The organism is Sphingopyxis sp. LC81 (assembly GCF_000756375.1).
GTDB lineage: Bacteria > Pseudomonadota > Alphaproteobacteria > Sphingomonadales > Sphingomonadaceae > Sphingopyxis.
On the sequence record NZ_JNFD01000014.1, the window covers coordinates 1 to 54,415 of the forward strand.

Here is a 54,415-nt window from a genome sequence, read left to right on the forward strand (position 1 = left end):
GGGCTTCTTGGGGGGAGGGGGGGCAGCATCTTCGGCGCGCAGCAGCCGTTCGAGCGTATCGAGCCGGTCGGTCCAGAAGCGGCGGTACATGCCGATCCACTGGTCGGCGCTCATCAGCGGCACCGGGTCGAGGGTGCAGACATGGGTGCGCCCGCGCACGTCGCGGCGGACCATCCCGGCGCTTTCCAGCACCTTGATATGCTTCGATGCCGCGGCGAGCGACATCGCGAAAGGCTCCGCCAGCTCGCCGACCGTCCGTTCGCCGGCGGCCAGTTCGCCGAGCATCGCCCGGCGCGTTGCATCGCCGAGCGCGTGGAAAATCGTATCGAGCGTTTGCGAATCATCTTCAACCATGTGGTTGAATATGAGGCGTCCGATCCAATTGTCAACCGATTGGTTGAATTACTTCACGTCGACCCCGGCGATCCGGTTTCCTGCATCCTCGCGATAGAGCGACCAGTTGGCGGGGCATTTGTTCACGGCCTTCGGCAATCCCTGCATGCCTTCGGTGATCCAGCAATCGTTGAAGATCGAACAATAGCAGGCACGGACCTTGAGCTTCCACCGCTCCTTGTTGAACGTCTGCCAGACCTGTTCGGACGCAGGCGTGCGCGGAAAGCTGACGAATTCGATCGTCTCGCCGGGCCGCACGGCGATCCCGGTCGAAGGCGAGGTGGAAAAGGTCAGGGCCTGCGTCTCGGTTTGCGTACAGCATGTCCTGAGCAAGTCGATCGGGGTGTTTACCGGCTTGCCTTCATAGCGGATTTCAATGGGGCCGAGGATCGCGGGGCCGACGCCGTTGTTCGTCAGTGTCAGCGCGATATCCTGATTGCCTTCCTTGTCGCCATTGCTTGTCCCGAAGGTGACGAACGGCATCACCCCGCCACTCTGCATCTTCTGCGTCGCGTCGGCCTGAACGAAGGCGAAATAGGCGAGCGCGAGCGAGGCGATCAGCGCGGGCAGGCCGATGAGGAAATGCGCGATCGTAATGAATGGCAAATAACGCAGAAAGCGCGAACCGATCGTCGCAACGTCGGATGCGGATACGGCAGGTCCGGGCGTGGTGTCGCGGTCCGGCGTTTCGCTCATTGCTATCCTCTTTCGCTGCTGGGGGCGCATGCCTAGACCGACTTACGGACTTTTCCAATCGGCACTGTTCCCGGCAACCATTCTGAAACCGCTCGCATCGATCGGCGCATTGCGTTTATGATCGGCGCCATGCTGACCATGCTTCTTTCCGCGCTCGCGCTCGCCGCCCAATCGGCTCCCGTCCCGCCGCAGGCGACGCAATTGCCGCCCGCTACGCTGCCGCCGATTCCCGCGCCCGTCACCCCGGTGGTCGAGGCCGACACGCGGCCCTATGTCGCGCTCGCCACCGATCTCGGGACGATCACATTGCGGATCGAAAACAAGCGTGCGCCGATCACCGCCACCAATTTCCTCCGCTATGTCGATGCGAAGCGGATGGACGGATTTAAATTCTATCGCTCGACCAAAAGCTGGGGACCGGCGAACCAGCTGGTGCAGGCGGGCAACCGCGGCGATGCGCGCAAGAATTTTCCGCCGATCGCGCACGAGCCGACGACGAAGACGGGGCTGACCAACTGCAAGGGCGCGCTGTCGATGGCGCGGCTCAACCCCGGCGATGCAACGAGCGATTTCTTCCTGCTCTTGTCCGACATCAAGGGCTTCAACGCCGACGCGCCCGGCGGCGACGGCGCGGGTTTCGCGGTGTTCGGCGAGATCGTCGGCGGCGCCGACATCGCCGAGGCGATCTTCAACGCCCCGATCTCGCCGACCGCTGGCGAGGGTGTGATGGTCGGCCAGATGCTCGAACCCCAGGTCACGATCAAGACCGCGCGCCGCGTCCCCGCGCCCGTTGGCGCTCCGCAAGGGTGTGTCGTCAAGGCGCCGTAAAGCTGCGCCGGACCCCCATCATTTATTTTGCGTTCATCCGCGCTGTGGCTATACCGCGCGCATGACTCAACATGCCCCTTCGCGCGCGACCCTGCGCCTGCTCGCCGCCGCACTTGCGATTACCCCCATGCTGGCGGCCTGTGCCGGGGGCGGCAATGTGAAGAAGGACACGCGTTACGTCGCGCGCGACGTCAACACGCTGTACCGCGCGGCGCAGGACCGCCTCGAGCGCCGGCAGTACGGCCTCGCCGCGGCACTGTTCGACGAGGTCGAGCGCCAGCATCCCTATTCGCCGTGGGCGCGCCGCGCGCAGCTGATGAGCTCGTTCAGCTATTATATGGACCGCGAATATACCCCGGCGATCGAGGCGGCGCAGCGCTTCCTCGCGATCCATCCGGGCAACAAGGACGCGGCCTACGCCTATTATCTGATCGCGCTCAGCTATTATGAGCAGATCAGCGATGTCACCCGCGACCAGAAGATCACGCAGCAGGCGTCGGCCGCGCTCGGCGAAGTGATCCGCCGCTACCCCGACAGCCGCTATGCGTCGGATGCGCGGCTCAAGGTCGACCTGGTGCAGGATCATCTGGCGGGCAAGGAAATGGAAATCGGCCGTTTCTATCAGCGCAGCTCGAACTGGCTCGCAGCGTCGATCCGCTTCCGCGAGGTCGTCGACAAATATCAGACGACGAGCCACGCGCCCGAGGCGCTCTACCGCCTGACCGAATCCTATCTCGCGCTCGGCATCCCCGCGGAAGCGAAGAAGTCGGCCGCGGTGCTCGGCGCCAACTATCCCGGCAACGAATGGTATGCGCGCGCTTACAAGCTGATGCAGAAGAACGCACCGAGCGCCTGATCGCGCCGGGAATAGATTCTGCCTTTGTTCTGCGGTAAGGACGGCCTGTGCTAACCGCTCTATCTATCGCCAATATCGTCCTGATCGAACGGCTCGACCTCGATTTCGAGGCCGGGCTGGGCGCGCTGACCGGCGAAACGGGGGCGGGCAAGTCGATCCTGCTCGACGCATTGGGCCTCGCGCTCGGCGCGCGCGCCGACAGCGCGCTGGTGCGGCAGGGCACCGACAAGGCGCAGGTGACGGCGAGTTTTGTCGCGCCCGCACCCGGTACGAAGCTTGCCGCGCTGCTCGCCGAAAACGAGATTGCGCTGGAAACCGGCGAACCCTTGCTGATCCGCCGTACGCTCAAGGCCGACGGCGGCAGCCGCGCCTTCATCAATGACCAGCCCTGTTCGGCGGCGCTGCTGCGCGAAGTCGGAACCTATCTGGTCGAAATCCACGGCCAGCACGACGACCGCGGCCTGCTCGCCCCCGCGGGGCACCGCGCGCTGCTCGACGCTTATGCGCGCGCCGATACCCGCGGCGTTACGGCCGCCCACGCCGCATGGCGCGCGGCCGAGGACAGGCTCGCCGCTGCGCGCGCCGCTATTTCGGAAGCCGAACGCGACCGCGAATGGCTCGAGCATTGCGTCGCCGAACTGCAGACGCTGGCTCCCCAACCCGGCGAGGACGCCGAACTCTCCGAAGCGCGCGCCACGATGCAAAAGGGCGAAAAGGTCGCGGGTGACCTCGGCGCGATCATGGAAGCGTTCGAGGGCAGCGACAGCGGTCCCGCGCAACTGCGCGGTGCGGCGCGGCGGCTCGACCGGCTCGCGGGCGATCATCCGTTGCTCGCCGAAGCGCTCGCGGGGCTCGACCGCGCGATCATCGAGGCCGACGAGGCCGAGAGCAAATTGCACGAAGCCGCGCGCGCGATGGAATATGATCCCGAGCGGCTCGAGGCGACCGAGACGCGCCTGTTCGAACTGCGTGCGATGGCGCGCAAGCACAATGTCCAGCCCGACGAACTCGCCGAACTCACCGGCACGCTCGCGGCAAGGCTCGACGCGATCGAAGGCGGCAGCGCGGGGCTGGCCAAGCTCGAAACCGCGGTCGCCGAAACCGCCGCGGCTTATACCCACGCCGCGACGGCACTATCCGACCAGCGCAGCAAGGCCGCGACCCGCCTCGATGCCGCGGTCGCGGGCGAACTCGTGCCGCTGAAACTCGACGCCGCGCGCTTCCAGACGCTTGTCGAGCGCCTCCCCGCCGAGCGCTGGGGGTCGGAGGGCATGGACCGCGTCGAATATCTCATCTCGACCAACCCCGGCGCGCCCTTCGCGCCGCTCGCCAAGATCGCCTCGGGCGGCGAACTCTCGCGCTTCATCCTCGCGCTCAAAGTCGCGCTCGCCGAAGAGGGCGGCGCCGACACGATCATCTTCGACGAAATCGACCGCGGCGTCGGCGGCGCGGTCGCCTCGGCGATCGGTGAGCGGCTCGCGCGCCTTGCGGGCGCCGGAAAACAATTGCTCGCGGTGACGCACAGCCCGCAGGTCGCCGCCAAGGGCGCGGCGCATTTCATCATCGCCAAATCGAGCCAGGGAACGGTGACGCGCACCAGCGTCCACGCGCTCGACGAAGCCGGCCGCCGCGAGGAAATCGCGCGCATGCTCTCGGGCGCCGAAGTCACGGCCGAGGCGCGCGCGCAGGCCGAGAGGCTGCTGGAGGTCGCGGTGTGACCACGGCGCATCCGCTCGACCGGCCGGTCTGGAGCATGCTCACCGGGCGGCAGGCGCATCTCGCCGAGGGCGATGGCCGCGCGGTGCGGATCGATCGCGGCTATGGCGTCTTTGGTGCCGCACCCGACACGGGGGCCGAAGCGCTCGCCGCGCTCGCCGCACTCGTCCCCGATGAAGGCGAAATCTGGATCGTCGAGGGCGAGCCATGGCCCGTTCCGCCCGGCACGCGCGAAGTGAAGCGCGCGGTGCTCGCGCAGATGGTCGCCGAGGGCGCGCCGCCGCCGCCGCGCGAAGGCGAGCCCGTCATCATCGCGCTCGGCGACGATGACGCGCCCGAAATGGCGTCGCTCGCCGAGCATGCGAAGCCCGGGCCATGGGGTCCGAAGACGCATCGTTACGGCCCCTTCTTCGGAATCCGCGAAAACGGCCGGCTGCTCGCGATGGCGGGGCAACGCATATTGGTTCCCGGCATGGCGGAGGTCAGCGGCGTCGCGACATGGGAGGATTGCCGCGGCCGCGGGCTCGCACGCGCGCTGATCGGCCATGTCATGCGCGAAATGGCCCTGCGCGGCGAGCAGCCGTTCCTGCACAGCTATGCCGACAATGCCGGCGCGATCGCACTCTATGAATCGCTCGGTTTCCGCATCCGGCGCGAGGTGTATGTGCTGGCGATCGCGAAATGATGAGCCGCCGCGACCATCTTGCCGCGATGCTGGCGATGGCCGCGGCGCTGCTCCCTGCCACGAAACTGCGCGCCCTGGAGGCCAAGATGGAAGAAGCCGATCCCCAATATGGCCTGCTTGGCCAGATGATGGCGCAACCCGGCCAGCGCGCCGCGCTCGTCGCGATCCTGTCCGAAGGGACGGATGCGATGCCCGGTAACATCGCCTATCTGATCGGCGAGGACAGCGCGAACCCCGACGCGATCTGGATCGTCGAACTGTGGGACAGCAAGGAGGCGCACGCCGCCTCGCTCAAGCTTCCCGTCGTGCAGGACGCGATCAAAAAGGGTCGCCCGCTGATCGCGGGATTTGGTACTCGCGCCGAGTTCAAGCCGGTGGCAAAGACCGGTGCATGACCGAAATCGAATCCCTGTCGCAGGCCGACGCCGCCAATGAATTGATGCGGCTGGCGAAGCAGATCGCCCATCACAGCAAACGCTATCACGCCGAGGACGCGCCCGAGATTTCGGACGCCGACTATGACGCGCTCGTCCGCCGCAACAATGAACTCGAAGCCGCCTTCCCGGCGCTGATCCGCGCCGACAGCCCGAACAACCAGGTTGGCGCCGCGGTCGAGGCGTCGCCGCTCGCCAAGGTCACCCACGCGCAGCGCATGATGAGCCTCGACAATGCGTTCGCCGCCGAGGATGTCGAGGAATTCGCCGCACGCGTCCGCCGCTTCCTCAACCTCGCCGCCGACGCCGTCATTGCGATGACCGCCGAGGACAAGATCGACGGCCTCTCCTGCTCGCTGCGCTACGAAAAGGGCAAGCTCGTCCAGGCCGCGACGCGCGGCGACGGCAGCGTCGGCGAGGATGTCACCGCGAACGTCCGCCATATCGCCGACATTCCGCAGGAACTGAAGGGAGCAGCGCCCGACGTCTTCGAGATCCGCGGCGAAGTCTATATGGCGAAGGCCGATTTCACGGCGCTCAACGCGCGATTGATGGAAGAGGGCAGGGCGCTCGCCGTCCAGCGCGAACAGGAGTTCGACTCCGCCACGGTCCGCCAGTTCGCCAATCCGCGCAACGCCGCCGCGGGGTCGCTACGCCAGAAGGATGCGGGCGTCACCGCATCGCGCCCCTTGCGCTTCCTCGCGCACGGCTGGGGTGAGGTCAGCGCGCTTCCCGCAGAAAGCCAGTTCGACGTGATGAAGCAAATCGAACGCTGGGGTGCCCCGGTGTCGCCGCTGCTCAAGCGTTATGAATCGGTTGCCGATATCCTCGCTCATTATGCCGAAATCGAGCGTCAGCGCGCCGAGCTGCCCTATGACATCGATGGCGTCGTCTACAAGGTCGACCGCCTCGACTGGCAGGCGCGTCTCGGCTTCGTCGCCAAGGCGCCGCGCTGGGCCATCGCGCATAAATTCCCCGCCGAACGCGCGCAAACGACGCTCGAAGCGATCGACATCCAGGTCGGCCGCACCGGCAAGCTGACCCCCGTCGGCCGGCTCGTCCCCGTCACCGTGGGCGGCGTCGTCGTGTCGAACGTCACGCTCCACAACCGCGACGAGATCGGCCGCCTCGGCGTGCGCCCGGGCGACCGCGTCGTGATCCAGCGCGCGGGCGACGTGATCCCGCAAGTGGTCGAAAACCTGACCCGCGACGAGGATCGCGCACCTTACATCTTCCCCGACCATTGCCCCGTCTGCAACAGCGAGGCGGTCGCCGAGGAGGGCGAGGTCGACGTGCGCTGCACCGGCGGCCTTATCTGCAACGCGCAGAAGTTCGAGCGCCTGCGCCATTTCGTCAGCCGCGGCGCGCTCGATATCGAGGGGCTGGGCGAAAAGAGCATTCAGGAGTTCCTCGATCTCGGCTGGCTCGACAAGGGCCCCGCCGACATCTTCCGCCTGAAAAGCCACCGCGCCGACCTGCTCGGGCGCGAGGGCTGGAAGGACAAGTCGGTCGATAATCTCTTCGCCGCGATCGAGGCCAAGCGTCAACCCGACGCCGCGCGGCTGCTCTTCGGGCTCGGCATTCGTCACGTCGGCGCGGTGACCGCGCGCGACCTTTTGAAGGGGCTTGGCAATATCACGCTGTTGCCTGAAAAAGCGGCCGGAATACAGGCGTATCTTGACGCGAACCCACAGGCCGAAGGCGAGTCCGACGGCAAATTCCTGACGCGCAAGATGGAAGCGATCAAGGCAATCCTCGAAGTGCGTGCCGACGGGATCGGGCCGGCGGTAGCCGAGGCGCTCGGCGACTTTTTCCACGAGCCCCACAATCGGGAATTATGGGACGATCTTCTAAGTGAGGTGTCGCCGCCGCCCTATATCGTCGAAACGCGCGAGAGCGAAGTGTCCGGAATGACCGTCGTCTTCACCGGCAAGCTCGAGACGATGAGCCGCGACGAGGCGAAGGCGCAGGCCGAAGCGCTCGGCGCCAAAGCCGCGGGCAGCGTCAGCGCGAAGACCGACCTCGTCGTCGCAGGTCCCGGCGCGGGATCGAAGCTCAAGCAGGCAAGCGCGCTCGGTATAAGGGTAATCGACGAAGCCGAATGGGCAGAGATCGTCGCCGCGGCGAGTTGAGCAAAACACCCTTTCTCGTCACCCCGGACTTGATCCGGGGTCCATGACGCCGAAGCAGAAATGGATGCCGGATCAAGTCCGGCATGCGAAGAGGAGAGCCGCGCAGCTATTGGGGCCAGTTCCCGTGCCCCTGGACGCGCACCGGCAAAAAGACCGACGAAACGCCCGCTGAATAGGGCAATCTGTCCGCTTGCCAGCATAGCGGGCGCGCCATAAGGCGCGGGGCGTGAGCCTGCTCGCCGCCTTTCGCCGTCCCGGCATCTTGCTGCTCCTGCCGTTGCTGCTCGCGCTCGCTGCGCGGGTGCTCGTCGCGCCGGGCTGGATGATCGAAAGCGATGCGGGCGGGTCAATCACGGTGCGCATCTGTTCGGACCCTGCCAACCCCGGCGGCACGATGACGATTCCGCTTGAGAAAGCGGGGAGCCACGATGGGAGCGAAGCGCAGCAGCATTGCCCGTGGGGCGCGCTCGCCAATGCGCCGATCGTCCCCGGCGTGCCGGTACTCGCCGCCGCGCCAGTCACGGTCGAACCCGTCCCAGTTGCGGTTCGATCACTCGGCTTCGCACCGGGCATCGCCTCACCGCTGCCGCCGAGTACCGGACCACCCGCCTTCGCCTGATCCAGAGCAATCGGCTGCCCGCGCTTTCGCGCGGCGCGGCCCGTGACTGTATTCAGCGAAGGAAAATCTATGAAAACCCGTATCCATGGGGCGGCGCCGTTGCTGGCGCTTGCGACCTGTCTTGTCGCCGCTCCCGTCCGTGCCGAAGAGGCCGACTCGACGATCATTGTTACCGCACCCACCGCCATCGACGCCGCCGAGGTGCGCGCCGCACGCACGCCGGGCGGCACCGACGTCGTGTCTTACGAAGATTATGCCGACAAATCGGTCGTGAGCCTGCGCGACACGCTCGCTTTCTCGCCCGGCGTCTATCTCCAGCCGCGTTATGGGCAGGAGGTGCGCCTTTCGATCCGTGGTTCGGGCCTGTCGCGCGGTTTCCACATGCGCGGGCTGACGCTCCTGCAGGACGGGGTGCCGATCAACCTTGCCGACGACAATGGCGACTTCCAGGAACTCGAACCGATCTTCTTCGACCATCTTGGAGTCTATCGCGGCGCCAATGCGCTGCGTTTCGGGTCGGGTACGCTCGGCGGTGCGATCAACGGGGTGACGCCGACCGGACGCACCGCTCAGGGCATTTACTTGCGCGCCGACGCCGGCAGTTTCGACAGCGTACGCGGCCTCGTCTCGGCGGGCGTCGTGGACGACCGCGTCGATGCATGGGGCGCGATCAGCGCAGACACGTCGGACGGCGACCGCGACCACGCAAAGCGCCGCAGCCTCCGCTTTCAGGGCAATGTCGGAATGCGTTTCAGCGACGTGGTGAGCACGCGTTTCTACGCCAGCGTCAATCATATCCGGCAGGATATCCCCGGCGCGCTGACGATGGCAGAGGCGCTGTCGACCCCGCGCAAGGCCAATGCGGGGGCGGCCCAGGGTGATCAGGCGCGCGACATCGACTCGCTGCGCGTTCAGAACCGCACGCGTTTCAATTGGGGCGCGCTGACGCTCGACGTCGGCGGCTTCGTCAATGCCAAGTCGCTGCATCATCCGATCTTCCAGCTCATCGACCAGAAGTCGGTCGATGTGGGCGGCTTCTTTCGCGCCGACTATGCAGGCGGGCCGGTCGAGGTGACGCTCGGCGGCGAGATCCGCCGCGGCAGCACCGACGCGCGCCAGTTCGTCAACAATGGCGGGCGCCGCGGGGCGCTGACCTTCGACGCCGACCAGAAGGCGCAGACCGCGACGCTCTATGGCGAAGTGCGCGTGCGGCCGGTCGAGGCGCTGACGCTGATCGCGGGCGGTGTCTATGCCGACGGCTGGCGTAAGCGGACCGTCAACTTCTCGGTCACGCCGGCGACCGACGGCCGGATCGACCTCGACGCCTTCTCGCCCAAAATCGGCCTGCTGTTCGAACCTGCCGCCGACATCCAGCTCTTCGCGAACTACAGCCGCTCGGCTGAATTCCCTGGCTTTGGCGAAGTCTTTCAGACGATCGGCACCCCGCCGACCAGCACGGTCGTCTCGGACATCCGCCCGCAACGCGCCTGGACCGCCGAGATCGGCACGCGCGGCAAGCTTGGCTTCGCGCGCTGGGATATCGCCGTCTACCGCTCGACGCTGAAGGGCGAACTGCTTCAGTTCACGACCAACGCCAGCATTCCCGCGGCAACCTTCAACGCCGACCGCACGCTCCATCAGGGCGTCGAGGCCGGATTGGATCTCGCACCGACCGACTGGCTACGGCTGCGGCAGGTCTATACCTACAGCGACTTCCGCTTCCGGGGCGACGCGCAGTTCGGCGACAACCGCCTGCCGGTCGTGCCTCGCCATGCCTATCGCGCCGAACTCCGCCTCGGCAGCGACACGCTCCATATCGCGCCGAACCTCGAATGGGTTCCCGATGGCCCCTTCGCCGATTACCGCAATTTGGTGCGCGCGCCCGGCTATGCGCTGATCGGTATCACCGGCGGCGCGACGATCGCGAAGGGCATCGACGCTTTCGTCGACGTCCGCAACATCACGGGCAAGAAGGCGATCGGCGATATCAGCGCGGCGATCGCCGTCACCCCCGCCTCGGCGATCTATTACCCGGTCGAACGCCGCGCGGTCTCCGCCGGTCTCCGCGCGCGCTTCTGAGGGAAGGGCAGGGGATGACCGACAACAACCGGGTTCCGCTCTATCGCACGATCTGGCGCTGGCATTTCTACGCCGGGCTGTTCGTCATCCCCTTTGTCCTGATTCTCTCGGCGACGGGGGCGGCCTATCTGTTCAAGCCTGAGCTTGACCATTGGGAGGAGCGCGCTTGGCGCGGCCTGCCAACGGCGGGCAAGGTCGATGCCGATGCGCAAGTCGCCGCGGCGCTCGCGGCGAATCCCGGTGCGAGCTTTCATTACTACCGCATCCCCGAGGCACCGGGGGACGCGGCGGTCGTCCATATCGGCCTGCCGGGCGGCGGAATGCGCGACATTGCCGTCTCACCCCAAGGCAAGGTTATCGGCGCAGCAGACCCCGAGCAGCGCATCTCGGCGTGGCTGTCGCGCATTCATGGCACGTTGCTGATCGGCCGCACCGGCCGTCTGCTCGTCGAACTCGCCGCGAGCTGGGCGATCGTGATGATTCTGACCGGCCTTTATCTGTGGTGGCCGCGCGGACGCGGCGCCGCGGGCGTGCTCTGGCCGCGGCTGTCGCTCGGCGGGCGGATGGCGCTGCGCGATCTCCACGCCGTCACCGGCTTCTGGGTCTCGGGCCTCGCGCTCATCCTGCTCTTCACCGCGCTGCCATGGACCGAGGTCTGGGCGAGCGGCTTTCGCACGGTGCGCGCCGAAATGGGCTGGGTGTCGGGGGTGCAGGACTGGAAGGGCGGCGCCAACCCGCACACGGCGCACGATCATCATGCGATGGCGGCGGCCGAACCCGCCGGACCACCGCCGCGTGCGCGTCTCGAATATATCCTGCTCCGTGCCCGCGCCGAACATATGCCCGCCCCCGCGATCATCCAGCCGCCGGGCGCTCCCAATGCCTTCGGTCCGCCGAACGGCGATGTCTGGACGCTGACGACGCTCACCCAGAACCGCCCGCTGGTCCGCAAGGTCAGCTACGACCCCGAAACGAGCCTCGAGGTGTCGCGCAGCGGCTTTGCTGACAAGCACGCTATCGACCGCGCCGTCGGCTATGGCATCGCGTGGCACGAGGGCCAGCTCTTCGGCCTCGCCAACCAGCTGATCGGCGTCGCGACCGCGCTCGCGCTCTTCACCCTCGCCATCTCGGGTTTCCTGATGTGGCGCCGCCGGAGGCCCGATGATGCGCTCGGCGCGCCGCCCGCCGCGCGCGATCCCGCGAAGCTCAAGGGCGTCGCCGCGCTGATTCTGCTCCTCTCCGCGCTCCTTCCTTTGCTCGCCGCCTCGCTGATCCTGCTCTGGATTGTTGAGAGATTGATCCTCCCACGCCTTCCGCGCGCCGCACGCTGGCTCGGCGTTGCGGCAAAGGCTCCGGCGCGGCTATAGGTTGCCAATGACCCGCGCCCTCCCCCTGCTGATCGCGTTCATCGCGCTCCTCCTCGCACCAACCGCCTTCGCGCAGGAACGCGGCCCGGTGGTGCTCGCGGCGGCAAGCCTGCAGGAATCGCTGACCGAGGCGGCGAACGCCTGGGCAGCGAAAGGGCACGCCAAACCCGTTCTCTCCTTTGCCGCCTCGTCGGCGCTCGCGCGGCAGGTCATGGCGGGTGCCCCCGCCGACCTTTTCCTCTCGGCCGATGAGGAGTGGATGGACGCGGTCGCAAAGGCCGGCCTGCTTCGCGCGGGCACGCGCACGACCCTGCTCGGCAACCGCCTCGTGCTGATCGCCCCCGCATCGAGCCAGGTCCGGCTGACCCCGGCGCGCGGTTTCGCACTCGCAAAAGCACTCGGCACCGGCCGCCTCGCGCTCGCCGATCCCGACGCGGTGCCCGCGGGTAAATATGCCAAGGCCGCGCTCACGCATCTCGGCGTCTGGTCCAGCGTCGCGGCCAAGGTCGCCCCCGCCGAGAATGTCCGCGCGGCGATGGCGCTCGTCGAACGCGGCGCCGCGCCGCTCGGCATCGTCTACGCGACCGACGCGCGCGCGTCGAAAGCCGTGCGCGTCGTCGGCACTTTCCCCGCATCGAGCCATCCGCCGATCCGCTACCCCGTCGCGCTGCTGAAAGCGTCGCGGATCAAGGACGCCGCGGGTTTCCGCGCCTTCCTCCTTTCGAAACAGGGCCGCGCGATCTTCGCGCGCCACGGCTTCTCGGCCCCTTGATGCTGTCACCCGAGGAATGGGAGATCGTCGCGCTGTCGCTGAAGGTCGGCGGCGTCGCCGTGCTCGCCACGCTTCCCATCGCCTTTGCCATCGCGTGGGTTCTCGCGCGCTACCGTTTCCCGGGCCGCGTCGTCCTCGATGCGCTCGTCCATTTGCCGCTCGTCCTGCCCCCCGTCGTCACCGGCTGGCTGCTGCTCATCGCCTTCGGCCCGTTCGGCCCCATTGGCCGCTGGCTCGAAAGCTGGTTCGGGGTGAGTTTGATGTTCCGCTGGACCGGCGCCGCGCTCGCTGCGGCGATCATGGCGCTGCCGCTGATGGTGCGCGCGATGCGGTTGTCGATCGAGGGGGTCGACAGGCGGCTCGAGGGCGCGGCGCGCACGCTCGGCGCGAGCCCCTGGCACAGTTTCTGGACGATCAGCCTGCCGCTCGCGCTCCCCGGCATCCTCGCGGCGCTCGTGCTCGGCTTCGCGCGTTCGATCGGCGAGTTTGGCGCGACGATCACCTTCGTCTCGAACATCCCGGGCGAAACGCGCACCTTGCCGCTCGCCATCTATTCGGCGCTGCAGGTGCCGGGCGGCGAAGCGATGGTGACGCGCCTCGCGCTCCTCTCGGTCGCGCTCTCGCTCGGCGCGCTGATACTGTCCGAATGGCTCGTGCGCCGCACCCATGGCGAAAGGCAGCGCCATGGCGATTGATATCGACGTCGCCCGGCGCCTCGGCGACCGCAGCATCGCCGCGCGCTTCACCGCCGGTCCCGGCCTGACCGCCTTGTTCGGCCCGTCGGGCGCGGGCAAGACGAGCGTGCTCAACATGGTTGCGGGGCTGCTGAGGCCCGACCGGGGGCATATCCGTATCGGCGACCGCACGCTGTTCGATGGCGCCATCGACCTGCCACCCGAGGCGCGCCGCGTCGGCTATGTCTTCCAGGACGGGCGGCTCTTCCCGCACCGCCGCGTCCGCGCGAACCTGACCTACGGCCATGACATTGTGCCAGCCGCGAACCGCTGGATGACCCTCGACGAGGCGGTGCAATTCCTCGGCATCGGGCACCTGCTCGATCGCTGGCCGCACAGCCTGTCGGGGGGCGAGGCGCAGCGCGTCGCGATCGGACGCGCTTTGCTCGCAGGGCCCGAAATCCTGCTGATGGACGAACCCCTGTCGTCGCTCGACACCGCGCGGCGCAGCGATATCATGGTGGTGATCGAGCGGATTCGCGACGAGCTCAAACTGCCGATCCTCTACGTCAGCCACGACCGCGCCGAGATCGACCGGCTCGCGACCTCGGTGGTGGAGATTGGCGAATAAAGTTTCACATGAAACCACTTTGATGATAGAAGCCTGTCCATGGAAAGCCAATTTACCCATGTCCACGACACGCCGCCGCCGGGTGCCGCGGCCGACTGGACGATTCCGCAGAATTGGGACGCCTTCACCGCCGACGAGCATGCGATGTGGGACCGCCTCTTCGCGCGCCAGTCGGACATGCTGCCCGGCCGCGCCGCCGACGCCTTTCTGCGCGGGATCGACGTGCTGCGCCTCGAAAAGCCGGGCATCCCCGATTATCGCGAGCTCAACGCGCGGCTGATGGCCGCGACGGGGTGGCAGGTGATCGCGGTGCCGGGGCTCGTCCCCGACGAGGTCTTCTTCGACCATCTCGCGAATCGCCGCTTTCCCGCGGGCAATTTCATCCGCACCCCCGAACAGCTCGATTATCTCCAGGAACCCGACGTCTTCCACGACGTCTTCGGCCATGTCCCGATGCTCGCCGACCCGGTGTTCGCCGATTATATGGTCGCATACGGCGAAGGCGGGCTGCGCAGCCTCAAGTTCGACGCGCTCAAACAGCTCGCGCGGCTTTACTGGTACACCGTCGAATTCGGCCTGATCCGCGAAGCGGGCGGCCTGCGCATCTATGGCGCGGGCATCGTCTCCTCCTTTGCCGAAAGCGTCTTCGCGCTCGATTCGGACAGCCCGAACCGCATCGGCTTCGACCTCGCGCGCGTGATGCGCACCGATTACCGGATCGACGATTTCCAGCAGAATTATTTCGTCATCGACAGCCTCGATCAGCTGCTCGACACGACTGTGAACACCGATTTCGCGCCGCTCTATGCCAAAAATGCCGCGCTGCCGCCGATTCCGATCGCCGACTTCCTGCCGGAGGATGAGGTTATCACGCGCGGTACACAGGAATATGCGCTCGCCAAGAGCCGCTGACCGTCACTCGTCGCTTTTGCGGATCGTCGTCACCAGCTGGCGCCGCTGCTGATAGGCTTCGCGGTCGGGCGGCACGGTGTAGATTCCGCGCAGCAGCGCCGCATCGTGGCTCGATAGCTCGCGGCGCTCCGCCTCGCCGTCGAACAGCGCCAGGATCGAATCCTTTGGCGGCGGAGGATTGCTCCGGAACTCGGCGAGCGCGACCATCGCGGCATAAGAAGCGACGGCATCGAGCGGCGTGCCGTCGGCCTGTTCGACGTCGATCACGACCGTCGCGGTCTGGAGCGCGCGCACGACCTGCGTGCTGACGATGCTGCTGTTGTAAAGCTTCACGAAAAAGTCGCTGATCGGCATCCCGTCGCGGCTTTCGTCGCGCGTCGTGTACCACCAGCGGATCGCGCCCATGCCGTCGAGCACACGATCGCGCGCCACCGGCGCCAGCTCGGCGAATTGGTCGGGCGCCTTGCGGCGCACCGCGCGCGCGAGGCTCCGGCCGTCCGAGCTGAAGGCGACGACGATATTGGCCTGGCACTCCGCGGGGGCGATCGGGGCGCCCGCCGCCGTGGCGACCGTTCGGACACGCGCGTTCACGATGGCCGCGACCGCATCATCGACCCCGACCGTGCGCGGGCACACGGGATCGACCCACCGCGCGAGCGGCTTGAGCTGTGCGATCCCGGCGCGCCGCACATATTCGGCCGCGCGTTTCTTGGCTTCTTCGCGGGTGACGGGCGTCCCCGTGACGATGATCGCATCGGGATCGTCACCGGCAACGGGCGCGGCGGCGAGCAGGGCGATCGTGGCAAGCAGGCTCATGGCCGGGTCAATCTCCGCTCTTGGATTTGGCGATCGCGGTAACCAGCTGGCGGCGGTGCTGATGGGCCTCGCGGTCGGGCGGCAGGCTATAGATGGCGCGCAGCAGCGTCTGATCCTCGCTCGACAAAGCGCGCCGATCGTCCTCGCCGTCGAACAGCGCGAGGATCGAATTTCCGGGGGGCGGCGGATCGCTGTCCATTTCGGCCATCGCGACCATCGCGGCGAAGGAGGCGATGGCATCGAGCGGCGTGCCGTCGGCCTTTTCGACATCGATCACGACGGTCGCGGCGGTCAGCGCGCGCACCGCCTGGGTGCTGACGAGGCTCGATCCATAATGCGATAACATCGGACCCGCGCCGTTGATGACCGGACCGCCGCCTTCGCTATGTCCGAACGTCCAGGGCAGCGGCGCGGTCGAGGCCGACACGGCATCGCGGCTTTGCACGCGCGTGCTGTACCACCAGCGGATCGCATCGCCGCCCTGCGCCGTCCGCTCGCGCGCCGCCGGCGACAATTCGCCGAGTTGCATGGGCGATTTGCGCAGCATCGCGCGCGTCAATGCGCCGCCGTTCGACGTGAAGACGATCGCGATATTGGTGTCGCAGCCCGATGGGGCGACCCGCGCGCCGGCCGCGACGGCAACCTCGCCGACCCGCTTTTCGACGATGGCCGCCACTGCGTCGTCGACCCCGATGACGTGCGGGCAGACCGGTGCGATCCAGCGCGCGATCGGGCGCAATTCGGCGACACCCGTCCGGCGGACGAATTCGAGCGCGCGCTTGCGGGCTTCGTCGCCGGTGACGGGGGTGCCGGTCACGACGATAGGGTTGGGGGCGTCGTTGGCGACGGGCATGGCAGCGAGCAAAGCGACGGCGGCAAAAAGGCTCATGGCCGATTTCTCCCGATGACTGGCGTCAGACTAGCAAATCACCCGGATATTTCCAGCGTTTAGCTTACCAGCTTCCGAAGCTCGCATCCGACGGGCTCGCGCGGTGGAACGCGCGTTCCTTGCGGCGCCAGCCATAGCGGCGGCGTTTGACCAGCAACAGGCACGGCCACTCGGCGCTGCCGCCGCGCGCGGCGAGGCGAAAGCCCTGCGCGCGGTAGGCGGCGAGCACCGGCTCCATCTGCCGCGCGATGAGGCCGGCGAGGATCGCATGGCCGCCCGGCGCCGTCGCGGCGGCGATGTCCGGGGCCAGCGTGATCAGCGGTCCGGCAAGGATGTTCGCGATGACCAGGTCATAGGGCGCGCGGTGCTTGATCGACGGGTGATTCGTCCCCGGCGCCACCGCGAGCGCGAGCCGCCCGCCGCCGCGTCCCAGCGGCACATTGTTGATGCCCGCATTGTCGCGCGTCACGAAAATGCTCGCGGGGTCGATGTCCGACGCGATCGTTTTGGCGCGCGGCCACAGCGCCATCGCGGCGAAGGCGAGCAATCCCGTGCCGGTGCCGATGTCGGCGATATTGCGCGGGCTTGCCCCTTGCTGTGCGAGCTGGTCGAGCATCGACAGGCAGCCCGCGGTAGTGTCGTGCCCGCCGGTGCCGAACGCCTGGCTCGCGTCGATCAGGAAGGGGGTGCTGCCCGCGGGCACGCGGTCGGCATAGCTGCTGGTGTGGACGAAAAAGCGCCCCGCCTGCACGGGCTCCAGCCCCTGCTGGCTCAGCGTCACCCAATCCTCTTCGGGCAATTGCGCGACGACGGGTTTCTTGCCCTTCGCGCTCGGCACGAACGACTGCAGCAGCGTCAGCAGCGCCGCTCCGGGCTTGGCGTCCATATAGGCGTCGAGTTGCCACAGCCCCGCATCCTCGTCGATCTCGCGCGTCACGACGACCGGCGCCTCGGGCGCGGCATCGACTTCGGGAATTTCGCCCGACAACGCTTCGGCTTCGTCGCGGGTGCAGGGGAGGGAGACGATCCAGCTCATTTAGCGCACATAGCTCGCGCCGTTCACGTCGAGCACCGCACCGGTCATCGACGCGGGGGCATCGAGCGCGCACCAGCGCGCCATTTCGCCGACTTCGTCGGGCATTGCGACACGGCCCAAGGGGATGTCGGCGAGCAATTTGTCGCCGCCGCGGCTCGCGAGATAATCGTCGGCCATCCCGGTCATCGTGAAGCCGGGGCAGATCGCAAAGGCGAGGATGCCGTCCTTCGCATAGGCGCGTGCGATCGTCTTGGTCATCGCGACCATGCCCGATTTCGACGCCGCATAATGCCAGTGCGCGGGGCTGTCGCCGCGATAGGCGGCGCGGCTCGCGATATTGACGATGCGGCCGGGAACGCCGCGTTCGTGCCAGTGCAGCACCGCGTGGCGGCAGAGTTGCGCGCTCGCGGTCAGATTGACCTGCATCGTGCGGTTCCAGCTGGCGAGCCAGTCGGCGTTGGGGTCGCCCAGCGGGTTTGCCTCGAACACGCCGGCATTGTTGACGAGCACGTCGATGCGGCCGCCCAGCCGGTCGAGGCTTGCCTGCCACAGCCGGTCGGGGGTCGCGGGATCGGCGAGGTCGCCGTCGGCGCTCGACAGCGCGACAACCTTGGTCGCGCTGGTGGTGAGGGCCTCGGCGATCGCGGCGCCGATACCGCGGCTCGCGCCGGTGATCAGGATATGCGTGCTCATGCCCCCGCCTTAGGCAGCGGGGCGGGGCTTGCCAAGCGGGGGAAGCGGGTGAGTTATGCCACCCGGCGGCTGAATTCGCTCGCGGCCTGTTCCAGCTGCTGCAACCGGCCGCCCATCTTGCCGAATTCCTGGCTCAGCACGCTGATCTCGTTCGCGACCATGCCCGAATCGTTGCGGATGCTCGCGATCGTCGACGACATGCTGTCGGCGGCGAGCGCGGTCTCGTCGACCGCCGCGGTGATCGAGGTGACCGTCTGCGCCTGCGCGTCCATCGCGTCGCGAATGCGCTGCGCCGAGGTCTGCACCTCGACGATCGTCGCCTGGATCGACTCGTTCGCGCTCACCGACCCGCGCGTCGCCTGTTGGATCGCGGTGATCTTGCCCGCGATATCGTCGGTCGCGCGCGCGGTTTCGTTGGCGAGGCTCTTCACCTCCTGCGCGACGACGGCAAAGCCGCGGCCCGATTCGCCCGCTCGCGCCGCTTCGATCGTGGCGTTGAGGGCGAGGAGGTTGGTCTGGCCCGCGATTTCGCGGATCAGACCCAGGATCGATTCGATCGATTCGGCATGGTGCGACAGCGTCGCCGACATCGCGACGGCTTCGCCCGCCTGCTCCGACGCGCGCGTCGCGACGCTGGCCGAGGCTTCGACTTCGCTGCGCGCATCCTCGATCGCGCGGATCAGTCCCGCGGCGGTCGAAGCGGCTTCGCGCATCGCCATCGCCGATTGTTCGGAGGCGGCGGCGACTTCGCTCGTCTTCGCGATCATGCCCTTCGCCGCCTGATCGGCCGAGGCCGCCTGCTTGGCGAGCTGTTCGCGCACGCCGTCGGTGTCCTGCACCAGCGACGCGATCGAGCGGTCGAAATCGCCCGCCAGCGCCTGCCGCTCGCTCGAAAAGACGGCGCGGTCGAGCTTGTTCGCATAGCGCTGCATGATATCGAATTCGAGCAGCGCGAGGCGGTTCACCGCGCTCGTCAGCCGTGCCAGCCGTTCGGCATCGCCGAAACAGGCTTCGACGACATATTCGATCGTCAGCCGCTGGCTTTCGGCGATGCACGACATCACCGATGCGAGCGGCAGCTTCACGCGCCGCGCCATATGGGCGTTCTGGCAGGCGATCGTCGCGACCTCCTGACCCGCGGCATCGGCATATTTCGCCACGGTGTGGCGCGCGCTGCCGCGGACATAGGATTCGAAAAGCTCACCCTCGACGCGGCGGTCGACGCTGGGCAGCGTGTTGAACGCGTCCCAATAGGCTTTGGCGATCGCTTCCTCGCGCCCGGCGATGATGGCGTGAATTTCGGTCGCATTGGCGACAAGGCGCCCGTCGAGGTCGTAAAAGGAAAAGCGATCGGCCATCGGCACCGGATCGATCTGCTGCTTATGAATCGGATTTTCCTTCACCATGATCCTGCTTCCCCGATCGACCCGAAAGGCGCGCGGGTCTGCCGCCCGCATGCGTCCCATGAAACTGGTGAACGGGATATGCGGTAGAAATGGTAAAGACGGTGTTAACTCGCTGCTGGCACCGGATAGCCCACAAACGCCTTGATCGTGCGCAGCGCAAAGGCGCTGTGCATCGCCGCAACCCCGGGCAGGCGCGACAGGCAGTGGCGGTGCAGCCGGTCGAAATCGGCGACGTTGCGCGCCGCGACGCGCAGCCGGTAATCCGACGCCCCCGACAGCAATTGGCATTCGAGGATCTCGTCGAAACTCTTCACCGCGCTCTCGAACGCGGTCAGCGCCTCCTCGCTTTGCGACGTCAGGCTGATGTCGACGAACACGTCGAGCCCGAGCCCGATGCTATCGGGGTTCAGCCGCGCGCTATAGCCCGTGATGATCCCCGCCGCCTCCAGCGCGCGGATGCGCCGGTGGCATGCCGATGCCGACAGGCCGACCACCTCGCCAAGTTCGGCCGCCGGTCGCGGGCCCTGTCGTTGCAGCAAGTCGAGCAGCTTGACGTCGATCCTGTCAATCATTGTGCGCCATCGATCCATTTTACGCCAAAATCGTGCAAGTATGTCGCGAATCCGCAACGGATATGCAAGCACCTCGCGAGCCATTTCTGCTAAAAGCGCCGACAAGTTTTCGGCGGCGATAGTCGATCGCCGATGACACCCATATTCGGAGAGTGATCATGATCATCGGCACCCCCAAGGAAATCAAGAATCACGAATATCGCGTCGGCCTGACCCCCGAGAGCGCACGCGAACTCGTCGTCCACGGCCACCGCGTGCTGGTGCAGACCGGCGCGGGCGAGGGGATCGGCGCGCACGACCGCTATTATGTCGAAGCGGGCGCCGAAATCGTCCAGACCGCCGAAGAGATTTTCGCGCAGTGCGAGATGGTCGTGAAGGTCAAGGAACCCCAGCCCGTCGAGCGCGCGATGCTGCGCCCGGGGCAGATCCTCTACACCTACCTCCACCTCGCGCCCGATCCCGACCAGACGCGCGACCTGATGGCGTCGGGCGCGGTGTGCATCGCCTATGAAACCGTCACCAGCCCGCACGGCGGCCTGCCGCTGCTGAAGCCGATGAGCCAGGTCGCGGGGCGTATGTCGATCCAGGCCGGCGCGACCGCGCTCGAAAAGGCGCACGGCGGCCGCGGCGTGCTGCTCGGCGGCGTGCCGGGTGTGGCGCCGGGCAAGATCTGCGTGATCGGCGGCGGCGTCGTCGGCTTCAACGCGGCGCAGATGGCGGCTGGCCTCGGCGCCGACGTCACGATCCTCGACCGCGATCCCGAAGTGCTCGAACGCGTCGGCACCTTCTTCGAGGCGCGCGCCAAGACGCGCTTCTCGAACCGCGCGAACCTCGCCGAATGCGTCGCCGAGGCCGATCTGGTGATCGGCGCGGTGCTGATCCCCGGCGCCGAGGCGCCGAAGCTCGTGACGCGCGAGATGCTCGGCACGATGCGCCCCGGCTCGGTGCTCGTCGACGTCGCGATCGACCAAGGCGGCTGCTTCGAGACGAGCCATGCGACGACGCACGCTGACCCGACCTATGTCGTCGACGGCATCGTCCATTATGCGGTCGCGAACATGCCCGGCGCGGTCGCGCGCACCAGCACCTATGCGCTCAACAATGTCACGCTGCCGCACGCGCTGCGCATCGCCGATCTGGGGTGGAAAGAGGCGTTGAAACGCGACGTGCATCTTGCGCAGGGTTTGAACGTTTGGAATGGTAAGGTGACGTTCGAGGCCGTAGCCGAAGCGATCGGAACCGATTATGTGCCTGTCGAACAGGCGCTCGCCTGACGAAAAGGACATAAGAGAAGATGACCGACCAAGTGCCACCTCCCCCGCCGCACGACGACGAGCAGGAAGAAAATGAAGTGCTGCGCGCCGCGCGCGAGCGCCAGCAGCAGCGCGAAGCCGCCGAAGCGGCGCAGGCCGCCGATGCGGAAGCGGCGAAGGGCAAGCGCGGCTGGAAGACCGCGGCGGCGGCTGGCCTCGGCATCGGTTCGGCCGCGGTGATCGCGGCCTTGCTCTACGCGAACCGCGGCAAGATCAAGTGACGCATGCCCCCGTGCTCACTGCCGGGCCGGGGGCTCCTTGATGCGGATGATCACCGCCCTTTGCGCTGCCGCGGCCGGGCTCGCCGCGTTCCAGCCGGCGGTTGCGGTGCCCGCGCCTGCTTTTCCATGGACCGCTCCGGCGACGACAGAGGTCGTCACCGAGGAGCGCCGTTTCAGGAGCGGCGACACCGAACTGTCGGGAACGCTCATCCTGCCGGCGAGCACCAAGCCGGTGGCGGCGGTCGTCGTGACGCACAGCGCGTCGTCGCCGCTCCGGGGGGCGTCGCTTTACGATCATCTCAAGACCGCCCTGCCGGCGCTCGGCATCGCGGTCTTCGTCTATGACCGGCGCGGATCGGGCCAGTCGGGCACGAAGACGGCCGGCGGCGACTTCACGCTGCTCGCCGACGATGCCATCGCCGCGGCGCAGAGCCTGAAGGGCGATCCACGCATCGACCCGAAGCGCATAGGGACCTGGGGGCTGAGCCAGGGCGGGTGGATATCGCCGCTGGCCGCGTCGCGAAGCCCCGATATCGCCTTTGTGATCGCGGTGTCGGCGCCGGTCGTCACCGCCGATGTGCAGATGCTCTTCTCCTCGACCAATCACCTGAGGGCGAACGGCCATTCGCAGGCCGAGATCGACCAGATGACCGCGACGCGAAAAGCGGTCGACGACTATATGCGCGGAACGGGAAGCCGTGAGGCCGCGCAGAAAATGATCGATGCGGCCAAGACCCAGCCGTGGTTCAAATATACCTATATGGGCGAAACGATCCGCGACCGCGCCGTTTCGGGCTGGCGCCGCGAAATCGAGAATGATCCGCTGAAGAATCTGTCGGCGGTCACCGTGCCGACGCTCGTCCTGTACGGTGCCGACGATGCGGTGGTGCCGGTCGCCGTCTCGGTCGAGCGCCTGAAGGCCGTCGCGGCGCGGATGCCGAAACTGACGGTGCACAGCATCGCGGGCGCCGATCACGCGATGGCGATGTCGACCGATCAGAAAATCTCGCTCGATCCCAAGCATGACGGCACCGAACGACCGGATTCGGCCGAATATATGGCCATTCTTGCAAGCTGGCTCGCGCTCAACGGGTATGTGACGCGCTGAATATCGCGAAAGACGGCGATTTTTTTGCCTATGCTCCTAAGCAATTGCATATCGCGGCGGGAAGGCTTAACCGGCACCGCATCGACCGTTTAGAGTCAAGACAGGGCTGATATGGCTGGCAACGAACCGAGTGCGCGTCCGCGCTCCCCGCATTTGCAGGTATATAAATGGACCCCCGCGATGGCGGTCTCGATCCTTCATCGCGCGAGCGGTGACGGTCTCGCGATTGTTGGTGCGTGCATGTTCCTCTGGTGGCTTGGCGCGCTCGCGGCCGGTCCCGACGCTTATGCCGCATTCCTCGCCTGCGTCTGGCACGATCCCAGCCCCGAGGTCGGCATCGTTCACCAGATCACCAATATCGTCGGCAAGGTCGTGCTTGTCGGCCTGACCTGGGCCTTTTTCCAGCATCTCTTCTCGGGGCTGCGCCACTTCGTGCTCGATACGGGTGCCGGTTACGAACTGAAGACCAACAAGCTGTGGTCGATCGCCGTGATCACCGCGGGCGTCCTCGCGACCGCCGCGACCTGGCTCTATATCATGGCGGGGGCACTCTGATGGGCAATGGCACGCATCTGGGCAAGGTTCGCGGGCTCGGCTCGTCGGGGCATGGCTCGCACCACTGGCTGCAACAGCGGTTGACCGCGCTCGCCAACATCCTGCTCGTCGGCTTCCTGTTCGTTTCGCTGGTCCGCCTGCCGCTCGGCGATCATGCCGCGGTGCTGCGCTGGGCCTCGAATCCGACCGTCGCGCTCGCGCTGATCCTGATGGTGGTCAGCGTCTTCTGGCACCTGCGGCTTGGCCTGACGGTGCTGATCGAGGACTATGTCCACGGCGAGGCGACGCGTCTGCTGTCGCTCGTCCTTCTCAACTTCTATGCGATCGGCGGCGCCGCCTACGGCATTTTCGCCATTGTCCGTATCGTGCTTGCGCCCGCCGCCGGGCTCGCTCCGGGGGGCATGTAAGATGACCGACGCCTACAAGATCATCGATCATATCTATGACACCGTCGTTGTCGGTGCCGGCGGTTCGGGCCTGCGCGCCACGATGGGCAGCGCCGAAGCGGGGCTGAAGACCGCGTGCATCACCAAGGTGTTCCCGACGCGCAGCCACACCGTCGCGGCGCAGGGCGGCATCGCCGCGTCGCTCGGCAACAATTCGCCCGACCATTGGCAATGGCATATGTACGACACCGTCAAGGGCTCCGACTGGCTCGGCGACCAGGACGCGATCGAATATATGGTGCGCGAAGCGCCGAACGCGGTCTACGAACTCGAGCATGCCGGCGTCCCGTTTTCGCGTAACGCCGACGGCACCATCTATCAGCGCCCCTTTGGTGGCCATATGCAGAATATGGGCGAAGGCCCGCCGGTGCAGCGCACCGCCGCCGCGGCCGACCGTACCGGCCATGCAATGCTGCATGCGCTCTATCAGCAGTCGCTGAAATATGACGCCGACTTCTTCGTCGAATATTTCGCGCTCGACCTGATCATGGAAAATGGCGCCTGCCGCGGCGTCATCGCGATGTGCCTCGAAGATGGCAGCATCCACCGCTTCCGTTCGCAGGCCGTCGTGCTCGCGACGGGCGGTTACGGCCGCTGCTATTTCACCGCCACCTCGGCGCACACCTGCACCGGCGACGGCGGCGGCATGGTGCTGCGCGCCGGCCTGCCTTTGCAGGACATGGAATTCGTCCAGTTCCACCCGACCGGCATCTACGGCGCCGGCGTCCTCATCACCGAAGGCGCGCGCGGCGAGGGCGGCTACCTCACCAACTCCGAGGGCGAGCGTTTCATGGAACGCTATGCCCCCTCGGCAAAGGATCTGGCGTCGCGCGACGTCGTCTCGCGCTCGATGGCGCTCGAAATCCGCGAAGGCCGCGGCGTCGGCGCGGACAACGACCATATCTATCTGCACCTCGACCATATCGATCCCGCGGTGCTCGCCGAGCGCCTGCCGGGGATCACCGAGAGCGGCAAGATTTTCGCCGGTGTCGATCTGACGCGCCAGCCGCTCCCCGTCGTCCCGACGGTCCATTACAATATGGGCGGCATCCCCTGTAACTATCACGGCGAAGTCGTGACGCTCGGCAAGGATGGCCCCGACACCGTCGTCCCCGGACTGTTCGCGGTCGGCGAAGCCGCGTGCGTGTCGGTCCACGGCGCGAACCGCCTCGGCTCGAACAGCCTGATCGACCTCGTCGTCTTCGGCCGCGCGACCGGCCATCGCCTCAAGGAAATCCTGAAGCCTGGCGCCGCACAGGCCGCGCTGCCCAAGGACAGCGCCGACCTCGCACTCAGCCGCCTCGATCATTTCCGCAACGCCAATGGCGGCTCGCCGACGGCGGAAATCCGCACCGAGATGCAGCGCGCGATGTCGGCCCATGCCGCGGTGTTCCGCACCGACGAACTGATGGCGGAGGGCAAGGAAAAGCTCACCAAAACCTATCAGCGGATGAACGACGTCCATGTCACCGACCGCAGCCTGATCTGGAACACCGACCTCATCGAAACGCTCGAGCTCGACAATCTGATCGCGCAGGCGACGGTGACGATGCATTCGGCGTTCAACCGCAAGGAAAGCCGCGGCGCCCACGCGCACGAGGATTTCCCGAACCGCGACGACGCGACCTGGATGAAGCACACGATCAGCTGGTTCGACGGCTGGGGCGGCAAGGGCGGCGGCGTCCGCCTCGATTACCGCCCGGTCCATGAATATACGCTGTCCGACGACGTCGAATATATCAAGCCGAAGGCGCGCGTTTATTGATCGGTTTTAGCGGATAAGCGGGGTCGCGGGCGATCGCGGCCCCGTTCGTTCGATTATCGGCCTGTCATTCGCCGAACAGGCTGCGCACCGGGTTGATGTCGGAAAAGGGCACATCGACGTCGTTGCCCATGATCCACAATTTCTGGCACGCGATGGCAAAGAACATCACCGCGATCGTCCAGACGATAAAGGTCTTGCGGGCGATCCAGCGGCGCTCGGCCTCTGCGGCCCTGGCGCGGGCCTTGTGGTCGATGCCCAGCTCACCTTCGAATTCGGCGACAAGCTGTGCGCGGCGGGTACGCGAAATATTCGCGATACTCGCGTCGCCTTCCACGCGTTTCGATCGGCGTTTTGCCATGATCCACCTTGGCCCAGCTAGTCCTCCTGACGGCTATAGCACCCAGCCCCTGCCAATTGGTTAACCCGGCGCTATCGGCTCGTCGCAATCCCGATCAATTTGATGCGCGCGCTCGCCCCGCGAAGCAGCGTCAAATCGCGCGGCGGGCGGCAGAGCGCCGCGGCGAGCAGGCGCAGCACCGCGTCGTTCGCGGCGCCGTCGGCGGGCGGCGAGGTGACGCGGATATGCACGGTTTCGCCCTCGACCCGAATCTCGTCGTGCCGCGCGCCGGGCGTGACCCGCACTGCAATCCGTCCCGACGCTGCAAGGTCGCTGAGCGCCTCGGTCAGCGCCGGGTCGGGCCGGATTTTCAGACGGTGACGACCAGCTTGCCGACCGCGGTCCGGTCGCCGAGCTTGGCGATCGCCTTGCCGCCGTCGGCGAGGGCAAAGCTCTCGGTCACCCGCGGCTGAATCTTGCCCTGCTCCCACAGCTGGAACAGCCGCGCGATATTGGCGCGGTTACGCGCGGGTTCGCGGGCCACAAAAGCACCCCAGAACACGCCCGCGACATCGCAGCTCTTGAGCAAGGTGAGGTTGAGCGGCAGGCGCGGAATGCCCGCAGGGAAACCGACGACGAGATAGCGACCCTCCCACGCGATCGAACGCAGCGCGGGCTCGGCATAATCGCCGCCGACCGCGTCATAGATGACGTTCGCGCCATTCGGGCCAACGGCTTCCTTGAACTTGTTCGCAAGCTCCTTCGACTGGTCCTTGTCGAACGGCTGGCGGCCATAGACGACGACCTCGTCGGCGCCCGCCTGGCGTGCGATGTCGGCCTTTTCCTCGCTCGACACGCCGGCAACGACGCGCGCGCCGAAGGCCTTGCCCAGCTCGACCGCGGCGATGCCGACGCCGCCCGATGCGCCGAGCACGAGCAAGGTGTCGCCTTCCTCGATATGTCCGCGATCGACAAGCGCGTGGATGCTGGTGCCATAGGTCATCAGCAGCGAGGCGCCCGCGGCGAAATCATGCGCTTCGGGCAAATGATAGACATTGTGCACCGACACCGCGACGGCTTCGGACATGCCGCCATTGCCGCAGCCCGCGATGACGCGGTCGCCGACCTTGAACTCGGTCACACCCTCGCCGACTTCGGCGACCAATCCCGCGACTTCGCCGCCGGGGGCGAAGGGGCGTTCGGGGCGGAACTGATATTTATCCTCGATGATCAGCACGTCGGGGAAGTTGACCGCGCAGGCCTTCACGTCGATCACGATCTGGCCCTTGCCCGCGGTCGGGCGCGGCAGTTCGCCCAAGGTGAGCGTTTCGGGGCCGCCGGTTGCGGTCGACAAGAGAGCCTTCATCATCTTCTCCTCTTATGGTGTTCGTTTGATCCTATGCGGCGGGACGCATCCACGGCCGATCGGCGTCGAGTTTTGCCTCATAGGCGCCGATCGCCGCGTCGCTCTTTTCGGTCAGCGAAATCTCGTCGAGCCCTTCGAGCAGGCACATCTTGCGGAACGGGTCGATCTCGAAGCTGAAACGGTCCTGATACTGCGTCGTCACCGTCTGATGCTCGAGGTCGACGAAGACCGGATCGGTCGTGGCGACCTCCATCAGCCGGTCGATGGCCGATTGAGGAAGGACGACGGGCAATATGCCGTTCTTCACTGCATTGCCCGAGAAAATGTCCGAATAGCTGGGCGCGATCACGACGCGGATGCCGAGGTCGCCGAGCGCCCATGCGGCATGTTCGCGGCTCGATCCGCAGCCGAAATTGTCGCCCGCGATCAGGATCGGCGCGCCCTTGAAATCGGCGCTGTCGAACAGATTGTCGGGATCGGCGCGCAGGCTTTCGAACGCGCCGCGCCCCATGCCCTCGCGCGTCGTCGTCTTCAGCCAGTGCGCGGGGATGATGACGTCGGTATCGACATTCTTGAGCCCGAACGGGATCGCGCGGCCTTCGACCTTGTCGAGCGGGGTCATGCCATCAGCTCCCGCACATCGGTGAGTTTGCCCGTCACCGCCGCTGCCGCCGCCATCGCGGGGCTGACGAGGTGCGTGCGCGCGCCCGGGCCCTGACGCCCGACGAAATTGCGGTTGCTCGTCGAGGCGCAGCGTTCGCCCGCGGGCACCTTGTCGGGGTTCATCGCGAGGCACGCCGAACAGCCGGGCTCGCGCCATTCGAGGCCCGCGTCGGTGAAGATGCGGTCGAGCCCCTCGGCTTCGGCCTGCGCTTTCACCAGCCCCGATCCGGGGACGACGATCGCCCATTTGACATTGTCGGCCTTGTGGCGGCCCTTGATCACCGCGGCGGCGGCGCGCAGATCCTCGATGCGGCTGTTGGTGCAACTGCCGATAAAGATATTCTCGACCGGCACATCCTGCATCCGCGTGCCGGGTTCGAGGCCCATGTACGCGAGCGATTTGGCGGCGGCGGCTTGCTTCGATGGATCGGCGAAGCTTTCGGGGGCGGGGACGACGCCGGTGATCGGCACGACGTCCTCGGGGCTGGTGCCCCATGTGACGCTTGGCGCGATGTCGGCGGCGTCGATGACGACACTCTTGTCATAGGTCGCGCCCGGATCGGTCGCGAGGCTTTTCCAGTAAGCGACCGCGGCGTCCCAGTCTGCGCCCTTCGGCGCATAGGGGCGGCCCTTGAGGTATGCGAAGGTCGTCTCGTCGGGCGCGATCAGCCCGGCGCGCGCGCCGCCTTCGATCGCCATGTTGCTGACCGTCAGCCGCCCTTCGACGCTCAGCGCGCGGATCGCGCTGCCCGTATATTCGATGACATGGCCGGTGCCGCCCGCGGCGCCGATGACGCCGGTGATGTGGAGGATGATATCCTTCGCGCTGACGCCGGGGCCGACTTCGCCCTCGACGCGCACTTCCATCGTCTTCGACGGCTGGAGCAGCAAGGTTTGCGTCGCGAGCACATGCTCGACCTCGCTCGTCCCGATGCCGAAGGCGAGCGCGCCGATGCCGCCGTGGCACGCGGTGTGGCTGTCGCCGCAGACGATCGTTGTGCCGGGCAGCGAAAAGCCCTGCTCGGGCCCGACGACATGGACGATGCCCTGTTCGGGCGCCGTCGCATCGATGTAGCGAATGCCAAATTCGGGGGCGTTCTTTTCGAGCGCCGCCAATTGCGCCGCGCTTTCGGGGTCGGCGATCGGCAGCTTGTTGCCCGCCGCATCGAGCCGCGGCGTGGTCGGCACATTATGGTCGGGCACCGCAATCGTAAGATCGGGGCGGCGCACCGTGCGCCCGCTCGCGCGAAGCCCGGCAAAGGCCTGCGGGCTGGTGACTTCATGGACAAGGTGACGGTCGATGAAGATCAGGCAAGTGGCATCGGGGCGCTGTTCGACGACATGCGCGTCCCAGATTTTCTCATAAAGGGTGCGGGGCCGAGTCATGCGGTTCACTTAAGCTTGCGCGACAACAATGCAAGCGAGTGGCGATCAAAAACGCAATTTTCGGTCGCACTCGATGGAGTATAATGGGGCCATGTCGACGCTCGCCATCATCGCGCTCATTCTCGCCACCTTCGCGGCGATGGAGGGCGTTGCCTGGGCGAGCCACAAATATATCATGCATGGTTTCGGCTGGGCCTGGCATCGCGACCATCACGAACCGCACGACAAGATGCTTGAAAAGAACGATTTGTTCGGCCTCGTCGGCGCCGCGCTGAGCATTTCGATGTTCGTTGTCGGCAGCCCGATGATCATGGGCGCCGCTGCGTGGGAGCCCGGAACGTGGATCGGACTCGGCGTCCTCTTCTACGGCATCATCTATACGCTGGTGCACGACGGGCTCGTCCACCAGCGCTATTTCCGCTGGGTGCCGCGGCGCGGCTATGCGAAGCGGCTGGTGCAGGCGCACAAGCTCCACCATGCCACGCTCGGCAAGGAAGGCGGGGTCAGCTTCGGCTTCGTCCTCGCGCGCGACCCCGCCAAACTGAAGGCCGAACTGAGGGCACAGCGCGCGGCCGGAATCGCGGTCGTGCGCGAGGCGCTCGCCGACTAGGCCGTCCGGTAATCGGCGGTGATCACGCCCGCTGCCATCAATTCCGCCTCGTGACCCTCCTCGCGCCAGCTTTCGGCGAGCGCCTGCCGTTCCCATTCGACCATCGCCGGCTGCGCGAGCATATGGTCGACCCACGCCTGTCCGGCGCCGGCGTCGAGGCCATAGGTGCGGATACGGAAGGCGACCGGGGCGAAGAAGGCGTCGACCGCGGTAAAGCGGTCGCCCGCGAGGAAGGGGCCGCCGAAGCGCGACAGGCCCTCGGCGAACAATTCGCGGATGCGCGCGACGTCGAGGCGGAGCGCACCCGACGGCGGCTTTGGCGTCACGCGAACCCCGACATTCATCGTGCAATCGTTGCGCAGCGCCGAAAAGCCGCTGTGCATTTCCGTCGTCGCGCATTGCGCCCAGGCGCGCGCGTCGGGGTCGGCCGGCCATACACCCTCGTGCCGGTCGGCGAGATAGAGCGTGATGCCGAGCGAGTCGTAGACGGTCCGTCCTTCGTCGAGCAGCGCGGGAACCTGTCCGGTCGGCGAAAAACTGCGGAACTCGTCATAGTTGATCGGGTTGGTGAAGGGTTCGATCTGGTCCTCGAACGCGATGCCGAGCGCGCGCATCAGCACCCAGGGGCGCAGCGACCAGCTCGAATAATTGCGGTTGGCGGTGATCAGCACATACATGCCTGGCGCTCCTGTGCGATGATGGGGGACGTATAGTCGGGGTCGTGCGCGAAGGGCAGCGGCGTGCCATCGCGGAGCGCGGCGAGCACGCTGCCGAAATCGGTCGCGGCGCGCCACCCGAAGCGGCGCTCGGCGCGCGACGGGTCGTAAACGCGGTCGATGATCTCGGGGAGTACCCAGCCTTTGGCGGCATAGAGCTCGGCAGCGTCGGGATGATGGCGCGCGATCACCGCGCGCGCCTCACGCGCCAGTTCTTCGGCTTCCTCGCGCGCGAACGGCGGCGGCGCCGAGAGGATGAAGGTATCGCAGCCGATCGACGGCGCGGTTTCGAGCGCGGCGAGATGCGCCGCGGCGGCGTCCTCGACCGTCAGGCGGCGGTTGAGCAATTCATTGGCCTTGAGATTCTCGCCGCCGGGGGCTTCGTGCGTGTCGTCATCCTCGGGGAAGAAGCGCCCGGTGCGCAGGATCGCCACCGCGATGCCATGCTCGCGGTGCACCAGCCTGCACGCCTGCTCGGCGGCGAGCTTGGTGATTCCGTAAATGTTGCGCGGTTCGATCGGACCGAAATCCTCGTCCATCCACCATGCGCCCGCCTCGCCCGCGCCTTCGCGCACATCGGCGCGTATCATCAGCGAGGTCGTCGAGGTGAAGAGGAAGCGGTCGTTGCCCGCCGCGACCGCGGCCTCGATCAGATTGAGCGTCCCGCTGACATTGACGTCGACGAAGGCTTGGCGCGGATAACGCACGATGTCGGGCTTATGCAGCGCGCCGCCGTGGATCACCGCCTCGATCCCATGCTCGCCCATCGTCCGGTCGATCAGCGCGCGGTCGGCGACGGTGCCGATGACTTGCGTATGCGTCCCGGGCACAACGTCGAGCCCGGTGACGTCATGGCCGTTTTGGGCGAGGAGCGGAGCCAGATAGCGCCCCAGCCAACCCGATGATCCGGTCAGCAGTACGCGCATCGATGAATCTCCTCTCGGCCTTGTCCGCGCGCCTCATACACAGGCAGCGGACGGGGGGGAAGGCCGTTACCCTTTCGGCTCCGCGGCAACCGGAGCCGCCTTCGCAGCGCTCCCCGCGGGCGCGGGCAATTCGCTAAGGTCGAGCCAGCCCGCATTGTCGCGCTTGTGATAGCTGTCGATTACCGTGAACGGGATGCGGAACGGAAATCCCCAATCGCTGTTCCACAGTGCGACGACGCCCGTCCGCGTCGCCGGTTCGAAAATCATCGTCGCGCGATAGCCCTCGACCGCGCCCGAATGGCCTTCGAGCCGGCTGCCGCCATAGGTGAAGCTCCGCCAGCCGAGGCCATAGGCCGCATCGCCCGTGGCCGCGCGCAAGGCGCCGCCATAGAGCCGCCCGGTGCCGACGCGCGGGCGATGGGCGAGCTGCAACACCGGGGCAGGCAGCACGTCGGGGCGCTTCCCCATCATCGCCTGCATCCATGTGGCGAAATCGACGATATCGCTTTCGACCCCCGCAGCGGCGGGAACGCGCCAATAGGCTTCCTTGATCGGGCGGACCTGCGCGCCGCGATGCGGTTTCGCCCAATCCTTCGCGCCCGTCAGCCGCTCCATGCCGTACCCTGCGCTGACCATGCCGAGCGGGCGGAAAAACCGGTCCTCGACCGCTTTGCCGAACGGCTCGTTCGCCGCCCGCGCCAATATCTCGCTCGCCGCGTCGAAGGCGATATTCTGATAGGTGTGGCAGGTGCCGGGTTCGCATTGCAGCGGCGCGGCGGCGAGGCTCGCGCGCAGCGCCGCGGGGTTCTGCCCTTCCTCCAATTTCTCGTCATAGGCATTTTTGGTAAGGCCCGTGCGCTGGGCCAGCAGCTGGTCCAGCGTGACATGCGCCTCGGCGCCGCCGGGCAAACGCAGCGACGTGCCGAGGCCGGCGACCGGACGGCCCAGATCGAGAGCACCGTCGGTAGCCAGCGCGGCCGCCAGCACGCCCGTGGCGGTTTTGGAAACCGAGGCCCAGCGGAACAGCGTTTGCGGCGTTACCTGCGCCCCGGTCGACTTGTCGGAAAAGCCATAGGTGCGGACGAAACGCAGTTCGCCGTCTTCGACCACCGCCACTGCCAGCCCCGCCATCTCGGGCCGCTGCGACAGGTCGGAGAGTTGCCGGTCGAGCGCTTGATAGTCGATTCGGCCGCGCCATTCGGCGGGGGTGTCGGGCAGGTTCTCGGGCGCCTTGATCGGGATTGCGACGCTCGCCAGCGGGTGCTTCCCGCCGAGCGCGTGAATGCCAAACCAGCCTGCCAACCCCAAAGCGACGATCGCGATGAGATAGGTGAAAACCGGCCTTCTGGACTTGTTTTTAAACTGCGACCTCATAATTGGCCGCCGTCTTAGCGGCGACTTCCGCGGCCGTCACCCCTCAGGGCGCAAGATGGCGCCAGGCCTTGAATGTCCCCACGGCGTAAACCGCGCCATAGACAAAGACGATCAGCGAAGACCAGACCGCGAAACTGTCGGTGTGTTGCGGACGCCACAAATGGAGCGGCACAAAAATAAGGCCGCGGAGCAGATAGATGGACGCGATGACGATCAGCCCCGTCCGCAGCAGCGGCAGGCGCGGGAACGAACCGGCGCCCGAAAAGGCATAGGCGGCCCAGATCAGCAAGACGGCGCCGATCGCAAGCGTGATCAGCGTCGGGTGCAGGTCGCCGCGCGCCGCGGCACGCGCCATGCCTTCGCCCGCGCCGAAAAAGCGATACCAGTCGGGACCGCCGAAAATGCACGCGATATGGAGCAGCGCGGCCAGGACCGATAACCACCCGCCGACGATCAGCCAGGCGGAACCGGGATTGGCGGCGACATTATGCAATATAATGCGCCGTCGTTTTCGCGGCGACGTCCTCCGCCGTCACGCCCGGCGCCAGCTCGATCAGCTTGAACGGGCTGTCATGGTCGTCGCGCTTGAACACCGCGAGGTCGGTGATGATCATGTCGACGACATTCTTGCCGGTCAGCGGCAGCGTGCATTCGGGGATGAACTTGGGACTGCCGTCCTTGGCGTTATGCTCCATCACGACGATGATCTTCTTGACCCCGGCGACGAGGTCCATCGCGCCGCCCATGCCCTTGATCATCTTGCCGGGGATCATCCAGTTCGCGATGTCGCCATTTTCGGCAATCTCCATCGCGCCGAGGACGGTGAGGTCGATATGCCCGCCGCGGATCATCGCGAAACTGTCCGACGAGCTGAAGTAAGCCGACTGCGGCAGCTCGCTGATCGTCTGCTTGCCCGCGTTGATCAGGTCGGGGTCCTCGTCGCCCTCAAAGGGGAAGGGGCCGATGCCGAGCATGCCGTTTTCGGACTGGAGCGTCACCGTCATCCCGGCAGGAATATGGTTCGCGACCAGGGTCGGGATGCCGATGCCAAGGTTGACGTAATAGCCGTCCTGCAGTTCCTTCGCGGCGCGCGCCGCCATGTCATCACGCGTCCAGGCCATTATTTCGGCTCCCATTGCTTGTCGGAGGGGAAGGCATCGTCCCAGCCCAGTTTTTCCCACGGGCCGTAGACGGGGTTGGGGAAAAGGAACCAGCCCTTGTCCCAAAGTGCGGTTGCGCCCGCGCTGGTGGCGAGCGCCATGCGCTGCGCGGCGGGCAAATCCTTGACGTTGAACTGCTGGCTAAAATCGCCGAGCTGGTCGCCGCCCAAAATGATCACGCAATATTTCGACGCGATCGCCGCGCGGCGTCCGTCCTTGCTCGATCCGTCGGCATAGTCGCCCATCAGGAACAAAGTCTCGCCATGCTTGAATTCGCCGAGCCCGGCGGCGCGCAGCGTGTCCTCGCTGCCCCTGGCGTTGGCGGCGCTGCGGTTGGTGTTGGCGATGACGGTGATCCCCGCGGCGCGGAGTTTGTTCACCATCTCGACCGAGCCGGGCATCGCGGCTGCCTTGCCCGCACCGGTCTTTTCCCACTGGTCCCAAACCTTCGGATCGTAGGCGGAGTGCGCGAAATGGCGCATCGGACCGAGGTTCCAGATCAGCGTCTCGTCGGCGTCGAACACCGCGGCGAAAGGCTTGCCGCCGCACGGCTCGAACGCCGGCGCATCCATCGTCGCACCCGCCGCCAGCACGACGCTGTCCTTCGGCCGCTGCTTGATCCGCCACACGCCATAGTCGGCGATCCGCGCATTGGTCGCGCGCACCGCCACCGCAGCCTCGGGCGAGCCATAGAGATATTGCAGCGCGACCGGCGGTTTGGCAGCTTCGGTTGGCGCAGGCGGCGCGGTCGACACGTCCGCGGGCGCGCTGGCGCACCCGGCAAGGAGCAGCGCGGCGCCAATGGCGAAGTCCCGCATCAGGCCGTCTCGCGCGGGCGCGTCGTGCGGAATTCGATCTTCTTGTCGTAGGGCGCGCCGAGGACGAGGCGCTTCACATAGATGCCCGGGAGATGGATCGCATCGGGATCGAGGCTGCCGACGGGAACGATTTCCTCGACCTCGGCGACGCAGATCTTCGCGGCGGTCGCCATCGGCTGGTTGAAGTTGCGCGCGGTCTTGCGGAAGATGAGGTTGCCGCTCTCGTCGGCCTTCCACCCCTTGATGATCGCAAGGTCGGCGAAGATGCCGCGTTCGAGGATATAATCCTGCCCGTCGAAATTCTTCACTTCCTTGCCCTCGGCGACGAGCGTGCCGACGCCGGTCTTGGTGTAGAAGCCGGGGATGCCCGCACCGCCGGCGCGGCAACGCTCGGCGAGTGTGCCCTGCGGGCAGAATTCGACCTCGAGCTCGCCCGCCAGATATTGCCGCTCGAACTCCTTATTCTCGCCGACATACGACGAGATCATCTTCTTGACCTGCTTGGTACGGAGCAGCTTGCCGAGCCCTTCGCCGTCGATCCCGGCGTTGTTGCTGGCGATGGTGAGGTTCTTCGTCCCCGCATCGCGGATCGCGTCGATCAGCCGCTCGGGGATGCCACAAAGGCCGAAACCGCCTGCGCAAATCTGCATGCCGTCGAACAGCAATCCTTCGAGGGCGGTGGCGGCGTCGGGATATTGCTTCTTCCCCATGGGACGGCTCTCCTGAATGATTTCGTGCGCGACCTTGGCGTATTTGATCCATCAATTCTAATTGTTCGATTTTTGGATTATACATAGACGATGTCTATCAATCGCGTCTCGCTCTATCATCTCGAAACCCTGCTGTGGATCGACCGGCTCGGCACCTTTTCGGCCGCCGCCGAGCGGCTCAACACGACCCAGCCGACGGTGTCGGCGCGGATGCGCGAGCTCGAACAGCGCCTCGGCACCGCGCTGTTCCGCCGCGAGGGGCGCGCGATGTCGCTCACCGCGGCGGGGCGCAAGCTGGTGCGCGACTGTGACCCGCTGCTCCGCGACATGCAGGTCGCGCTGCTCGGCAGCGGCGGCTATGGCGAGGCGAGCGGAGTGGTGCGGATCGGCGCGGGCGAGATCGCGGCGGCGAGTTGCCTTCCGGCCTTCGTCGCGGGATTGAAGGCCGATATGCCGAATGTCGGGCTCGAGATCGAAATCGACCTCACCGCGAACCTGATCCAGCAGCTGCTCACCGGGCGCACCGACATCGCCTTTGCCGCGGGGCCGATCGCGCATCCGGCGCTGAAAACGAGCCCGATCGGCGCGGTCGAACTCGTCTGGCTCGCGAGCCGCGCGGTGGCATCGGCCTTTACCGGTGGCGAAGCCGCGCTTCCGGTCTGGTCGCTCGCCAGCCATTCGCCGATCCATGGCCGGATGCGCGAGGCGATCGCGGCGTCGCGCATCGCGCAGAAGTCACTCAACTTATGCAACAATGCCAGAACGATGATCGACATCGCGAAGGCGGGCGGCGGCATCGGCATCTTCCCGCAACCGATGGTGCGCGGCGAAATCGCGAGTGGCGCGCTCACCCAAATCGACGGCATGCCGACGCTGGCGCCCGTCGAGTTTCACGTCGCGATGCGCGTTGCGGATACCGAGCCTGTCCTCACGCAGATCTTCGAGCGCGCGGCAAAGCTGAACCTCGCCGAAGCGTCAGGGTAGGGGCATTCCCAGCACCCCCGACAGGTCGGCGAGCGCCTGTTCGCCGCTCGTCACCTTGATCGCGTGCATGCCGAGCTGGCTCGCGGGTTTGCAGTTGATCCCGAGGTCGTCGAGATAGATGCATTCGCCGGGCTCGACGCCGAGCTTTTCGCACATCATCAGATAAATCCGCGGGTCGGGTTTGCGCACCCCCGCCTTGCTCGACTCGATGACATGCGCAAAGCGCGCCATGATATCGGCGACCTCGATCGCGGCCTCCTCGCTCCGCGTCATTCCCGCGCCGAGAACGCCCATCTTGCCGCCCGGCACATTGTTCGTGATGCACGCGATGGTGAAGCCGCGATCCTTCAACGTATCGAGCGCCGCGACCATCGCCGGACGCACCGCCCCCGCGATGACGGCAAGCACGGCTTCGCCTTCCAGCTCATGCCCCAGCGCGCGCGCCTCCTCGGCGAACAGCGCGTCGAACGCGGCAGCATCGATTTCGGCGCGCTCGAACTTCGCCCAGGCATTGCCGTCGGGGTTGGCCGCGTTGACGCGGCGGACGAAATCGCGTGGCAGCCCGCGCTCGTCCTCCAACCGGTTGAACGCCTCGAAGGGCGAGGCGGTGATGACGCCGCCAAAATCGAAAATCACGGTCGTGAAGCGACCCATGGATGGTTCCTGTCGTTGGGAGAGTTGGAAGGATCAGCGCAGCATGATGCTGGCGCGCGGATTGTCGGCGCCGAAGCTCTGTTCGGCGACCTTCACGCCCGCCGCTTCGAGCGCGGCGCGGCGCCCATCGGCGCGCGTCGCGAGGATCGCGGGTTCGAAGGAGAGGGTGCGCGCATAGCAGGGGAGCGCCGCGATGCGGTCGAGCCAGGCTGCCGTCCTGGGCCAGCGCGCCGGGTCGGGCGTCCAGCCGGCAATCGCGGCGTTGCGCAGCGGACAGGCGACGGCGAGGTCGGCAATGCTGACCGCGTCGCCGAACAGGAAGCCGCCCGCCGGCGCGCGTTCCTCGATCCAGTCGATCGCTTCGGGCAGGTCGGTGTCGGTGACCTTCGCGATCGCCGCCTCGTCGGGCGGACGCTTGAAGACATGCGGCGCAACAATCTTCGGAAAGAAGAGGCTCCAGATGCAGAGGTCGCCGAGCCGGCTGTCGGCATATTCCTCGATCCAGCGTGCCTGTGCCCGTTCGCGCGGGCCCTTGGGCAGCACCGGGACATCGGGGTAGGCTTCGTCGAGATATTCGGCGATCACGGTCGAATCATTGATGACAAGGTCGCCGTCGACCAGCACCGGGATGCGGCGCAGCGGGCTCAGCTTCGAAAATTCGTCGTTACCGTAAAAGGGCGTGATCGGATCGAGTTCGTAATCGAGCCCCTTCAGGTGCAGGATGGCGAGGATCTTGCGCACATAGGGCGACACAGGACTTCCGACGATCAGCATCGCTTTTCCTTATTTCTTCACGGGCGGCGTCGCGACGCGCTGGCCCGACCAGCTCGCATCGTCGATAGTGAGGTCGAGCCGGTCGGGCGAGCGTACGGTATCGAGCAGAAAGACATAAGGCCCGCTCGCCGCGAGGACCGCATCCATCGCCTTTTCCAGCGGGATGGTGACGGTCGGGATGCGCGCATAGCTCGATTTGATCTCGACCTTGTTCGCCCCGATGCGCGTCACGGTGATCGTGACGCCATTTTTCGAGGAGCCGCGTGCATCGGAAATGACGTCGCCCTTATAGGTGCCCGCTACGCGGTCGGCGAGATCGGGTTTGTGCGCGGGTGCGGCCTTGGGCGTTTCGGCAAGCGCGGCGCCCGCCGGAAGCAGGAGCGCGAGCGAGGTGGCGAAAACAAGCGTGCGAAGCATGGCCGATCCTTTCTTGCGGTGAGAAAAGCGGCTGGTCGCCCCAGCCCTCATGGAACGACGACAATCCCTTTTTTGGGGTCGGCCTGTCCCGAGAGCATCTCCCGATAGGCGGCGAGCGCCGCATCGCCGCCGCTGCGTTTATCGACCGAAGTCAGCCGCGGTGCAACGTCCATGAAGGCAAGCCAGGCTTCGGCGATCTTCTGCCCGAACGCCGCGCCGCCCCAGTCGGCGATGCGTTTTTGACTGCGGCCGGGCGCGAAAAAGCCCTGCCGTTCGGGGCCGGGGAGCCCCTCGCCATCGACCTGCGCATCCCAGTGCGACTTGCCGACGATGATCGAGGCTTTGAGGTTGTTCCCGTAATGGCTGTGCACCACGCGTGTCACCGCGCCATTGCCCGCCATGTCGACGAGCGCTGCGGGGGTCGATGCATTCAGCGTCATGATCTGGTCATAGCTGATGACGCGGTCGTAGATGCCTTGCGCCGCGAGCGCCTCGACATTGGCGGCGCTCGTCAGGCCGATCGTTTCGGGGCGGTCGGTACGCAGCTTGAGTGCGAAGCCGAGGCCGATCGCGGTTTTGCTCGACGCGCTCGCGATCAGGATCTGCTGGACGCCATAATCGCCCTCATCCTCGAACTGGTCGGCGATCAGCCAGCCGGTGAGGAACAACGGGCGGAACACCGGCCAATAATCATGGTCGGCGGCGCGATAATCGGGCAGCGCCTCGATCCGCTGATAATTGTTATAGATGGGGGGCAGGGTGGTGCGCCGCGGCGTCACATCGGTGAAGCCGCCCGCTCCCGCCTTGCCGACGGTCAGCACGGCATCGCTTGCCATCGGGTAATAGCCATAGAAACGGTCGCCGACCGCGACGCCCTCGGCGGCGCTTTCGGTCACCGTCGCAAAGCCCCAGACGGGCAGGCGGCCCGGCGTATCGCGCTCGGCGAAGAAATCCCAATAGCCCTGATCATTGCCGAACAGCCCCGCGGGCTTGCCGAACACGGCATAAGTGATGTTGTTCGCGGTCATCGCATAGCTGTCCAGATGCACGCGCACCTGCCCCGGCGCGAGCGGCGCGCCCGCGTCCTCGACCAAATGGGCTTGCGTGATATCGTCGCGATCGATGTCGATCGCCCAGCTCTTTGCGCTCATGTCCGGACCCCTCCGATTGTCTTGCCCGCGAATGCGGGATGACCGATAGTCATACAGATGGCACCGCCCCTGACAATCGCGGTCAAACGCATTCACGAACCGGCCGGTCCCGGCGACGGGACGCGCTTCCTCGTCGACCGGCTGTGGCCGCGCGGCGTGTCGAAGGAGAAAGCGGCGCTGGCGGCATGGCTCAAGCCGCTGTCGCCGAGCGACGGCCTGCGCAAACGCTTCCACGGCGAAACCGCCGGTTCGGACGAGGCATGGGATGCGTTCCGCCTCGATTATTTCGCCGAACTCGATGCCGGCGGCGAGGAGGTGAAGGCGGCGCTCTTCACGCTCGATGCGGCGGCGCAGGCGGGGCCGGTGACCTTGCTCTACGCCGCGAAGAATGAGGAGCGGAACAACGCCGTTGCGCTCCGCGAATGGCTCGCGCGGCGCTAGCCGAGCAGCGATCCGATCGCGATCGTCGCCGCCATCGCGAAGGCGCCCCAAAAGGTCACGCGCAAGACCGGGCGCAGCATCGGTGCATTGCCCGCCCACGCGCCGAGCGCGCCGAGGATGGCAAGGAAGACGAGCGATGCCGCCGAGACCGTAAACGGCAACGAATCGCCGCGGTCGAGCATCACGGTCGCGAGCGGTAGCGCGGCACCGACCGCGAAGCTTGCAGCCGAGGCGCCGGCGGCCTGCACCGGCCGCGCCGCCATTTCGCGGGTGAGCCCCAGTTCGTCGCGCAAGTGGCTCTTGAGCGCATCATGTGCGGTGAGCTGCGCCGCGACCTCCTCAGCAAGCGGTCGGTCGAGTCCGCGCTGTTCGTAAATTTGCGTGAGTTCCTCGAGCTCATACTCGGGGTCCGCCGCGAGATGCCGTTTCTCCAGCTCGACATCGGCCCTTTCGGCGTCGCCCTGCGAACTCACCGACACATATTCGCCTGCCGCCATCGACATCGCGCCTGCAACGAGGCCCGCCGTGCCGGTGACGAGGATCGACGAGGGCGCAACGCCCGCCGCCGCGACGCCCGCGATCAGGCTGGCGGTCGACACGATCCCGTCGTTGGCGCCGAGGATCGCGGCGCGCAGCCAGCCGATCCGCGTGACGGCGTGGGTTTCGCGGTGCATTGGCGGGCCTCCCTGTTGCGGGCGACGCGCCGTGACAGTCAGCGAGCGCGCTCCGACTTCAGCCCTGCTGCCGCGATCCCGGCCACGGCGCAAGCGGCATCGTCGGAGGGCGCCTCGCCCGACGCGCCGACTCCGCCGAGCCGGGTGCGGCCGTCGGCGGAGAAGACGGGGATGCCGCCGGGGACGGGGACGACGTGAGGCGCATCCGCAAAACCCGGCGTGCCTTTGACCGCTTCTTCCATCCCGCTGGTCGGGAAACCCCACGCCGCGACGGCGCGCGCCTTTTCAATCGAGAATTCCATGCTGCCAAACCCATTGCCGTCCATCCGCCACGCGGCGACGAGCTGCCCGCCCGTATCGACGACCGCGATTGCATGGCTCTGGCTTTTGGCGCGTGCATGCGCCGCGCAGCCCTTGACGATCGCATCGGCCTGCTCGGCGTTCAGCCCCTGCGCGCTTGCGGGCGCCGCGATCAGCAGCGCCGCCATCCCCAACATCCTCATCCTTGCCTCCCCAACGGGCGCGGGGTCAGTACTGCAGTTGCAGCCCCGGTCTGGCCCAGCGCGTCTTCACGAGCCGGCCCGTCCCCGACAGGGTGATATAGGCATCCTGACGGTCGGGTCCGCCGAAGGCGATGTTGGTCGTGAAAATATCGTCGGTCGCGACAAATTCGACGAGCGCGCCATCGGGGCCGACGACCGAAATCCCGCACTCGCCGATCGTCGCGACGCAGATATTGCCGTTCGCCTCCATCGCGAGGCTGTCGAAGAATTTATAGCCCGCGGGGCGATAGAGCGGGATGCCGGGGCCACCGGGGCCCGCGCTGTCGTCGACCTTGCCCGGCGCGACGATGTTGAACTGGGTCAGGCGGCAGGTATAGGTTTCGGCGGCATAGAGCTTGGTTCCGTCGGGCGAGATGCCGATGCCGTTGGGGTTATAGCTCGGGAAGATCACTTCCTCGATGAAGCTGCCGTCGGCCTTGGCGTAGAAAATGCCGACGATGTCGTGGCACCGCGCGGCATAATCGACCTTGCCATGATCGGTGAACCAGAAGCCGCCGTGCGCGTCGAACATGATGTCGTTCGGGCCGCGCAGCGTCACACCATGGTCGCCCGATTTATACAGCACCTCGACTTCGCCCGTCTCGATATCGATACGCTCGATCCGCCCGCCCGAATAATCCTCGGCGATGCCGTGCGGCGCGAGATAACCGTTCGCCTCGACATAGTTGAACCCGCCGTTGTTGCAGCAATAGAGCTTGCCGTCGGGACCGATCGCGAGACCATTGGGGCCGCCGCCGGGGGTCGCGATGACCTCCTTCTTCCCGCCGGGCCAGCAACGCGTGATGCGCTTCGCCTCGATCTCGACGACGATGACGCTGCCGTCGTCCATCACGACCGGCGCCTCGGGAAAGCGCAATCCGTCGGCGATCAGTTCGAACTCGGCCATCCTCGTCTCCCTTGCTCTTGCACATTGGCTGTGCTTTGCGCGCATCATGCCCGTTCGCACGCTCTTCGCCACCAATTTTTACGAAGCCGATATCGGCACGCCCGACCTGCTCGATGAGCTGGAGGAAAGCAGCCGTCTGTTCGCCGAAGAGGATGGCGCGGGCCGGCGCTGGAGCCGCGACCATGGCTATAAGGGCTACACCAGCTACGCGAGCCTCGGCGACCTGCCCGAACGCGATCCGGCGTTCCACGACCTGAAGCGCCTCCTCGACAAGGAGGTGAAGGCCTTCGCCAAGGCGTGCCACTTCGACCTCGCGAAACCGCTGAAGCTCGACAGCCTGTGGGTCAACATATTGAAACCCGGCGGCACGCACAGCGGCCACATCCACCCGCACAGCATCGTGTCGGGCACCTTCTATGTCGCCGTCCCGCCCGGATCCGGGGCGCTCAAGCTCGAAGATCCGCGCCTCGCGATGCTGATGGCCGCGCCGGGGCGCACCGACGATGCGCCCGAGCATCTGTTGCCCTTTATCTATGCCGAACCCGCCGCGGGCCGCGTCTTCCTGTGGGAAAGCTGGCTGCGCCACGAAGTGATGCCGCACTCGGGCAAGGGCGAACGGATCAGCATCAGCTTTAACTATCGCTGAGACGGCCTATATCGGCGCCGTCCCCCATTTCCTTGAGCAAGGATCTTATATGACCGCGACCTACGACGCCGACCTTCAGCTCTTCATCAACGGCGCCTGGCGGAGCGGCGAGGGTCGCGACGAGCGGCCGGTGTTCAACCCCGCTACCGCGGGCACGATCGCCGAACTGCCGGTCGCGACCGCAGCCGACCTCGACGAAGCGCTCGCCGCGGCCGAACGCGGCTGGCCGGTATGGCGCGCGAAGACACCCGACGAGCGCGCCGCGCTGATGCACAAGGCGGCGGGCATCATCCGCGAGCGCGTCGACCATATCGCGACGCTGCTCACGCTCGAACAGGGCAAGCCGATCGCCGAGGCGCGCGGCGAGGTGCTGTCGGCGGCGGGGCTGTTCGATTATTTCGCCGAACAGGGCAAGCGCATCGAGGGCCGCGTGCTCCAGCGTCCGGCGGGCCAGCGCGCGATGGTCACCAAACATCCGGTCGGCCCGGTCGCCGGCTTCTCGCCCTGGAACTTCCCGGTCAATCTGATGGTCAAGAAGATCGCGCCCGCGCTCGCCGCCGGCTGCGTCGTGATCGCGAAGGCGCCCGAGGAAACCCCGGGCTGCACCAGCGCGATCATGCGCTGCATCGCCGATGCGGGCATCCCTGGTGATGTTGTCCAGCTCGTCTATGGCGACCCCGACCAGATCAGCCGGCATCTGCTGGCGAGCCCGGTAATCCGCAAGGTCAGCTTCACTGGCTCGACCGCGGTCGGCAAGCATCTGATGAAGCTCGCCGCCGACGGGGTGAAGCGCATCACGATGGAGCTCGGCGGCCATGCGCCGGTGCTGGTATTCGACGATTGCGATCTCGAAAGCACGCTCGACAAGGTCGTGTGGCAGAAGTTCCGCAACGCCGGGCAGGTGTGCATCTCGCCGACGCGCTTCTATGTGCAGCAGGGCATCTACGACGCCTTCGTGAAGGGCTTTGCCGAGCGGACGGCAAAGGTGAAGATCGGTAGCGGCCTCGACGCCGACACGCAGATGGGCCCGCTCGCGAACGCGCGCCGCATCCCCGCATTGGAAGCGCTGGTCGCCGATGCCAAAGCGAAGGGCGCACGCGTCATCGCGGGCGGCGAAGCGACGGGCAACGGCTATTTCTTCCAGCCGACCGCGATCGCCGATGTGCCGATCGAGGCCGATGCGATGAACAACGAACCCTTCGGCCCGATGGCACTGATCCGGCCCTTCGGCACGGAAGAGGAGGCGTTGGAGCAAGCGAACCGGCTGCCCTACGGCCTCGCGGCGTTCGCCTTCACCGAGAATGGCCGTCGCATCAATCGCATCGTCGACACGATCGAAAGCGGGATGGTCGGCGTCAACAGCTTCGTGATCTCGGCGATCGACACGCCGTTCGGCGGGATCAAGGAATCGGGCTTCGGCAGCGAAAGCGGGCCCGAAGGGCTCGATGGCTATCTCGTCACCAAGGCGGTGCATATTTACTGAGGCTAATGATCCTCCCTGTGGCGAAGCCATGGGGAGGGGGACCGCTCGCGAAGCGAGTGGTGGAGGGGTCGCGCGTCAAAGCCCCTCCGTCAGCGCTTCGCGCTGCCACGTCCCCAACGCTGCGCGATGGGGAGGATCCTATTCAATCCCGCTCCAGCGCCACGAAATCGCGCGCCATCGGCGCCAGATGCGCGCCGCCGTCGACGAAGATCGTCTGCCCCGTCACCGCCTCGGCGCGCGCGAGGTAGACGACCGCGTCGGCGATCTGTGCGGGCGTCGGCAGCGCGCCGAGCGGCATAAGCTTCGCCAGCCGCTCGACCTGCGCCGCCGAATAATCCTCGGTCGCCATCGTCAGCCCAGGCGCGACGGCATTGACCCGCGCGCGGTTGCCGAACGCGACCGCCAGCGTCGCCGTCGCCTGCCACAGCGCCGATTTCGCCAGGCTGTACGCGATCTGGTCGGGCACCGGATGGACGACGCGCTGGTCGACGATATTGACGATCACCGGGCGCTTGCCCTCGCTCGCCGCGACGAGCGCCTTTGCCAGCATCACCGGCGCATGATGATTGACCTGCATCATCTCGGTCAACGCGCCCGCCGACAGGCCGGCCCACTCGCCCTCGGCAAACAGCGCCGCATTGTTCACGAGCAGGTCGGGAGCGCGACCGAACTTCTCGATCACCGCCGGCAACAACGCATCCACGGCCGCGGGATCGGCCAGATCGGCGGCGAAGCGGTGGCTGAGCGCCCCGGTCTCGGCCAGCGCGTCGGCCAGCACCGGATCGGCGTCGCCCGGACTGCGCTTGTGGATCGCCAGTGCATAGCCTTCGCGCGCCAGCCGCGCCGAAATCGCGGCGCCGACGCGGTGGAGCCCGCCCGTGACGAGAGCGAGCTTTTGCGTCACTTGCGGACCCCCAAACGACTTCGGCGCATCGTGATGCCGATCTCTTCGCCTTCCTCGGCGATCGCGAGCTTGACGATCTTGACCTCGACCTCTTCGACCTTGTCGTCCTGCAGGAACAAAGTGTCGATGATATGGTCGGCGACGCTTTCGATCAGCACGAAATGCACATCCTTGGGGATGCCCTCGGTCGCCGCGAATTTCAGGTGCATATAGTTTTTCGACGCGCTGAGCGGCGTCACCGGATCATAATGATCGGCCATCGCCAGCTTCGCGCGCACCGAGATGCGCAGCGGCTGCGGCAGATGGGTTTCTTCGGAATAAATGCCGGTCAGCACCTGGACGGTCAGCCCGTCCACTTCCAGCCACAAACTATCGGTCACACGATCATCCTGCAGGTGGGCGCGACATTCGGCTTTGCAATACCGACGCCGGACCCTAAAGCGCCGCCGCATTAGCGAAAGGGTACGCGTTGGTCGAGTTACTTCCATTGTCCGATATCGAGCCGCAGGCCGTCGAGGATCTCCTCGACGCCGCTTTCGGAACGGATCGCTTTGGACGAACCGCCTATCGCATCCGCGAAGGCGTGGATGCGGTGCCCGCGCTCAGCTTTGCGCTGGTCGAGGATGGCGCGCTGATCGGCACGATCCAGTGCTGGCCCGTGGCGCTGCGTGCGCCCGATGGCGGCGAAGCCCCGCTGGTGATGGTCGGTCCGGTCGCGATCCGCCCCGACGTCCAGCGCGGCGGCCACGGCCGCGCATTGATGGCGCAGATGCTCGATGCCGCCGAAACCGAGGCCGACGGCGCGCTGATGATGATTGGCGATCCCGAATATTATGGCCGCTTCTTCGGTTTTACGGCTGACGCCACGGGCGGATGGGATTTGCCCGGCCCATTCGAGCGCCGCCGTCTGCTCGCCCGGGCGGTGAACGGCCACAGCCTGCCGACGGGCGCGGGAATGATCGGGCCGCGCTGACCGCGCACGGGGTTGCACCCTTCGCCCGTCCGCCTATGTCGGAAACATGGTCACCCCCGCGGCATCGCTTCCCAAAGAATTCTCGCAGCTTTCGCTGACCGAGGCCGCCGAACTGCTCGCGGCGCGCGAGCTGCCGCCGGTCGAACAATGGCACCCCGAGCGGACCGGCGACAGCTTTATGGAAATCCGCGCCGACGGCAGTTGGTATCACGAGGGCGGCCGCATCAACCGTCCCGCGATGGTCAAGCTGTTCTCGACGATCCTCCGCCGCGAGGGCGACGGCAGCCATGTGCTCGTCACCCCCGCCGAGAAATTGAGCATCGTCGTCGAAGACACGCCCTTCCGCGCGGTCGAGATGAAGAGCGAAGGCGAGGGGGCGGCGCGCAAGCTGGTGTTCCGCCTCGACACCGACGATCTCGTCATGGCCGGCGCCGACCATGTGCTCAGCTTCGGCAGCGATGCCGACAATCCCGATCCGAGGCTGCATGTGCGCGGGGAAATCGGCAACGGGCTCGAGGCGCGGATCGACCGCGCGCTCTATTACGAACTCGTCGAAATGGCGCTCGCCGAGGATGCCGACACGCCCGCGATCTGGTCGAACGGCACGCGCTTCCCACTGGTGGACAGCTGATGCTGTCGGAGAAATTGCGCGCCGCGCTCGACAATCTGCTGCCCGACGCGGGCGAGGACGAGGCGTATCTCGGCGCCCCGACCTTGCGCGATGCCGCGGTGCTCATCGCCTTCACCGACCGTCCCGACCCCGGCGTCATCCTGACCCAGCGCCCGCAATGGCTGCGCAGCCATGCGGGGCAGGTCGCCTTTCCGGGTGGCAAGATCGATCCGGGCGACCGCGACGCGATCGACGCCGCGCTGCGCGAGGCGGAGGAGGAAATCGGCCTCAACCGCCGCGACGTGATGGTGGCGGGCGTGACCGAACCCTATCGTTCGGGCAGCGGCTATATCATCACGCCGGTGCTCGGGGTTGTCCCGCCAGACCTGCCGCTCGACCCCAATCCCGACGAAGTCGAGGACTGGTTCGAGGTGCCGCTCGACATCCTCTTCGATCCCGACAATTATGCGCGCCACCATGCGAATTTTCAGGGGCACGACCGCCATTATTACGACATGGATTGGCAGGGACGACGGATTTGGGGCGTGACGGCGGGAATCATCATCAATCTGGCGCGGCGGATGCCGGCTGGCTGGCACCGGTGACGGTGCTGCCCCTCGCCGAGTGGCGCGACCGGCCCGGACTGCGGCGCATCGTCGCCGCGTTGGCGGCCGATGGCGGCGCGGTGAAGATCGTCGGCGGCGCGGTGCGCGATACGTTGCTCGGCCTGCCCGTCACCGATATCGACCTCGCGACGCCGCTGCTCCCGCAGGACGTGACGCGGCGGCTTGAGGCGGCCGATATCAAGGTCATTCCGACGGGCATCGCGCATGGCACCGTCACCGCGATCGCCAGCGGCGACCATCATGAAATCACGACCTTGCGCCGCGACGTCGAAACCGACGGACGCCGCGCGACGATCGCCTTCGCCGACGACTGGCGCGACGACGCCGCGCGGCGTGACTTCACGATCAACGCGCTCTACGCCGATGCCGATACCGGCGAGGTCGATGACTGGTTCGGCGGCCTTGCCGATCTGCAAACCGGGCGCGTCGCTTTCATCGGCGACCCGGCGACGCGCATCGCCGAAGATCATCTGCGCATCCTGCGTTTCTATCGCTTCGCCGCGCGCTTCGGGCGCGGCGACCTCGATCCGGTCAGCCACGCCGCCGTGGTCACCGCGCGCCAGTCGCTCAAAAGCCTGTCGCGCGAGCGGATCGCCGACGAGCTGCTCAAGATCTTGTCGCTCCCCGATCCGCGCACGATTGTCGGGCAAATGGCGGCCGACGGGATTTTCGAGGTCTTGTTGCCCGAACGCGATGCCGGTTTCGCCGCCGCGTTCGACCGGCTGGTGGCCAATGAGGAGGCCGCGGGCGTGGCTGTCGCGCCTTTGCGCCGTCTCGCGGCGCTGCTGCCCGCCGACGCCGCCATCGCCGAACAGGTCGCGAGCCGGCTGCGCCTGTCGACGCGGCAGCGCAAACATCTCGCCGCGCTCGGCGGACGCCGCACCGATAATGTCAGGCCGGTCCGCCAGCTGGCGCATGCGATCGGTGTCGACGCCGCGCGCGACGTGCATCTGCTCGCCGACGACGCGGCTTCGGCACGCACGGCGGTCGACGCACTATCAGACTGGACGGTCCCCGAAATGCCGCTCAAGGGCGGCGACATCGTCGCGCGCGGGATCGCGGTCGGCCCCGAGGTCGCGCGCATCCTGAAAGCGGTCGAGGCCGAATGGGTGGCCGAAGATTTCCCGGATGCGACGCGCGTGGCGCAACTCGTCGATCAGAAGATCGGCCGCACCAGCGACTGACGCCAATAATCGAGCGCGTCCTTGCCATCCATCGGCCGCGCGAACAGGAAACCCTGCCCGAAATCGCATCCGAGCGCCGACAGCAGTCGCGCCTGATCGGCGGTCTCGACGCCTTCGGCCGTCGTGCGCATGCCCAGCACTTCCGCCAGGCTCTGGATCGTGCGGACGATCGCCACCTTGTCGCGGTCGTCGACCATATGTTCGACAAAGCTGCGGTCGATCTTGAGCACGTCGATGGGCAGGCGCTGAAGATAGGCGAGGTTCGAATAGCCGGTGCCGAAATCGTCCATCGCGACGCGCGCGTCGAGCGCCTTCAGCTCGCTGAGCACCGACAAAGCGAGGTCGGGATCGCCGATGATCGCGCTTTCGGTGAGTTCGATCATCAGCCGTTCGCCGCCGATCTTATGGCTTTCGAGCGCCTGGCGCACCACCGCGGCGACATCGTCGCGGACCAGCTGGATCGCCGAGACATTGACCGAGAAATAGCAGTCGACGATTCCGCCGCCATTCTGCTTGTCCCAGTCCGCGAGCACCGCCGCCGCCTTGCCGATCGCCCATTGGCCGAGCGGGACGATCAGGCCCGAATCCTCGGCGATCGGAATGAATTCGGTCGGCGAAACCGAATGACCGTTGCTGGTGTCCCAGCGCGCCAGCGCCTCGAACCCCGCAACGCGGCCGCTCGCCAGTTCGATCAGCGGCTGGAAGGCGAGGTGGAGCCGGTCTTCCTCGATCGCATTGCGCAGCTCGGTTTCCATCCCGAACCGGTTGTCCGACAGCATCGCCGCTTCGGGTTCATAGATTTCGATGCGGTCGGTCTGCTTCGCGCGCTTGAGCGCGATCTGGGCGTGGCGGATCTGATCGGCGACATCGGTGTCGGCTGCCGGCTGGATCGCGCAGCCGAGCGCGCAGTCGACGCTGACCTTCAATTCGCCGATGCGGAAGGGGTGGTCGAAACAGCCGCGGATGCGCCGCGCCATTTCGCGCACATCGGCACGGCCGCCCACGACGCGCGTCGATATGGCGAATTCGTCGCCGCCGGTGCGTGCTAATATGTCGCCGCTGCGCAGGCTCGATTTCAGCCGCCGCGCGACGGTGATGATCAGCTCGTCGCCCGCCATCGGCCCGATATGTTCGTTGATACGGCTGAACCGCGCGAGGTCGAGCAGCAGGATCGCATGGTCGGCGACGCCCACGTCGGTGATCGCGCGTTGTTCGACCAGTTCCTCGAACCCGGCGCGGTTGGGAAGGCCGGTCAGGCTGTCGGAAACGAGCTCGCGGCGCAGGTTGCGCTCGGTCATCATTTCCTGCGTCCGGTCGATCAGCGTCAGCAGGAAGAGCCCGTCGTCGCCCGATTCGGTGGGCAGCGGGCCGATCGAGCCGCGCAGGTCGCGCGCCGAGGGCCCTTCGCCCAGCTGGCAGGAAAATTCCTGCGCCTCGCCCGGATATTGCGATGCGCGCTCGATCGCCCGCAGCATTTCGATCGGCGCCTCGACGCCCGCGGGCGACAGGCTCAATCGGTCGAACGCCGCGTTGCTTGCATGGAGCCGGAAATTGCCGCGCGCCATCGGTCTGATCAGCGCGGCCGGAACGGGCAACGCGTCGATCCAGCCGACGAACAACAAGGGCCGGTCTTCGCCGGTTCTATCGATAGGCATAACAGAGGGTTTTGTGCGACCTTTCCCCATTGCCCAATGCCTAGGTCATGGGAAGTAAAGAAGGGATTTACGGCTGCAACGAAATACGTTCAGCCGAAGCGATTGTTCCTCGGAAAACCGGTCGGAGGCATCCGTCCGGCGGCGCCGCGCGCGACGCGCCAGGGGGCAAGGTCGGTTTCGGTGCGCGTGCGGCCGGTATCGCCGCCCATCGCCCAGCTCAATCCGTCGGCAAAGGCAAAGCTGACCGCGTCGGACAGTCCGCCGTCGCGGTAGCGTTGCAGCATCACGCCCTGGCCGCGCGCCATCACCGGCACCTCGGCGAGCGGGAAGACGACGAGCTTGCGGTTCTCGCCGACCACGGCGACGCTGTCGTCGCTCGCCAGAACCGGGCGGACGATAGCGAGCGCGGCCTTGGGTTTCAGGTTGACGACATTGCGGCCCTTGCGCGTTTCGGCGACGACTTCGGCCATCTGCGCGACGAAGCCATGGCCGCTTGTCGAGGCGAGCAGCAGCCGGCCGTCGGCGCTCGCCGGGATCATCGCGACGATCCGCGCCTCGGGGTCGATGTCGACCATCAGCCGCAGCGGCTCGCCGAACCCGCGCCCGCCGGGCAGCTTGTCGGCGCCGACGGTGAAGAAACGCCCGTCGCTCGCCGCGATCAGCAGCTTGTCGGTCGTCTGCGCGTGCGCGGCGAACAGCAGCTCGTCGCCTTCCTTGAACTTGAATTCGGCCCATTGGTCCGCCGCGACATGACCGCGCTGGGCGCGAATCCAGCCGCGTTTCGACAGGATCACCGTCACCGGCTCCTTCTCGATCATCGCGTCCAATGGGATGTCGCGCGCGGGCGCGGCCTCGGCGATCGTCGTGCGGCGCGCGCCGAGCAAGGTCTCGAGCCCATAGACCGCGCGCAATTTCTCCAGATCCTTGCGCAGCCGTGTCTTCTGCCGCGCCGGGCTCTCGATCAGCTTGGCGAGTTCTTCGCGCTCGGCGGTCAGGTCGGCCTGCTCGCGCTTCAGCTCCATTTCCTCGAGCCGGCGGAGGCTCCGCAGCCGCATGTTGAGGATCGCCTCGGCCTGCCGGTCGGTCAGGATGAATTCGGCGATCATCACGGGCTTCGGCTCATCCTCGGTGCGGATGATCTCGATGATCCGGTCGAGGTTGAGGAAGGCGATGATATAGCCCGCGACCAGCTCCAGCCGGTCGTCGATCTTCGCGATGCGGTGCTGCGCGCGGCGCACGAGCACGACGATCTGGTGCTGCAGCCATTCGGTGAGCAGCTGGTGCAGCCCCATCACCTTCGGCGTGCGCGTCGCGTCGAGCACGTTGAGGTTGAGCGCGAAGCGGTTTTCGAGGTCGGTCAGCCGGTACAGGCTTTCCTTGAGGATGTCGGGGTCGACATTGCGGCTCTTGGGTTCGAGCACGATGCGCAGATCCTCGGCGCTTTCGTCGCGAACATCCTCGAGGATCGGCAATTTCTTATCGGCGATCAGCTGCGCGATCTGCTCGATCAGCTTGCCCTTGGCGACGCCGTACGGAATTTCGCTGATAACGAGCTGCCAGGTGCCGCCCGACTGCTTCTCGATCCCGCTCTCTTCCCAGCTGCCGTCGTCCAGCTTGCCGGTCGAAAAACGCGCGCGGACACGGAAACCGCCGCGCCCGGTCTCATAGGCGTGCGCGATCGTCTCGGGGCTGTCGACGACGATGCCGCCGGTCGGGAAATCGGGGCCTTTGACATGTTCGAGCAGTTCGCTGAGCTCGGCGCGCGGATTCTCGATCAGCACCAGCGCGGCGTCGATCACCTCGGCGGCATTGTGCGGGGGGATGTTCGTCGCCATGCCGACCGCGATCCCGCTCGCGCCATTGGCGAGCAGGTTCGGGAACAGCCCCGGCATGATCTCGGGCTCTTCATCCTCGCCATTATAGGTCGGCTTGAAATCGACCGTGCCCTCGTCGAGCCCCTGCATCAGGTCGATCGCGACGCGCGTCAGCCGCGCCTCGGTATAGCGGTACGCCGCGGCGTTATCGCCGTCGATATTGCCGAAATTGCCCTGGCCGTCGACGAGCGGATAGCGGAGCGAAAAATCCTGCGCGAGGCGGACCATCGCGTCGTACACCGCGGTGTCGCCGTGCGGGTGGAATTTGCCGATGACGTCGCCGACGACGCGCGCCGATTTCTTGTAACCCTGCGACGGGTCGAGCCGCATCGCGCGCATCGCCCAGAGCAGACGACGGTGGACGGGCTTCAGTCCGTCGCGGAGATCGGGAAGCGAGCGCGCGGTGATCGTCGACAGCGCATAGACCAGATAGCGTTCGGACAGCGCGCTGTCGAACGGGGTATCGGTCATGCCGGGGACGGGATCGTTGCTGTCGGGATCGTCGGTGGTGGTCGCCATTGTCCGGAGCCGATAGCAAGGCTGGCGCGTCAAGGCAAAGGCTTGCGTTGACGCTGTGCGACACTAGCTTGGGATTTCCATCTGGGGAGGGACGGTATCTTGAGCGAAACCACTGGCGTCGTTCGCAAAAGCATCTGGTCGCGGGCCAGGGAGATGGCGCAGCAGGCCCCGCCCGAGCGCAACCGCTACGTCGATTTCCTCCGCGCGCTGTCGATCCTCGCGGTCGTCGTCGGTCACTGGCTCGTCGCCGCGCCCTATATGAAGGACGGCGCGGTCGAGGGCGGGCATTTGCTCGGCATCCTGCCCTGGACGCAGTGGCTGACCTGGGGGTTTCAGGTGATGCCGCTCTTCTTCCTCGTCGGCGGATTTTCGAACGGCATGTCGTGGGCCGCGACGCTGCGCAAGGGCGGCTCTTACGAAAGCTGGTACAGCGGGCGGCTGCAACGGCTGATCAACCCGGTGCTGCCCTTGTTCCTGATCTGGACGCTCGTCGCGATGTTCGGGACACTCGCGGGCATCGAGCGCGGCGTCGTCGCGATGGCGGCGCAGCTCGCGCTGATCCCTGTGTGGTTCCTGTCGGTCTATCTGATGGTCGCCGCGGTCGTGCCGCTGACGTGGAAGGCGTGGAAACGCTGGGGTTTCGCCTCCTTCTGGGCGCTCGTCGCGGGCGCGGTGGCGATCGACGTCGCGGCGCTGCGCTTCGACGTGCCTTACGTCAATTTCCTCAACTTCGCCTTCGTCTGGCTCGCGATCCACCAGCTCGGCTTTGCGTGGAGCGAGGGGCGGCTGACGCCGGGCAGGGCGCTCTTGTGGGGCGTGGGCGGGCTGGCCGCGCTCGCGCTGCTCGTGGGCTTCGGCCCTTATCCCGTCGCGATGATCGGCGTCCCGGGAAGCGGCCTCAGCAACTCGATGCCGCCGACGCTCGCGCTGCTGGCGCTCGGCATCGCGCAGGCGGGCTTCGCGCTGGCGCTCGAACCCGCGGGGCGACGGATGCTCGATAATCTCCGCATCTGGACCGGTGTCGTGCTCGTCAACGGCATGATCATGACGATCTACCTCTGGCACCTAACCGCATTCGTGCTCGTGATGATCGCCGCGTGGCTGCTCGGCGGGATCGGGCTCGATGTCGCGCCCGGCAGCGCGTCATGGTGGCTCGCGCGACCGGTCTGGTTCATCCTCTATATCGCGGCGCTCTTCCCGCTGATCACGCTTTTCGCGCGCTACGAACGCGCGAGCAAGGACAGCGGCGAGGTGCCGCACTGGCGCCTGATCACCGGGCTGCTCCTCATCTGCGCCGGGCTCGGCGCCACCGCGGCGATCAGCATCGCGAGCCCGCTCGGCGTCACCGGCGTACGCCTCTGGCTCGTCGCGCTCCCCTTTGTCGGCGCCGCGATTGCGCAATTCGGTCCAATCCATCGGCTGGTGCAGTCGCGGGCATGATGCGCGGCGCGGTTGCGCCGGGCGCAGGGGGTGGCCGATAACGGGTAGAGCGCTGGCGCTACGCCGTAGGCCCTGCTTCTCGGGGATTTTTCATCAGGACAGCATCGTTGATGCCGCGGCCAACACAAAGGAGAAGAATGAGAATAGCACCAACAGCACGGCCATAATGCGCGCCTTGTGACCTTTGACCGGACGCTTGACGCCAAAGCGCAGCTCGCGCCGTCGCCAGGTGATAACCGCAAGCGTCAAAAGCGGGATATTCATGAACGCCCAAATG

General features: G+C 66.5%; 61 protein-coding genes (1 of these 61 cut by a window edge). 29 read left to right on the forward strand and 32 right to left on the reverse strand.

Annotated elements, in window-relative coordinates; genetic code table 11:
• The coding region (locus FG91_RS07445; RefSeq protein WP_037514045.1) for an ArsR/SmtB family transcription factor at positions 1–354 on the reverse strand (354 nt) is incomplete at its 3' end.
• 48 nt (positions 355–402) lie between these two features.
• Positions 403–1,089, reverse strand: a complete 687-nt coding sequence (locus FG91_RS07450) for a hypothetical protein (RefSeq protein WP_037513780.1) — start codon at positions 1,087–1,089, stop codon at positions 403–405.
• A 129-nt stretch (positions 1,090–1,218) separates the two neighbouring features.
• Between FG91_RS07450 and FG91_RS07455 the strand changes: the two genes are divergently transcribed.
• From FG91_RS07455 to phhA, 13 genes are all read left to right on the forward strand, one after another.
• Entirely contained in the window at positions 1,219–1,917 is a 699-nt protein-coding gene (locus tag FG91_RS07455; protein ID WP_052187418.1) for a peptidylprolyl isomerase, read from the forward strand.
• Between the two features lie 61 nt (positions 1,918–1,978).
• Entirely contained in the window at positions 1,979–2,773 is a 795-nt protein-coding gene (locus FG91_RS07460; RefSeq protein ID WP_037513782.1) for an outer membrane protein assembly factor BamD, read from the forward strand.
• Positions 2,774–2,820: 47 nt separating this feature from the next.
• Complete coding sequence (gene recN, locus FG91_RS07465) at positions 2,821–4,491, forward strand: DNA repair protein RecN (protein ID WP_037513784.1); 1,671 nt, start codon at positions 2,821–2,823, stop codon at positions 4,489–4,491.
• Positions 4,488–5,174: a GNAT family N-acetyltransferase gene (locus FG91_RS07470; RefSeq protein ID WP_235211974.1), complete on the forward strand. Its 687-nt coding sequence runs from the start codon at positions 4,488–4,490 to the stop codon at positions 5,172–5,174. The genes recN and FG91_RS07470 overlap by 4 nt, the downstream gene beginning before the upstream one ends.
• The gene (locus FG91_RS07475) at positions 5,171–5,569 is read left to right on the forward strand and encodes a putative quinol monooxygenase (protein WP_443027736.1); all 399 of its coding nucleotides are present in this window, start codon (positions 5,171–5,173) and stop codon (positions 5,567–5,569) included. Before FG91_RS07470 ends, FG91_RS07475 begins: the two co-directional genes overlap by 4 nt.
• Entirely contained in the window at positions 5,566–7,740 is a 2,175-nt protein-coding gene (gene ligA / locus FG91_RS07480) for an NAD-dependent DNA ligase LigA (RefSeq protein WP_037513785.1), read from the forward strand. Before FG91_RS07475 ends, ligA begins: the two co-directional genes overlap by 4 nt.
• A gap of 226 nt (positions 7,741–7,966) precedes the next feature.
• Positions 7,967–8,359 carry a DUF2946 family protein gene (locus FG91_RS07485; protein ID WP_037513787.1) on the forward strand — a complete coding sequence of 131 codons (393 nt, stop codon included), beginning with the start codon at positions 7,967–7,969 and terminating at the stop codon, positions 8,357–8,359.
• A 69-nt stretch (positions 8,360–8,428) separates the two neighbouring features.
• A complete protein-coding gene (locus FG91_RS07490; protein WP_037513789.1) occupies positions 8,429–10,438 on the forward strand; it encodes a TonB-dependent receptor family protein in 2,010 nt (669 codons plus the stop codon).
• A 14-nt stretch (positions 10,439–10,452) separates the two neighbouring features.
• A complete protein-coding gene (locus FG91_RS07495) occupies positions 10,453–11,805 on the forward strand; it encodes a PepSY-associated TM helix domain-containing protein (RefSeq protein WP_037513790.1) in 1,353 nt (450 codons plus the stop codon).
• Positions 11,806–11,812: 7 nt separating this feature from the next.
• The gene (gene modA, locus FG91_RS07500; RefSeq protein WP_037513793.1) at positions 11,813–12,577 is read left to right on the forward strand and encodes a molybdate ABC transporter substrate-binding protein; all 765 of its coding nucleotides are present in this window, start codon (positions 11,813–11,815) and stop codon (positions 12,575–12,577) included.
• Positions 12,577–13,272, forward strand: a complete 696-nt coding sequence (gene modB, locus FG91_RS07505) for a molybdate ABC transporter permease subunit (protein WP_037513795.1) — start codon at positions 12,577–12,579, stop codon at positions 13,270–13,272. Before modA ends, modB begins: the two co-directional genes overlap by 1 nt.
• On the forward strand, positions 13,262–13,882 hold the full coding sequence (locus tag FG91_RS07510) for a molybdenum ABC transporter ATP-binding protein (RefSeq protein WP_037514051.1): 621 nt from the start codon (positions 13,262–13,264) through the stop codon (positions 13,880–13,882). Before modB ends, FG91_RS07510 begins: the two co-directional genes overlap by 11 nt.
• 39 nt (positions 13,883–13,921) lie before the next feature.
• Entirely contained in the window at positions 13,922–14,794 is an 873-nt protein-coding gene (phhA, locus tag FG91_RS07515; protein ID WP_037513797.1) for a phenylalanine 4-monooxygenase, read from the forward strand.
• A 3-nt stretch (positions 14,795–14,797) separates the two neighbouring features.
• Here the strand turns inward: phhA and FG91_RS07520 are convergent, their stop codons facing one another.
• From FG91_RS07520 to FG91_RS07545, 6 genes are all read right to left on the reverse strand, one after another.
• Positions 14,798–15,610: a hypothetical protein gene (locus tag FG91_RS07520; protein WP_037513799.1), complete on the reverse strand. Its 813-nt coding sequence runs from the start codon at positions 15,608–15,610 to the stop codon at positions 14,798–14,800.
• 7 nt (positions 15,611–15,617) lie between these two features.
• Entirely contained in the window at positions 15,618–16,499 is an 882-nt protein-coding gene (locus tag FG91_RS07525) for a hypothetical protein (RefSeq protein ID WP_037513801.1), read from the reverse strand.
• Between the two features lie 64 nt (positions 16,500–16,563).
• Entirely contained in the window at positions 16,564–17,535 is a 972-nt protein-coding gene (locus tag FG91_RS07530) for a 50S ribosomal protein L11 methyltransferase (protein WP_037513803.1), read from the reverse strand.
• Entirely contained in the window at positions 17,536–18,228 is a 693-nt protein-coding gene (locus tag FG91_RS07535; RefSeq protein WP_037513806.1) for an SDR family NAD(P)-dependent oxidoreductase, read from the reverse strand.
• 53 nt (positions 18,229–18,281) lie between these two features.
• Positions 18,282–19,634, reverse strand: a complete 1,353-nt coding sequence (locus FG91_RS07540; RefSeq protein WP_037513809.1) for a methyl-accepting chemotaxis protein — start codon at positions 19,632–19,634, stop codon at positions 18,282–18,284.
• A 104-nt stretch (positions 19,635–19,738) separates the two neighbouring features.
• Positions 19,739–20,206: an Lrp/AsnC family transcriptional regulator gene (locus FG91_RS07545; protein ID WP_200878418.1), complete on the reverse strand. Its 468-nt coding sequence runs from the start codon at positions 20,204–20,206 to the stop codon at positions 19,739–19,741.
• Positions 20,207–20,364: 158 nt separating this feature from the next.
• On the opposite strand from FG91_RS07545, the gene ald reads away from it, so the two are divergent.
• The 6 genes from ald (at position 20,365) to sdhA (ending at position 25,614) form a co-directional block, all read left to right on the forward strand.
• Positions 20,365–21,480: an alanine dehydrogenase gene (gene ald, locus FG91_RS07550; protein ID WP_037514055.1), complete on the forward strand. Its 1,116-nt coding sequence runs from the start codon at positions 20,365–20,367 to the stop codon at positions 21,478–21,480.
• 20 nt (positions 21,481–21,500) lie between these two features.
• Complete coding sequence (locus FG91_RS07555; protein ID WP_037513811.1) at positions 21,501–21,740, forward strand: hypothetical protein; 240 nt, start codon at positions 21,501–21,503, stop codon at positions 21,738–21,740.
• Between the two features lie 40 nt (positions 21,741–21,780).
• Entirely contained in the window at positions 21,781–22,848 is a 1,068-nt protein-coding gene (locus FG91_RS07560; RefSeq protein WP_037513812.1) for an alpha/beta hydrolase family protein, read from the forward strand.
• 180 nt (positions 22,849–23,028) lie between these two features.
• On the forward strand, positions 23,029–23,403 hold the full coding sequence (sdhC, locus tag FG91_RS07565; protein WP_443027737.1) for a succinate dehydrogenase, cytochrome b556 subunit: 375 nt from the start codon (positions 23,029–23,031) through the stop codon (positions 23,401–23,403).
• Positions 23,403–23,810, forward strand: a complete 408-nt coding sequence (gene sdhD, locus FG91_RS07570; RefSeq protein ID WP_037513815.1) for a succinate dehydrogenase, hydrophobic membrane anchor protein — start codon at positions 23,403–23,405, stop codon at positions 23,808–23,810. The genes sdhC and sdhD overlap by 1 nt, the downstream gene beginning before the upstream one ends.
• Before the next feature lies 1 nt (position 23,811).
• Positions 23,812–25,614 (forward strand): succinate dehydrogenase flavoprotein subunit, encoded by a 1,803-nt coding sequence (gene sdhA, locus FG91_RS07575; protein ID WP_037513816.1) that lies wholly within the window; start codon positions 23,812–23,814, stop codon positions 25,612–25,614.
• A gap of 64 nt (positions 25,615–25,678) precedes the next feature.
• Here sdhA and FG91_RS07580 read toward each other — a convergent pair whose 3' ends face one another.
• The 5 genes from FG91_RS07580 to leuC form a co-directional block, all read right to left on the reverse strand.
• On the reverse strand, positions 25,679–25,972 hold the full coding sequence (locus tag FG91_RS07580; RefSeq protein WP_037513819.1) for a hypothetical protein: 294 nt from the start codon (positions 25,970–25,972) through the stop codon (positions 25,679–25,681).
• 71 nt (positions 25,973–26,043) lie between these two features.
• Positions 26,044–26,256, reverse strand: a complete 213-nt coding sequence (locus FG91_RS07585) for a DUF167 domain-containing protein (RefSeq protein ID WP_081940471.1) — start codon at positions 26,254–26,256, stop codon at positions 26,044–26,046.
• A gap of 65 nt (positions 26,257–26,321) precedes the next feature.
• Positions 26,322–27,317, reverse strand: coding sequence for an NADPH:quinone oxidoreductase family protein (locus FG91_RS07590; RefSeq protein ID WP_037513821.1), 996 nt, complete (start codon positions 27,315–27,317; stop codon positions 26,322–26,324).
• Between the two features lie 31 nt (positions 27,318–27,348).
• On the reverse strand, positions 27,349–27,939 hold the full coding sequence (gene leuD, locus FG91_RS07595) for a 3-isopropylmalate dehydratase small subunit (protein ID WP_037513822.1): 591 nt from the start codon (positions 27,937–27,939) through the stop codon (positions 27,349–27,351).
• Positions 27,936–29,366 carry a 3-isopropylmalate dehydratase large subunit gene (leuC, locus tag FG91_RS07600; RefSeq protein ID WP_037513823.1) on the reverse strand — a complete coding sequence of 477 codons (1,431 nt, stop codon included), beginning with the start codon at positions 29,364–29,366 and terminating at the stop codon, positions 27,936–27,938. The genes leuD and leuC overlap by 4 nt, the downstream gene beginning before the upstream one ends.
• A 91-nt stretch (positions 29,367–29,457) precedes the next feature.
• On the opposite strand from leuC, the gene FG91_RS07605 reads away from it, so the two are divergent.
• Positions 29,458–29,976: a sterol desaturase family protein gene (locus FG91_RS07605; RefSeq protein WP_037513824.1), complete on the forward strand. Its 519-nt coding sequence runs from the start codon at positions 29,458–29,460 to the stop codon at positions 29,974–29,976.
• On the opposite strand, the gene FG91_RS07610 is transcribed toward FG91_RS07605, so the two are convergent.
• From FG91_RS07610 to FG91_RS07640, 7 genes are all read right to left on the reverse strand, one after another.
• Positions 29,973–30,653 (reverse strand): glutathione S-transferase family protein, encoded by a 681-nt coding sequence (locus FG91_RS07610; RefSeq protein WP_037513825.1) that lies wholly within the window; start codon positions 30,651–30,653, stop codon positions 29,973–29,975. The genes FG91_RS07605 and FG91_RS07610 overlap by 4 nt on opposite strands.
• On the reverse strand, positions 30,641–31,618 hold the full coding sequence (locus FG91_RS07615) for an NAD-dependent epimerase/dehydratase family protein (RefSeq protein WP_037513826.1): 978 nt from the start codon (positions 31,616–31,618) through the stop codon (positions 30,641–30,643). Before FG91_RS07615 ends, FG91_RS07610 begins: the two co-directional genes overlap by 13 nt.
• A gap of 66 nt (positions 31,619–31,684) precedes the next feature.
• A complete protein-coding gene (locus tag FG91_RS07620; protein WP_052187398.1) occupies positions 31,685–32,992 on the reverse strand; it encodes a serine hydrolase domain-containing protein in 1,308 nt (435 codons plus the stop codon).
• Between the two features lie 43 nt (positions 32,993–33,035).
• Entirely contained in the window at positions 33,036–33,485 is a 450-nt protein-coding gene (locus FG91_RS07625) for a hypothetical protein (RefSeq protein WP_052187399.1), read from the reverse strand.
• A complete protein-coding gene (locus tag FG91_RS07630) occupies positions 33,478–34,113 on the reverse strand; it encodes a CoA transferase subunit B (protein ID WP_037513827.1) in 636 nt (211 codons plus the stop codon). Before FG91_RS07630 ends, FG91_RS07625 begins: the two co-directional genes overlap by 8 nt.
• Positions 34,113–34,970: an HAD family acid phosphatase gene (locus tag FG91_RS07635; protein ID WP_037513829.1), complete on the reverse strand. Its 858-nt coding sequence runs from the start codon at positions 34,968–34,970 to the stop codon at positions 34,113–34,115. Before FG91_RS07635 ends, FG91_RS07630 begins: the two co-directional genes overlap by 1 nt.
• Positions 34,970–35,680, reverse strand: a complete 711-nt coding sequence (locus FG91_RS07640) for a CoA transferase subunit A (RefSeq protein WP_037513830.1) — start codon at positions 35,678–35,680, stop codon at positions 34,970–34,972. The genes FG91_RS07635 and FG91_RS07640 overlap by 1 nt, the downstream gene beginning before the upstream one ends.
• Before the next feature lie 90 nt (positions 35,681–35,770).
• On the opposite strand from FG91_RS07640, the gene FG91_RS07645 reads away from it, so the two are divergent.
• On the forward strand, positions 35,771–36,664 hold the full coding sequence (locus FG91_RS07645; RefSeq protein ID WP_037513832.1) for a LysR family transcriptional regulator: 894 nt from the start codon (positions 35,771–35,773) through the stop codon (positions 36,662–36,664).
• On the opposite strand, the gene FG91_RS07650 is transcribed toward FG91_RS07645, so the two are convergent.
• From FG91_RS07650 to FG91_RS07665, 4 genes are read right to left on the reverse strand one after another with little or no spacing between them, the layout of a single operon-like run.
• Positions 36,656–37,318 (reverse strand): HAD-IA family hydrolase, encoded by a 663-nt coding sequence (locus FG91_RS07650; protein WP_037513834.1) that lies wholly within the window; start codon positions 37,316–37,318, stop codon positions 36,656–36,658. The genes FG91_RS07645 and FG91_RS07650 overlap by 9 nt on opposite strands.
• A 33-nt stretch (positions 37,319–37,351) precedes the next feature.
• Complete coding sequence (locus FG91_RS07655) at positions 37,352–38,092, reverse strand: glutathione S-transferase family protein (RefSeq protein WP_037513835.1); 741 nt, start codon at positions 38,090–38,092, stop codon at positions 37,352–37,354.
• Positions 38,093–38,101: 9 nt separating this feature from the next.
• Positions 38,102–38,509 (reverse strand): hypothetical protein, encoded by a 408-nt coding sequence (locus FG91_RS07660; protein WP_037513837.1) that lies wholly within the window; start codon positions 38,507–38,509, stop codon positions 38,102–38,104.
• Positions 38,510–38,556: 47 nt separating this feature from the next.
• The gene (locus tag FG91_RS07665; RefSeq protein WP_037513839.1) at positions 38,557–39,660 is read right to left on the reverse strand and encodes a DUF2855 family protein; all 1,104 of its coding nucleotides are present in this window, start codon (positions 39,658–39,660) and stop codon (positions 38,557–38,559) included.
• A gap of 57 nt (positions 39,661–39,717) precedes the next feature.
• Here FG91_RS07665 and FG91_RS07670 point away from each other — a divergent pair, with 57 nt between their 5' ends.
• Positions 39,718–40,101: a DUF488 domain-containing protein gene (locus FG91_RS07670; RefSeq protein WP_037513840.1), complete on the forward strand. Its 384-nt coding sequence runs from the start codon at positions 39,718–39,720 to the stop codon at positions 40,099–40,101.
• On the opposite strand, the gene FG91_RS07675 is transcribed toward FG91_RS07670, so the two are convergent.
• The 3 genes from FG91_RS07675 to FG91_RS07685 are packed head-to-tail and all read right to left on the reverse strand — an operon-like array spanning position 40,098 to position 42,224.
• Positions 40,098–40,775 (reverse strand): VIT1/CCC1 transporter family protein, encoded by a 678-nt coding sequence (locus FG91_RS07675; RefSeq protein WP_037513841.1) that lies wholly within the window; start codon positions 40,773–40,775, stop codon positions 40,098–40,100. The two genes, FG91_RS07670 and FG91_RS07675, sit on opposite strands and share 4 nt — an antisense overlap.
• A 38-nt stretch (positions 40,776–40,813) precedes the next feature.
• Positions 40,814–41,278: a GlcG/HbpS family heme-binding protein gene (locus tag FG91_RS07680; protein WP_081940472.1), complete on the reverse strand. Its 465-nt coding sequence runs from the start codon at positions 41,276–41,278 to the stop codon at positions 40,814–40,816.
• Between the two features lie 25 nt (positions 41,279–41,303).
• Complete coding sequence (locus FG91_RS07685) at positions 41,304–42,224, reverse strand: SMP-30/gluconolactonase/LRE family protein (protein WP_037513842.1); 921 nt, start codon at positions 42,222–42,224, stop codon at positions 41,304–41,306.
• Positions 42,225–42,270: 46 nt separating this feature from the next.
• On the opposite strand from FG91_RS07685, the gene FG91_RS07690 reads away from it, so the two are divergent.
• Both FG91_RS07690 and FG91_RS07695 read left to right on the forward strand, forming a co-directional pair.
• The gene (locus FG91_RS07690; protein WP_037513843.1) at positions 42,271–42,870 is read left to right on the forward strand and encodes a TIGR02466 family protein; all 600 of its coding nucleotides are present in this window, start codon (positions 42,271–42,273) and stop codon (positions 42,868–42,870) included.
• A gap of 49 nt (positions 42,871–42,919) precedes the next feature.
• Entirely contained in the window at positions 42,920–44,353 is a 1,434-nt protein-coding gene (locus FG91_RS07695; protein WP_037513845.1) for an NAD-dependent succinate-semialdehyde dehydrogenase, read from the forward strand.
• Between the two features lie 142 nt (positions 44,354–44,495).
• On the opposite strand, the gene FG91_RS07700 is transcribed toward FG91_RS07695, so the two are convergent.
• Positions 44,496–45,257, reverse strand: coding sequence for an SDR family oxidoreductase (locus tag FG91_RS07700; RefSeq protein WP_037513846.1), 762 nt, complete (start codon positions 45,255–45,257; stop codon positions 44,496–44,498).
• A complete protein-coding gene (locus FG91_RS07705) occupies positions 45,254–45,637 on the reverse strand; it encodes a dihydroneopterin aldolase (RefSeq protein WP_037513848.1) in 384 nt (127 codons plus the stop codon). The genes FG91_RS07700 and FG91_RS07705 overlap by 4 nt, the downstream gene beginning before the upstream one ends.
• Positions 45,638–45,726: 89 nt before the next feature.
• On the opposite strand from FG91_RS07705, the gene FG91_RS07710 reads away from it, so the two are divergent.
• The 4 genes from FG91_RS07710 to FG91_RS07725 are packed head-to-tail and all read left to right on the forward strand — an operon-like array spanning position 45,727 to position 48,650.
• The gene (locus FG91_RS07710) at positions 45,727–46,230 is read left to right on the forward strand and encodes a GNAT family N-acetyltransferase (protein WP_037513850.1); all 504 of its coding nucleotides are present in this window, start codon (positions 45,727–45,729) and stop codon (positions 46,228–46,230) included.
• Between the two features lie 46 nt (positions 46,231–46,276).
• Positions 46,277–46,861 carry a DUF1285 domain-containing protein gene (locus FG91_RS07715; protein ID WP_037513851.1) on the forward strand — a complete coding sequence of 195 codons (585 nt, stop codon included), beginning with the start codon at positions 46,277–46,279 and terminating at the stop codon, positions 46,859–46,861.
• Positions 46,861–47,445: a CoA pyrophosphatase gene (locus tag FG91_RS07720; RefSeq protein ID WP_152568038.1), complete on the forward strand. Its 585-nt coding sequence runs from the start codon at positions 46,861–46,863 to the stop codon at positions 47,443–47,445. The genes FG91_RS07715 and FG91_RS07720 overlap by 1 nt, the downstream gene beginning before the upstream one ends.
• Positions 47,442–48,650: a CCA tRNA nucleotidyltransferase gene (locus FG91_RS07725; RefSeq protein ID WP_037514063.1), complete on the forward strand. Its 1,209-nt coding sequence runs from the start codon at positions 47,442–47,444 to the stop codon at positions 48,648–48,650. The genes FG91_RS07720 and FG91_RS07725 overlap by 4 nt, the downstream gene beginning before the upstream one ends.
• Here the strand turns inward: FG91_RS07725 and FG91_RS07730 are convergent.
• Together FG91_RS07730 and parC are read right to left on the reverse strand one after the other, a co-directional pair.
• Positions 48,623–50,305 carry a putative bifunctional diguanylate cyclase/phosphodiesterase gene (locus FG91_RS07730; protein WP_235211975.1) on the reverse strand — a complete coding sequence of 561 codons (1,683 nt, stop codon included), beginning with the start codon at positions 50,303–50,305 and terminating at the stop codon, positions 48,623–48,625. The two genes, FG91_RS07725 and FG91_RS07730, sit on opposite strands and share 28 nt — an antisense overlap.
• Before the next feature lie 89 nt (positions 50,306–50,394).
• Positions 50,395–52,698, reverse strand: a complete 2,304-nt coding sequence (gene parC, locus FG91_RS07735) for a DNA topoisomerase IV subunit A (protein ID WP_037513853.1) — start codon at positions 52,696–52,698, stop codon at positions 50,395–50,397.
• Between the two features lie 99 nt (positions 52,699–52,797).
• Here parC and FG91_RS07740 point away from each other — a divergent pair, with 99 nt between their 5' ends.
• Positions 52,798–54,138 (forward strand): acyltransferase family protein, encoded by a 1,341-nt coding sequence (locus tag FG91_RS07740; RefSeq protein WP_152568039.1) that lies wholly within the window; start codon positions 52,798–52,800, stop codon positions 54,136–54,138.
• 93 nt (positions 54,139–54,231) lie between these two features.
• On the opposite strand, the gene FG91_RS07745 is transcribed toward FG91_RS07740, so the two are convergent.
• Positions 54,232–54,415 carry the end of a hypothetical protein gene (locus FG91_RS07745; RefSeq protein WP_152568040.1) on the reverse strand. Its footprint extends 386 nt past the window's final position, so the window shows 184 of its 570 coding nt (coding positions 387–570); its start codon lies off the right edge, out of view; it ends in the stop codon at positions 54,232–54,234.

Bases quoted from the DNA above. Each gene is read 5' to 3' on its own strand.
- FG91_RS07645 (WP_037513832.1), top strand. From the start codon at position 35,771: ATGTCTATCAATCGCGTCTCGCTCTATCATCTCGAAACCCTGCTGTGG.
- FG91_RS07535 (WP_037513806.1), bottom strand. From the start codon at position 18,228: ATGAGCACGCATATCCTGATCACCGGCGCGAGCCGCGGTATCGGCGCC.
- FG91_RS07605 (WP_037513824.1), top strand. From the start codon at position 29,458: ATGTCGACGCTCGCCATCATCGCGCTCATTCTCGCCACCTTCGCGGCG.
- ligA (WP_037513785.1), top strand. From the start codon at position 5,566: ATGACCGAAATCGAATCCCTGTCGCAGGCCGACGCCGCCAATGAATTG.
- sdhD (WP_037513815.1), top strand. From the start codon at position 23,403: ATGGGCAATGGCACGCATCTGGGCAAGGTTCGCGGGCTCGGCTCGTCG.
- FG91_RS07640 (WP_037513830.1), bottom strand. From the start codon at position 35,680: ATGGGGAAGAAGCAATATCCCGACGCCGCCACCGCCCTCGAAGGATTG.
- FG91_RS07730 (WP_235211975.1), bottom strand. From the start codon at position 50,305: ATGCCTATCGATAGAACCGGCGAAGACCGGCCCTTGTTGTTCGTCGGC.
- FG91_RS07490 (WP_037513789.1), top strand. From the start codon at position 8,429: ATGAAAACCCGTATCCATGGGGCGGCGCCGTTGCTGGCGCTTGCGACC.
- FG91_RS07620 (WP_052187398.1), bottom strand. From the start codon at position 32,992: ATGAGGTCGCAGTTTAAAAACAAGTCCAGAAGGCCGGTTTTCACCTAT.
- FG91_RS07670 (WP_037513840.1), top strand. From the start codon at position 39,718: ATGGCACCGCCCCTGACAATCGCGGTCAAACGCATTCACGAACCGGCC.
- modA (WP_037513793.1), top strand. From the start codon at position 11,813: ATGACCCGCGCCCTCCCCCTGCTGATCGCGTTCATCGCGCTCCTCCTC.
- FG91_RS07475 (WP_443027736.1), top strand. From the start codon at position 5,171: ATGATGAGCCGCCGCGACCATCTTGCCGCGATGCTGGCGATGGCCGCG.
- FG91_RS07560 (WP_037513812.1), top strand. From the start codon at position 21,781: ATGCGGATGATCACCGCCCTTTGCGCTGCCGCGGCCGGGCTCGCCGCG.
- sdhC (WP_443027737.1), top strand. From the start codon at position 23,029: ATGGCGGTCTCGATCCTTCATCGCGCGAGCGGTGACGGTCTCGCGATT.
- FG91_RS07590 (WP_037513821.1), bottom strand. From the start codon at position 27,317: ATGAAGGCTCTCTTGTCGACCGCAACCGGCGGCCCCGAAACGCTCACC.
- FG91_RS07615 (WP_037513826.1), bottom strand. From the start codon at position 31,618: ATGCGCGTACTGCTGACCGGATCATCGGGTTGGCTGGGGCGCTATCTG.
- FG91_RS07520 (WP_037513799.1), bottom strand. From the start codon at position 15,610: ATGAGCCTGCTTGCCACGATCGCCCTGCTCGCCGCCGCGCCCGTTGCC.
- FG91_RS07685 (WP_037513842.1), bottom strand. From the start codon at position 42,224: ATGGCCGAGTTCGAACTGATCGCCGACGGATTGCGCTTTCCCGAGGCG.
- parC (WP_037513853.1), bottom strand. From the start codon at position 52,698: ATGGCGACCACCACCGACGATCCCGACAGCAACGATCCCGTCCCCGGC.
- FG91_RS07540 (WP_037513809.1), bottom strand. From the start codon at position 19,634: ATGGTGAAGGAAAATCCGATTCATAAGCAGCAGATCGATCCGGTGCCG.
- FG91_RS07675 (WP_037513841.1), bottom strand. From the start codon at position 40,775: ATGCACCGCGAAACCCACGCCGTCACGCGGATCGGCTGGCTGCGCGCC.
- FG91_RS07630 (WP_037513827.1), bottom strand. From the start codon at position 34,113: ATGGCCTGGACGCGTGATGACATGGCGGCGCGCGCCGCGAAGGAACTG.
- leuC (WP_037513823.1), bottom strand. From the start codon at position 29,366: ATGACTCGGCCCCGCACCCTTTATGAGAAAATCTGGGACGCGCATGTC.
- FG91_RS07580 (WP_037513819.1), bottom strand. From the start codon at position 25,972: ATGGCAAAACGCCGATCGAAACGCGTGGAAGGCGACGCGAGTATCGCG.
- modB (WP_037513795.1), top strand. From the start codon at position 12,577: ATGCTGTCACCCGAGGAATGGGAGATCGTCGCGCTGTCGCTGAAGGTC.
- FG91_RS07455 (WP_052187418.1), top strand. From the start codon at position 1,219: ATGCTGACCATGCTTCTTTCCGCGCTCGCGCTCGCCGCCCAATCGGCT.
- FG91_RS07695 (WP_037513845.1), top strand. From the start codon at position 42,920: ATGACCGCGACCTACGACGCCGACCTTCAGCTCTTCATCAACGGCGCC.
- FG91_RS07650 (WP_037513834.1), bottom strand. From the start codon at position 37,318: ATGGGTCGCTTCACGACCGTGATTTTCGATTTTGGCGGCGTCATCACC.
- FG91_RS07510 (WP_037514051.1), top strand. From the start codon at position 13,262: ATGGCGATTGATATCGACGTCGCCCGGCGCCTCGGCGACCGCAGCATC.
- sdhA (WP_037513816.1), top strand. From the start codon at position 23,812: ATGACCGACGCCTACAAGATCATCGATCATATCTATGACACCGTCGTT.
- FG91_RS07555 (WP_037513811.1), top strand. From the start codon at position 21,501: ATGACCGACCAAGTGCCACCTCCCCCGCCGCACGACGACGAGCAGGAA.
- FG91_RS07655 (WP_037513835.1), bottom strand. From the start codon at position 38,092: ATGCTGATCGTCGGAAGTCCTGTGTCGCCCTATGTGCGCAAGATCCTC.
- FG91_RS07715 (WP_037513851.1), top strand. From the start codon at position 46,277: ATGGTCACCCCCGCGGCATCGCTTCCCAAAGAATTCTCGCAGCTTTCG.
- FG91_RS07450 (WP_037513780.1), bottom strand. From the start codon at position 1,089: ATGAGCGAAACGCCGGACCGCGACACCACGCCCGGACCTGCCGTATCC.
- FG91_RS07545 (WP_200878418.1), bottom strand. From the start codon at position 20,206: ATGATTGACAGGATCGACGTCAAGCTGCTCGACTTGCTGCAACGACAG.
- FG91_RS07495 (WP_037513790.1), top strand. From the start codon at position 10,453: ATGACCGACAACAACCGGGTTCCGCTCTATCGCACGATCTGGCGCTGG.
- FG91_RS07635 (WP_037513829.1), bottom strand. From the start codon at position 34,970: ATGCGGGACTTCGCCATTGGCGCCGCGCTGCTCCTTGCCGGGTGCGCC.
- FG91_RS07610 (WP_037513825.1), bottom strand. From the start codon at position 30,653: ATGTATGTGCTGATCACCGCCAACCGCAATTATTCGAGCTGGTCGCTG.
- FG91_RS07460 (WP_037513782.1), top strand. From the start codon at position 1,979: ATGACTCAACATGCCCCTTCGCGCGCGACCCTGCGCCTGCTCGCCGCC.
- FG91_RS07665 (WP_037513839.1), bottom strand. From the start codon at position 39,660: ATGAGCGCAAAGAGCTGGGCGATCGACATCGATCGCGACGATATCACG.
- ald (WP_037514055.1), top strand. From the start codon at position 20,365: ATGATCATCGGCACCCCCAAGGAAATCAAGAATCACGAATATCGCGTC.
- FG91_RS07690 (WP_037513843.1), top strand. From the start codon at position 42,271: ATGCCCGTTCGCACGCTCTTCGCCACCAATTTTTACGAAGCCGATATC.
- FG91_RS07720 (WP_152568038.1), top strand. From the start codon at position 46,861: ATGCTGTCGGAGAAATTGCGCGCCGCGCTCGACAATCTGCTGCCCGAC.
- phhA (WP_037513797.1), top strand. From the start codon at position 13,922: ATGGAAAGCCAATTTACCCATGTCCACGACACGCCGCCGCCGGGTGCC.
- leuD (WP_037513822.1), bottom strand. From the start codon at position 27,939: ATGACCCCGCTCGACAAGGTCGAAGGCCGCGCGATCCCGTTCGGGCTC.
- FG91_RS07530 (WP_037513803.1), bottom strand. From the start codon at position 17,535: ATGAGCTGGATCGTCTCCCTCCCCTGCACCCGCGACGAAGCCGAAGCG.
- FG91_RS07660 (WP_037513837.1), bottom strand. From the start codon at position 38,509: ATGCTTCGCACGCTTGTTTTCGCCACCTCGCTCGCGCTCCTGCTTCCG.
- FG91_RS07680 (WP_081940472.1), bottom strand. From the start codon at position 41,278: ATGAGGATGTTGGGGATGGCGGCGCTGCTGATCGCGGCGCCCGCAAGC.
- FG91_RS07525 (WP_037513801.1), bottom strand. From the start codon at position 16,499: ATGAGCCTTTTTGCCGCCGTCGCTTTGCTCGCTGCCATGCCCGTCGCC.